The organism is Nocardia ignorata NBRC 108230, from assembly GCF_001612905.1.
Classification (GTDB): domain Bacteria; phylum Actinomycetota; class Actinomycetes; order Mycobacteriales; family Mycobacteriaceae; genus Nocardia; species Nocardia ignorata.
In genome coordinates this window covers 229,019-284,434 of the sequence record NZ_BDBI01000005.1, presented here as the reverse complement: position 1 = coordinate 284,434, position 55,416 = coordinate 229,019, and the positions used below count along the sequence as shown (strand labels likewise).

The following is a 55,416-nucleotide window of genomic DNA, read 5'->3' as shown; positions in this document are numbered from 1 at the left end:
CTCCACCGACACCGGCAGCAACGACGATGAAGCCAACTTGAGCGCACGTAGACGCGGCGAGCAGTTGTTTCAAGTCGGCCTGGCATACCGCAACGGCACCGAGCACGATCGCGGTGGCGACTCCGATCCATGCCGTAGCCGGACCCGCCCACGAGGTGGACTTGAGCAGCGGGTGCATCCGAAGGAGCAGGTACGCCCCCGCGGCGACCATCGTGGCGGAGTGCAACAACGCCGAGACCGGACTGGGGCCGGACATCGCGCGGGAGAGCCAGAAGCTGAACGGTAGTTGTGCGGATTTGCCCAGTGCGGCCAGCAGCACCCCGGCGGCCACGACGTCGCGCCATCCGCCCTCGACCCCGGCGGCGGAACCCAGTGCGAGAGTGACGTCTCCGCCTGCCAACAGGGCACCGGCGGCGAGATAGAGACCGACATCGCCGGTGCGGGTGGTCAGGAAAGCGACCAGGCCGGAGGACACACGATAGTCGTCGTGCCAATGAAAACCGATCAGCGCGTAGGACGCGGCGCCCATGATCTCCCACGCCATCAGCAACGTGACGATGTTCTGCGCCACCACCGTGGTGAGCATGGCCGCGGCGAAGACCAGCATGAGACCGTAGAACCGGGCACGTGGTTGGTCGGCACCCAGATCACCGGTCGCGAACACCAGCACCGCGGTGGTCACCGCGGCGACGGTGACGATCATCACCGCCGACAGCCCGTCCACCCCAACCGCGAACGGTATCCCTGCCAGCAGCGGAGCCGACCCACTTGGCCGTTCGACGGCGGTGAGCACGGCCAGCACCGTGCTTACCGCCGCGACCGTGACGCCGAGCATCGGCGCGACGTGGTCGACACGGCGGCCGCACACCAGCAGGGCCGCGCCGACCAGACCCGGCAGCGCGATCAGTGACCACAGCATCGCCTCAGCCCTTCAGGTCGTCGGCCATATCGACCATGTCGATGTCGCGAGCGCGGAAAATGGCCGTAGTGACGGCGAACCCGGCCGCCATCTCCACCGCCATGGCAGTCATCGCGACCAGCACGAGCACTTGGGGGTCGGCGGATGGCCAGGCGAAATACCAGAACGCCGCCGCGGCGACGATGACCGCGTTGATCATCAGTTCCACGCCCATCATGATCATCACGATGGACTGCTGAGACAGCACTCCGTAAAGCCCGATGCTGAACAAGGCCGCAGCGAGCAGCAGATATTCCGGCAGATTCATCGGCCCACTCCGCCCTTGACGGGATCGTCGGGAATGCGCTGGTCGAGCCGGTCGCCGTAGCGGTCGTAGCGGCCCCGATGGGTTGCCAGCACCACCGTCGACACGATCGTGGCGAACAGCACCAGCCCGACAACGATCATCACCAGCATCTTCGAGCCCATGATGGACTCACCCAGCTGAACCGTCGGGTCAGCGGGCCGAGGTTGCTCCCGTGCCGGCCAGTCGACCAGCAGCGCGACGCTCGCCAACCCGAGAAAGACCACCACCGAGATGCCCAGCGCCGCTTTCTGGTTGTGCACCATCGACATCGGCATCAGCCCTGCCGGGTTCATCATGTACATGATCATGAACACCACCATGATGACCATCTCCATGATCATCATCAGCACGACGAGGACTCCGAGGTAGTCCAGGTCGACCAGAAACACGGTGCCCGCGGCAAAGCAGAACGACAGCAGCAACGCGAAGGTCGCACGCGCCATCGAATCCACACGAAAGACCGCGAGCCCGGTCGCGACAGCCCCGACCGCACACACCCAGAAGACCACCTGCGCCCACATCGTCGGCTCCTTCTCAGCGAATCATCACGATCGACACCACCAACGCCTGCAGCAGAATCACCGGCAGCAAAATGATCCAGGCGACCTCCATATAGCGCGACATCCTGATCATCGGCCAGCTCCGCCCGAGCCAGATCAGCGCCCCCAGCACGGCCAGTGTCTTCACCAGCGACCACAGCCAGGCCGGCAACCACGGACCGGCACCACCGCCCAGAAACAACGGCACCGCCATCGCAGCCGCTGCCACGAACAGCACCCGGCGACCCACGATCAGGACCAGGCGATCTACTCCCGACACCTCGGCGAACACTCCACCAGCGATATCCGCGCCCACCGGAGCATCGAACGGCGCGGTGAACGACATCGCCGGCACCGAGAGCAGATAGATCACGAAAGCCACCGGCATGATCACAACGAACCACCGGTCCTGCTGTGCGGCAACGATGTCGGAGATCTCGAGTGACTCGGCGGCCACCGCGGCGCAGATCAACGCGAACATATGCGGCAACTCGTAAGCCAGGCCCTGCGCGACGAAGCGATACCCACCCACGAGCGAGAAAGCCGAGTCCGCGCCCCACCCGGCCAACCACACCGCCGCCCAGGAGAGGATCTCGACCGCGTTGAACCACGCGAGCGACACGCTACCGCCCAGCACGACGCGATCACCGACCGGCACGAGCGCCGCTGTGAGCACACCGCCGACCAGCAGTATCAATCCCGCACAACGCCAGAGCAATACATCAGCACCGACGATCCGGCGGCGCTGCTGGGTGAGTAGTAGCGCGACAGCCCGCGCCGGTGCGAACGCGGCGACCGGCGCGGAAGCTCCAGCGACTCGTGCGTTGAGCACCCCCTGGCAGACCTCGACGGCGAAGGCGAGGACCACCACGACGACCGGCAAGAACGCGGCTTGCCACCAGGGCGCCGACTCAACCATGCGCCGCCTCCGCAACTGATGCGGTCAGCACCTCGATGTCGGGATCGAGGCTGGCCACGGTCAAGCGGGCCTCCGCTAGTTCCGTTCCGGCAAGCAGTGTCGGCAACGTGTCGACGATCCACTGGCATCGAGTGATCTGGGCATCGATGAATCCGCCTGTGGTCTTTTCCTCGTGTCGGCGCGCCAGGTCCGTCTCGGCGATCCAGCGCAGCAGCCGGTCATGCGCGTCGCCGACCAACCCCGCCGGTACGTCCGATCCCTCGGCGATGCGTCCGACATCACGCAGCGACGACCTCAGTACCCACGAGCCCGCGACCCGACGTGTCCAACGGCGCAGCCGCACCTCACCGGCCCCGGACAGCTCACCGGCCAGCAATTCGTCTCGCAACCGGCGCGCGGTCGTCGCCGCATCCGACCATCCCGCCAGCGTCAGCAGCGTCGAGGCCGAGTCCAACGCCCGTGCCGCTCGCCATCGTCCCCGTAAGTTTGCGTCGACCTGCCCTGGGTGTAACCACGGCTTCAACCAGAAGGGCACGGTGCCCGATGGTGCCGCGAGAACTGAAACCGTTGCGTCGCAGACGATATCGCCCTGCCATCGTGTGACAGCGGTCAGGCCTGCGGGCCACCAGGCGAGCACCGGCCCCAACGGAACCGTCAGCACGTCGAGCTTCAGACCGTCCCGATCATCCGCCCGATCAGCCATCGCCAACCCACCCGGCATCATCATGCCCATATCGTGGTTGTGCCCACCGTGCGCCGCACCGCCCGCGGCGTGCCCCATGTGCTCGTGTTCCGCGGCGTGCCCGATGTGCTGGTGTTCCGCAGCATGCCCGATGTGCTCATGCTCTGCGGCGTGCCCCATGTGCTCATCCCCTGCGGTGTGCTGCGTGTGCTCGTGCACCGCAGCCTGCTCGCGCACCGGCGCCGGCTCAGCGTCGTGGCCACTCGTCCTGTGGTGCTGTTGGTGTGGGCCGTCTACGGATTCGGGGTGCGACGGTGGTGAGACAGCAGCTACTCCAGCGCGCAGACGAACGATCGCGGCACCGATTTCTGTTGCGGCAGCATTGGGTTCGGTAATCCACGCGCGATCTCGGGGCAGCGGCATGCTGTCGAAGACCCGCGTGACGTAGGAGTCGAATTCCTCGTCGGCCGGTCCGGCGACGACCAGCAGGTCGGCCGCGGCTGGACTGCCCACCTGCAACCGACCGTGTTCTCGGATCTCGCGTTCAACCGCCACGCGTACTGAGGTACCACCAGGGGCGGTCACCACGAACGGCGCAACGGCAACTCGCCCACGCAACCAGGAGTTCAGACCCATCGCAGCGCTCCCTCGCGCCAGGCATAGAGGACCGCGATCATCAGCACCGCCAGAAATCCGAACATCTCGGCGACCGCCATGGCCCCGAGATCGGCGACGACGACAGACCACGGATACATGAACGCCATTTCCATGTCGAAGGCCAGGAAGATCATCGTGATCGTGTACCAGCGCACGTGATAACGCGACACAGCGTGCTCGGTGGCCTCCGCGCCCGACAAGAACGGCGCGACATCCCTCGCAGCCGGTCCCGATTGCCCCACGCGGGCCGCCGCGTATGCCAACGCCGTCGAGGCCGCCACCACGGCAAGGACTATGAGCAGATTGAGCATCGACGGTCACCTCCTGCTCCCCCGCGAGTGACAGTACTATTTCGGTCCGTAAACCGACGGGACTGACACGGACGATTACCGACCCAGAGGATCCGCTTCAACAGCGCGCATGTCCGCCGGAGCGGGTGCCAGGCACGCGCGCTCGCCCATGAGTCTGCGACGCAGCGCCCATACCAGCAGCGACAGCGACGCCACCGCGATAACCGGCTGCAGAGGCGCCCAGATGCTGAGCGCGCCACTGACTCCCAGCAGTGCCACAATCAGCTTGTTGCACACCGGACAACCGACAGCGAACGCCGATGCGAGCGTAGCGAACAGCCCCGCCGAGCGCGTGGTCGACGGCATCCGACTTCGTACGTAGGTCGCCGCGACGAGACCGCTGAGTACTGCGGTGAGAAGCCAGATCGGGTAGTTCCACCACAGCACCGGAGTCATCCGCGTATAGAACGGCGTCTGAATCACCCCGGTGGGAACGCCCACCACCGCAGCGACCACCGTCCCCACGGCCAGCGCCACCAACCACCGCTGAATCGGCCACTGCGAGATCGTCACGACTGCATCTCCTCCGCCACCCGGCAAACTACTAAGACAAATAGTAGATCACGACCACGCTGGCGCCACACGGTTGCCCGATTTCGGATCGAAGTCGTGGCATATACGGCCCAATCACCAGGCCCGGCGCGGACGGCGGCAAATCAGGACCGTACGGCTCAGTCCTTCTTCCGTCGGGAAGTCAATCCCCGCAACACAGTTCGCAGCGCGTTCGATTCGTCTTCGGTGATCTGATCAATGAAATGCGCCAGCACCAAATCGGACCGGCCACCGTCACCGAGTGCATCGCGCATCAGCTTCGCGCTGTACTGCTCACGCGTCAGCGTGGCCCAGTAGGTGTAGGCCTTGCCGAGCCGTTCCCGCTCGAGCCAACCTTTGCGGTGCAGGTTGTCCATAGTCGTCATGACGGTCGTGTACGCGATCTCGCGGTCACGCAGTAGGTCGTCGTAGACCTGCCGGACGGTGATGGTGTCGTCGGCCGACCAGACGCGATCCATCACAACCGCTTCCAGTTCTCCAAATCGATGACCCATCGTCGCCCTCTCCCGTTCTCCGCCCGACCGTGCCGCAGCGGCGTCCGGCGCGCCAACACATACTATATCTCTACGTATTCGATGACGTCATCGGGGACCGCTCGGTCGTATGCCCCCACAGCGCCGTCCAAGCTGGCGCGGAAACGGCCCAGAGATCGTGATCACGGCGCCTGCCACCGACGCTGAGATAGCTGACCATCGTCCCCTCGCGCACCAAACCGATCCGGCGGGCCAACCGAGCCGACTGGGCATTGTCCACATCGATAGGCGCCGTGACCCGCGCCAGACCCAACTGGTCGAAGGCGTAGCCGATGAGCAGGCGAGCTGCCGCACCGGCGACGCCGCGCCCGGCCAGTCGTGAGTCGACCCAGATACTGAGCTCGCCGCGCTCGTCGTGCATCCACAGGTCACACTGCCCGGCGAATCGACCATCGACCTCGATCACCGTGCGTAGGACTCGGCCGGCCTTCGCCTCCGACCTCGACCACAACCACTCGTGAATCCATATCCGCTCACGGTGGCGCCCTTCCCAGCCGCGATCGTCTGTCACCCAGAACGGCTCGATCGCGTGCCGATCGGCGATTCGGATCTCGCGCCAGGTAGCGGCGTCGGACAGTCTCGGAGGGCGCAGGCTGACCGGTTCTCCGCGGGAGGTTCGACCCGCGAGGGTGACACGAGGCGTGGTACGCAGCGAGATGATCATTGGCCGCAGAACACGCGAAGCGTAATAGCGCGCAACCCCCACCACCATCGCGGATGGCCGACTACGCCTCGCAATGATGCGCCGAGTAGTCCGGGTCGCACCGACGCTCTTTCGAGCGGACACCCCCTCGGGTGTCGCAGACGCGGACCGCCGAATCACACGAACCTTCCGATCATATCTACTAAGTAATTTAGTATTTAGCCGGTTCGTTGCAGCTTTGTCAACGCTTCGAGGATGGGGCTGCGATACGAAGCGTCGCCCCATCCTCGAAGCCAGCAGATCACGGTGCCACGCCGCGACAGCTACCGACCACGATGCGTTTGGTCCGTCAAGCCGCAATCTCGTCATTCGAGGCGCGCGCGGCGATGGCGCGCTTCAGCCGGATGAGATCCTTCGGCGCGTTCACCGCCACCGCACCAACAAGGACGCCGCGCGACGAGAAGGCGACCACGAGGCGATCCTCGGCCGATTCGTCGACAACGATCCGCTCCTCGTCAGCGAGCGCGAGCACACCAGCGACCTGAATGCGGGCACCGTGAATATGCGTCGCGAAAGACGGTACCGGCGCATACGTTTCGGCTGCGTCGAGACCAGTAAGCAGATTGCGGGCAGCCAGGGCGCCCTGTTCATTGGCGTTGGCCCAGTGTTCGACGCGGATCAGTTCGCCGTTGTACAGCGGGTGTGACCAGCGGGCGACGTCACCCGCGGCGACGATCGACGATTCCCCTTCGGCGAACAACGAACTGGTGCACACGACACCGTTGTCGAGCTTCAGCCCACTCCCGCGCAGCCAGGCGGTATTCGGTACGACGCCGGTGCCCGCGATGACGACATCGGTCGGAATTCGACGGCCATCACTCAACAACACCGCGGTGGCCCGGCTTTCCCCATCGAAGCCGAGGGCCCGGACCCCGGACACAAGGTCGACGCCGTGCCGCTGATGGTGCCGGGCGAGCCACCGCGCGCCGTGCGTTCCCAACGTCGTGACCATGGGGTGAGATCCGGCGTCGACCAGGGTGACCGAGATTCCTCTCCGTCGAGCGGTGGACGCCACTTCGCTTCCGATGAAGCCACCACCGATCACCGTGACATGAGCAGGTGCGGCCGCCAGCTCGGCGCGCAGGGCGAGAGCGTCGTCGACGGTTCGAAGGCTGTGCACGCCCGCGGGCTGCGCATCGAAGCGGCGCGGGCTCGCGCCGGTCGCCACCACCAGTCCATCGAACGCGATTTCCGATCCGTCATCGAGGACGACCAGGCGCTCGTCGGTGCGCAGCGAAGTGGCTCGGCGGTTGCGCAGCCAACCACCCTCTAGCTGTTCCGCGCCGGGGAGTGCGATGTCGTCGTCGCCGTCCAGGACACTTTTCGACAGGGGCGGCCGGTTATAGGGTGCGTGGTTTTCCGCGCCGATCAAGGTGATCTCGCCGGCGAAGTCCGCAGCGCGTAGTGCCTGCACGGCGCGCAGTCCCGCCAGCGAAGCTCCGACAACGACGATCCGATTCAACTTTGTCATTCCGCCACCATACATACCCCTTGGGGGTACTGGTAGTCATCAATACGTATACCCCCTAGGGGTAGACAACGAACCTTGACTGTCGTATCGTCTGTTCTCGGAACGCCCCTGAAGCACAAGGAGACAAACGGTCATGAGCACCAACAACAGCACCAGCACCTACGTCGTTTCGGGCATGTCCTGTGGCAGCTGCGTCGGCAAGGTCAAGAACGAGATCGGCAAGCTCGACGGCATCAACGGTGTCGACATCGAACTCGCCACCGGCCGGATGACCGTCATCGGCGCAGGCGCGATCGACGACGCGCTGATCCAGGACACCGTCGAAAACCTCGGCTACGAGCTCGTCCAGAACTGACCCCCCGCCACCGTGTTATCGACTCCGATTCGATGACACGGTGGCCATCCTCGGGGAAGTCAGCGGGTCTGGACGGTAGCCCGTTCAGCAGGTGCCACGCACCGCCACAGAAGTAGAAGGACAACCCCGATGATCACGTCACTGTTCGCCAACCGCGACTACATGCGGTTGTTCACCGCGCAGATGACCGCCCTGTTCGGCACCGGCCTGACCACGGTCGCGCTCGGACTACTCGCCTACGAACTCGCCGGAGCCGATGCCGGAGCCGTGCTCGGCACCGCATTGACCATCAAGATGGCCGTCTACGTCACGATCGCCCCGATCGTGGCCGCCTACGCCGACCGATTCCCCCGCCGACTGTTCCTGGTCTCGCTCAACATGATTCGCGGCGGCGTCGTACTGGCGCTGCCGTTCATCGACCAGATCTGGCACATCTACGTCCTGATCGCAGTCCTACAGACAGCCTCAGCCGCCTTCACCCCCACCTACCAGGCAGTGATCCCCGATATCCTGCCCGACGAACGTGACTACACCCGCGCACTGTCGGCCGCCCAACTCGCTGCGACCATGGAAACACTGTTGAGCCCCATGCTGGCCGCGGCCGCGCTGACCCTGATCAGCTTCCACTGGCTGTTCGTCGGCACCGCGATCGGCTTCGTGGTCTCCGCCGCCCTGGTGATCTCGACCCGAATCCCCAACGCGGGCGCCACCACTCAGGGCAGCTTCCGCGAACGGATCGCGGTCGGCATGCGGATCTTCGCCGCCACTCCACGCCTACGCGGGCTGCTCGGTCTGAATCTGGTCGTCGCCGCGGCTGGTTCGGTGATCATGGTCAACACCGTCAACTACGTCCGTGACACCCTCGGTGGATCCCAGACCGGCGTGGCGATGCTGCTGGCCGCCAACGGTTTCGGAACAATGATCACCGCTTTGTCACTGCCGCGGGTCCTGGACCGAATCGGTGCGCGCCCGGTGATGCTGTCCGGCGCCGCGACGTTGATCGTCGGTCTCAGCTCGGCCATCGCGCTGTCGACCGCTACCGGCGGTCAGTGGCGCTGGGGTGCCGCGATCGGCGTGTGGGCCTTGATCGGTGCCGGCACCGCCGCGGTCCTCACCCCCACCGGGCAGATCCTGCGTCGCTCGTCGCAGCCCGCCGACCGTGCGGCCTTGTTCGCCGCCCAGTTCTCGCTGTCCCACCTTGCCTGGCTGCTCACCTACCCGATCGCCGGATGGCTCACCCGCGCAGCCGGTTTCACCACCACCTGGGTGGTGCTGGCGGCACTCGCAGTTGTCGGCACCACAGTCGCGCTGCGGTCCTGGCCGCGTCACGATCCCGAGCAGATCACCCACCTGCACGAGGTCGGCACCATCGATCCCGCCCGCCTGGTCGACGCGATCCGGGTCAGCGACCGCCTCTACCTGCACACCCATCCCTACGTCATCGACGCAGAACACCTGAGGTGGCCGCGTGACACCCGCCAACCCACCCTCATCGGCTGATCCGATCCCCTTGTCGGACAACCAAGTACAGAAAGTGCGGAACTCTCGATGAATGCCACCACCAAGTTCGCCGGATTCGCCGTCGGCCTCGCCGCGGTCTTCGGAATCGCCGTCGCCGTCGGCGCGACAATCGGACCGGACCCTGATCCGAGTGGACCTGCCGGACACGGCGGCCACGCCGCACCCAGTGCCCCTGGCCCCTCCACCGATATGCCCGGCGGCCTCATGGTCACCGATCAGGGCTACACGCTGGAGCTGGACAAGCCGAACACCACCACGGCGGCGCAGACGCCGATCTCCTTCCGCATCCTCGATGCCACCGGCGCCCCGGTGACGAAGTATCAGACCAGCCACGACAAGGACCTGCACCTGATCGTGGTGCGGCGCGACATGGCCGGTTTCCAGCACGTGCACCCGGTGCTGGATCCGGCCGGGACCTGGTCCGTGCCGCTGAATCTGAGCCGGGCCGGTGACTACCGGGTCTTCGCCGACTTCACCCCGGCGGGCGGGTCGAACCTGACCCTCGGCGCCGACCTCCGGGTCGCGGGCAACTACGACGTGCAGGCCCTACCCGCCCCGGCGGCGACGGCTCGGGTCGGCGAGTACGAGATCACGCTGACCGGCACGATCACTCCGGGCGCCGCGTCGCCGGTCACCCTGTCGGTCAGCCGCAACGGCGCACCGGTCACCGACTTGCAGCCCTACCTCGGCGCCTACGGGCACCTGGTCGCTCTGCGCGCGGCCGACCTCGCCTACCTGCACGTTCATCCGGAGGGTGCACCCGGCGACGGGGTCACCCCGGCCGGGCCCGGCGTCGACTTCGTGGTGAACGCACCGAGTACCGGCGACTATCGGCTGTTCCTGGACTTCCAACATCAGGGCGTAGTGCGCACCGCTGAATTCACCCTCAGCGTGACCACCTCGAACGAAGCTGCGGCAGCGCCGACAGCGCCGACAGCGCCGACAGCGCCCGCCAACCATGGCGCGCCCGGCCATGGACACTGACACGCTCGGCGCAACGGCGCATTCAATGCCAACCTCCCCGGTCGGTCCTGCTACTAGCCCCGGTCGGCCCCATCGGATCCACGCAACGCCAATCAATTCGGCACCACTGTCGACACAACGAAGGAGCACCCCATGACCACCGTGACACACCCACCGGGCACCGGCCAGGTAGAACTGGTGATCGGTGGCATGACGTGCGCTTCCTGCGCGAACCGGATCGAGAAGAAGCTCAACAAGCTCGACGGGGTCACCGCCACGGTCAACTACGCGACCGAGAAGGCGCGGGTCGACTTCACCGGTGACGTCTCCCCCGAGGAACTGATCTCCACCGTCGAGCAGGCCGGCTACACCGCGGCGCTGCCCGCGCCGAAGAAGCCGGAGACCACCGACGAGCCCGCCGCCGAAGCGGACCCCACCGCAACGCTGCGCACCCGCCTGCTGGTCTCGCTGGTGCTGACCGTCCCGGTGATCGCGATGGCGATGATCCCCGCACTGCAGTTCACCAACTGGCAGTGGCTCTCGCTCACGTTGGCCGCGCCGGTCGTGATCTGGGGCGCGCTGCCCTTCCACAAGGCAGCGTGGACCAACCTGAAGCACGGCACCGCCACCATGGACACGCTGGTGTCGATGGGCACCCTGGCAGCGTTCGGCTGGTCGCTGTACGCCCTTTTCTGGGGCACGGCGGGCACGCCGGGGATGAAGCACCCGTTCGAATTCACCATCGCGCGGATGGACGGCACGGGCAGCATCTACCTCGAAGCCGCGGCCGGTGTGACCACGTTCATCCTGGCGGGACGGTACTTCGAAGCACGGTCCAAGCGACGTGCGGGGGCGGCACTGAAGGCACTGCTCGAGCTCGGCGCGAAGGACGTCGCGGTCCTGCGCGACGGCGTCGAGACGCGAATTCCGGTGGAGCAGCTGGTCGTCGGTGACGAGTTCATCGTGCGGCCGGGCGAGAAGATCGCCACCGACGGTGTGATCACCGAGGGCACGTCGGCGGTCGACGCGTCCATGCTCACCGGCGAGTCCGTGCCGGTGGAGGTCGGTGTCGACGACGCTGTCACCGGGGCCACCGTGAACGTCGGCGGCCGACTCGTCGTGCGCGCCAACAGAATCGGAGCCGACACCCAACTCGCCCAGATGGCACAGCTCGTCGAGGACGCGCAGACCGGCAAGGCGCAGGCACAGCGGCTGGCCGACAAGATCTCCGGCATCTTCGTCCCGATCGTCATCGCACTGGCCGTCGCCACGCTCGGATTCTGGCTCGGCACAGGCGGTTCCATCGCCGCGGCCTTCACCGCGGGCGTGGCGGTGCTGATCATCGCCTGCCCGTGCGCCCTCGGCCTGGCCACGCCGACCGCATTGATGGTCGGCACCGGACGCGGCGCGCAGCTGGGCATCCTGATCAAGGGACCCGAAGTGCTGGAATCGACCCGCAAGGTCGACACCATCGTGCTGGACAAGACCGGCACCGTCACCACCGGCAAGATGACGCTGCTCGACGTGATCCCCGCCGACGGCGAACTGGGTAACAAGGTGCTGGAACTCGCTGGTGCGCTGGAGGATTCGTCGGAACACCCGATCGCGCAGGCGATCGCCAAGGGCGCACGCGACGAGTTCGGCACACTGCTGCCGGTGGAGGGCTTCGCCAATGTCGAGGGCCTCGGCGTGCAGGGCGTGGTCGACGGGCACGCGGTGATCGTGGGCCGGGCGCGACTGCTGGCCGACTGGTCACAGCCGCTCGACGAGAAGCTGGAAACCGTGCTGGCGGAAGCGGAGTCGGCGGGCAAGACCGCGGTCGCGATCGGCTGGGACGGTAAGGCGCGCGGTGTGCTGGTTGTCGCCGATGCGGTGAAGCCGACCTCGGCCCAAGCCATCTCGCAGTTCCGCGAGCTCGGCCTGACGCCGATCCTGCTCACCGGTGACAATGCCCGTGCCGCCCGCACCATCGGCGACGAAGTCGGCATCGACGAGGTCATCGCCGAGGTGCTGCCGCAGGACAAGGTCGACACGGTGAAGCGGCTGCAGGCCGAGGGCAAGGTCGTCGCCATGGTCGGTGACGGCGTCAACGACGCGGCCGCCCTGGCCCAGGCCGACCTGGGCCTGTCGATGGGCACCGGCACCGACGTCGCCATCGAGGCCAGCGACCTCACCCTCGTCCGCGGCGACCTGCGCGCCGCCGCCGACGCGATCCGCCTGTCGCGACGCACCCTGGCCACGATCAAGGGCAATCTGTTCTGGGCCTTCGCCTACAACGTGGCCGCGATCCCGCTGGCCATGGCGGGCCTGCTCAACCCGATGCTGGCCGGCGCCGCGATGGCGTTCAGCTCGGTCTTCGTGGTGAGCAACAGCCTGCGCCTTCGCCGGTTCAAGTCGACCGCGCAGTAGGCGGTAACCGAAATACAAGGGGTGGTGGCAGCAGAACCATTTGCTGCCACCACCCCTTCTTCGAAGGAGACGATTGCTATTTCCTCAACAGCCACCGCCCTACGGATCGCCCGCCATCCCGCCGTCCGAACCATCGCGCGCTGCGCCGTCGCATGCGTAGCCGAAGCGATCCGAAACGCGATCCTGAACCCGGACGTCGACACCCAGCACCGACCAGGCTCTCGAAACGCATAGCCCGAAGCCAACTCCCGCGGCAGCGGCCGCCAACATCGGCCAGCACAACCGACATAGCCGAGACACATTTCGCACGCGACGGCTCCTCAGGCAGTCAGCTGGTATCGCCGCTCCCTAGCCGAATTCGCCCGTTTTCACCGTTGCTCGAGCATCGCCTTCATCTGGTCGATTTCACGCTGCTGGGTGGACACGATGGTCTCGGCCATTTGTTTGGCTTGGGGATTGGCGCCCGAGGCGATTTCGGTCTGAGCCATCTGCACCGCACCGTTGTGGTGGTCGATCATCATCTCCAACCACATCCGATCGAACTCCGGCCCGGACATGCCGTCCAACGACGACATCTGCTCCGGCGACATCATCCCTGGCATGTCGTGCCCCATCGCCTCACCACCCGACGGCACCGACTTTCCGAACTCCGTGAGCATCGACTGCATCTGAGCCATCTCAGGTGCCTGAGCAGCCTTGATATCGGCCGCGAGATCGATCACCTGCTGATCCTGGGACCGGGACGGCACCAGGTCCGCCATCTGGATAGCCTGCTGATGATGTTGGTACATCATCTGCAAGAACGTGACGTCGGCGTCGTTGAAGGTGCCGGCGGGGGCCGTAGTACTGGTCGAACTCGGCGACAGTGCAGGCGCCGAAGTCGCGGCTGTGTCGCCCGAATCGTCATCGCCACAGCCGACAGCAACTAAAGCGACCAGAGCGACGCATGGAACGAACCGTCGAAGCATGATCGAACGTCGAGACATGGTGAACCGCCTCCTCGCATACGCCCCCACGGAACCGACCTACCCCGGATTGCCGAGGATATGCTCGACACGCGTGCTCGGCGTCCAGCGAGCCCGGCGCGTCGCGGGAAGACTGCAGCTCAAGCCGGATCCAACCCGGCCTTGATGATCCCGAGCAGTCGTTGCACCGCTTCCTCGGATGGCAGCGAAACAGCGGCGTCCAGCGCGTGCAGGCAGTAACCCGCCAGTTCAGCGGCAGGTACATCCGCTCGGACGGCGCCGATAGCGGCAGCTGCGCGGATCGAATCGGTCATCAGCTGACGCAACTTCTGTTCGGCATGAACAACATGCGATCCGTGGTGGACAAGCGCGCCGAGATCGGTGCCGTGGTGACGGCGAGATTCTCGCAGGATCCTCGCGTACGTACTCAGCAAGATGTCCAGACGCTGCGAAGCGTCGCCCTCCGCCGCGCCCGCCGCCTCCAGTTGCCCCAGGTGGTTGCCGACTTGCTGCTCGTGCCAGGCACCGAGGATCGTGCCCACGTCGGAGAAGTACTTGTACAGGGTTGCCCGCCCGATGCCCGCCTGTTCCGCGATCTGGGACATCGTCACCGACGACACCCCGTGCTCGATCGCCAACCGCGCAGCGGAGTCGAGGATCGAGTCGCGCACCGCACGGCGATGCTCATCGATCGTCTCGCTCCATAACTTCGGCACCCCCGGATTATACGTTCTGGCATCGCCCTAGACATTTCGTCGCTGTTGAATACATACTGTATTGCAAAACGCAGCCGACCTCGTAGGTCCACCGGAAGGGCAATCCTGATGACCGAACCAACGCCTCGTCCACGTCCCGCTTCACCCACACCTCGCTGGGTGAAAGTGACCGGAATCGTCATCGCCGCCCTCGTTGCATTACTCGTGATCGGCCTGCTGGTCGGCGGCGGCGAACACGGCCCAGGCCGGCACAGCAGCTCGGCAGAAGTAACTGAGTACGTACGGTGAGCCGGATGCGTCCACCGATTCGTCAGCTGGCCTTGACCATTCACGTCAGCGCATCGGTGGGCTGGCTCGGCGCAGTCGTCACCTTCTTGGTCCTAGCGATCGTCGGAGTCGCCAGCTCCGACGTCGGCATGGTGCGCGCCGTAGACCTAGTCGCCCGGCCTTTGGCGTGGTGGGTGCTGGTGCCACTCTCGGTGGCCTCGCTCTTGACGGGAATTGTTCAATCTCTCGGCACACCATGGGGATTGGTCCGCCACTACTGGGTGCTGTTCAAACTCCTGCTCAACGTCATCGCCACCGCGATCCTGCTGCTCTACACGCGCACCGTCGACCACTACACCAGCATCGCCGCACGCCCGGAATCCACCATCGACCAGATGCGCGCACCGACATTCGTCATCCACGCGGCCGCCGCCACGCTCATCCTCCTGTGCGCGATGGTCCTGGCGATCTACAAACCGCGCGGCCTCACGCCATTCGGGATTCGAGCGCGGAGATCATGAGCGCGACTCCGATCCAGCGGTCGACCACCGCTGCTGAGCCCTGCGCAAGCTCCGCTCGTCGCGGTATCCCAGCCGAGTTGCCACTACCCGTTGCGACAAGCCGAGGTCGAGCGACCGCGCCTGCTCGGCCCGCACCGAGTCGACCTCAGCGCGCCAGCTGGTACCTGCTTCGTCCAGTCGTCGCTGCAGTGTCCGAGGGCCGATTCCGAGGCGGGCAGACACCGCTGCCAGAGTCGGCGTTCCCTCCGCGATGGTCGCGACGAGCACGACGCGCAGCATCATGCGCCAATCACCGACGACCCGCGCACTACCCAGGAGCAGGTCGGCGTGGTCGCGCAGAATCCGGGGCAACCCGGATCTGGGATGCGGCACCGGCGCCAGTGCATCAGCCGCAAGAATGACGATCCTGTCGTCCAGTTGTTCGTAATCCACGCGCGAGGTGCCCAACCGTTCGGCGAGCAGTCGGTGCGCGGAGCCCCTAGGTGCTCGATGAGCGAAGCCGACCTGCACTGGGACGATCGGCCGCCGGGCAGCCTCGGCCATGCGCGCGACAACCATGGCCACGACGAATTCGCCAACTGCGGCGGCAACTTCGGGGTCGAGATCCAGCGACCGGTGACGTAGGACGATCAGGTCCCCGTCCGCGCGTACATCGAGTTGCTCACGGTCGATGTCGGCGACCGACCCGAGATAGGTGGTGGCGTCACGCAGTCCGTCGAGGACGGTCGCACCCGCGGTGAAGAACTGGTCCCATACGCCGAGTTCGCCGGGGCCGGCCCGACCGGCGAGCTCCACGCCTACTCGACCCGGGCTACTGGATTGAACCAGGCAGCCCCACAGCGCGTTCGATAATTCTGTGTTGACTCGGTTGCGGTCATCCAGTAAGGCCTCACCGGTCAACCCGGGAAGCATGGCTTGGCTGCCGCTACTCAGTCCAGCATCGCGCGCCGCAGTCAACAGCAGCCGAATGATGGCTGTTGACACGGAATTCCGCGGCGGACGTGGCGGATGCCCTGTCGTGATCTGTCCTGTTTCTGACACCTTTGCGCCCTCCGACGCGGTCAGCGCGTCTCTACGGTGAATACCTGTGCCCCGTAGGGGTGAAGGTTGACTCACGGAGGACGCGCTGAAATGGAGATCTGCTGTTCGACGGCAATCGACGACTACTCGGTCGACCTGGCTGTTGAGCCGGAGCGGACGAGCTCGATCCTCGAATTCACGGTGAATCGAGCAGGGCAACCCGTGGCGGCTCTCGACGGTCCGGTCCAGCTGTTCGTCCACCATGGCGAGACGCCGATAGACACCGAGCCGGTGCTGACGCGAATTCGCCCGAATACGCCGCCGCCCTTGCGGTTCCGTCTCGGTACGAGGTTTCCGGCGGGGTGCCGCGTCCAACTGACGTTCGCGGTCGACGGTCGCGTACGCACCGCGGATCTCACGGTGCCGACAAGACACCGGACGAGAAGCGGTGGGTGGCGCCGTCATTCATGCCTGGTCGCACCGGGAGCGTGATGTTCGTCAGCGCCGATCGATGCAGCAGTGAAGGAGAGTGTCACGGCCGTAGCCGGACAGAGCGCGCCCCGGTGGGCCACGTACCGAGGCGAATCCCGGGAAAGAATCGGATACGGCGGGCACTTCGACCACCTGAACGATTGCGCAGTGCGCGGTAGTGCGCGGGCACCAGTCGTTGCCCGCGCGCTGGACAGCGACCGCAGTCCAGTCGGCGGATTCGGCGGTGAAGTGCGGGTGCGCGGGGACCCGCAGCGGCGTCTCGGACTTCACGAAGGCATTGCCGCCGTGGTGCGAATGTTGCACCGGCAGTTCGAATTCCCCGAACGGCATCACGAGCAGCAGCACCAACAGTGCGGCCGGAAACCATCCTCGCCAAACCCGACCGACCAGTCTCACGGCATCAAAATAGCAACCGGTCTGTGCTTCCGAAAGCTGAGCTACTGCCAGTCCGCGATGGTTGCATGACCGAGCACTGCCGGCCGACTGGTCGGCCATTCGACAGCGCTCGGTGTCGATCGCTGCAGCACAACCCGAATCGGCAGCGGTGATGCCTGAAGATGCCGATGTCGACCAGGCCCGCTGCGGCGGACACTCCCAGAACAGAGATTGCTGTCGACACTACCGGCCCGGTCGGCAACCGGGGCGATGCGAGGCCACTGGCCGATCGCAACGAACACCGGTGCTCGGTATGTTTCGCAGCGTCGAAATAGTGCAGCCAGCAGGGATCCTCGACCGGGCAAGCATCGGCGAAGCCGCAGCCAAGTCCGCCGATGTCGATGCTCGCAGCCAGAACGCAAACAGAATCGAGGGCGCGACGGTAATGGGCGGAGCCCGAATGTCCGGTTCACGGTTTGGTAACCCTGCGGCTTACCGCGGAGCAACGCGGCCGGGACGCGCACTTGTCGAGTACGTGTCCCGGCGGTCACCGTCGCTGGGGATAGGGTCACATCGGGCAGCAAGGGCCCATCACTGCACACATCCAGTCGCAGAGCATTTTCAGTGGATTCATCTCATTCACCTTTCCTGGGGTCGATGGCCTTGGGTGCCGGTCGCCGACGATCTTTCGGGTGCCGGGTTGGCCCGGCCGCGAGAATGCTAAAGCCTCCAGTGTGATGGAAGGTCAAGTCAAGTGTGGCTCACCACGCTGCCGGGCCAGATCACGGTCGCGGTGTAGCCGAGTTCGGTAGTCACGGCGATAGTGGTCGAGCGTCGCCGCGGGGTATCTAGCACGAGGGTGGTGCCGGTCTTTTGGCGGTGCGCATGACCTGGACACCAGGTATCTCGACCAGAACGTCGTAGATAAGCAGGGCCGAGGACACCCACATGGTCGGCCCTTGCGGACCCGAGCCATGAGTGTCAGGAACACCGCAAGCATGCGATCGCGAACCCAGCGGCGAGTATCTCTGACGCCGGGAATTCTTGGGCGCCGCCGCGGATGCGTCTTCGCATGCCGTTCGGCTGGACAGCCTGCATGCTGTCGCCGGGCAAGCGACGAGACTCGTTCTGCCTCGTTGCCAGCGGCGGGGAGGCAGGGAGGCCGAACCGAGCGACCCCGGATCCGTAGTATTTTCGTTGAGAGGAGGACAGGCTGATGAAGATCGGTGAACTCGCCGCCGCCAGCGGACTCATACCGACCACAATCCGGTTCTACGAGAGCCAGGGGCTGATGCCCGAGCCCGACCGCACCCCCAGCGGTTACCGCGACTATACGAACGAACACCTCACCAGACTGCAGTTCATCCGCCGTGCCCAAACCGCCGGGCTGTCCCTGCGTGAAGCCGGTGAGATCCTGGATATCCACGACGGAGGCGAGCAACCCTGCGGGCACGTTCGCGAGGTCCTGGCGACCCGCCTCGACCAGGTGCGCGCGCAGATCAGCGAGCTTCTCACCCTCGAGTCCCACCTTCAAGACCTGCTCCACACAGCTCGCGGCGCGGCTCCGAGCTCACACGACACCGCCGCCGTGTGCTGGATCCTCGAAGCCGAGCCCGCAGACCACCAGACCGCCAAGCACCACGGCTGACGGCTATCACCCACAGCGCAAATCTTTCTTGCAAGGCGGTCGGGCGAGTTGGCGCAGCGTGACCTGCAGTCCCGGGTGCCTCAGCAAGGGGCCGGGCATACGCGGTGGCGGGCCCACCTGTTCCGGCTTTTACTCTTGCTGTTCCCCATGACTTTCTCGCGACCGTCTCGTAATATTGCACCGGCCCATTCTCGACGGTAGCTGGTCATTGAAACGTCCGGTCAACATCGCAGTCCTGCGGCGCCCACAGGCCGCGCCTCCCTGGTTGTGTGCAGCCTCGCCGCGACTGTTCCCGCGATGATCTGGATGGCGTTGCGGCCGAGCGGGTCCGAGGTCCAGCAGGTCAGCGCGGTCGCGCCGCTGGCGCCGTCGGCGATCGAGCTCGATACGCTGCCCACACTGGCGCATGACGCGCCGCCAGAGCCGGGGCTTCCTCGCGTCGCCGCAGACGACGAAGAGGCGAAGCTGTCGGCTCTGAAGGCGAAAACCCCCTGCGGAACGCAATGGAAGGGCACCCGGCCGCATGTCGCGCAGGTCAGTAACATGGTGCAGCAGATGTTCGGGATTTCCGACATCGGTGGCGCGCAGGGGCGCTACGACGGTGATCACGGTGCTGGTCTCGCGCTCGACATCATGACGCCGAATCCGGCCCAGGGCGATGCGATCGCTGCTTTTGTGCTGGCCAACAAGGCGCGGTTCGGTGTCAACTATGTGATCTGGCAGCAGCGTTACAACGATGGCGGCGGGTGGTCGTACATGGAGGACCGTGGTAGCCCAACCCAGAATCACTACGACCATGTGCATGTTTCGTTCGCCTCGTCCGGGGCAGCGAATCTTATGTGCTGATCAGGGGTTTGGTGTGCGATTTGGCTCTGCCGAGTGCTCCGGATCTGTTGAGCAGGCCGAGTGCTGTCGTGGTGATCGCGCCTATCACGATCAGTCCTGCCCAAGCCAGCGCGTCGAGCCCGGCACGATGAGCAGCGCCCAGCAACGCCCCGGTCCCGAGGTTTCCCAGCAGGATTCCGATTCCCACGATGGTGTTGTAGAACCCGTAGTGTGTTGCCACCAGCCGTCCGCCTGACAGCGCGACGATGGTGTCCATTTCGAACGGGAAGACCGCGGCGCTGGCTACGGCCAGGACTGCCGCCGACACCAGCAACGCGATGATCGCGACGGCGGGACCGAACCGGCCCGGGCCCGGCACCAGCAGCAATGGCACGAAGGCGACGGCGAGGGTTCCCACGCCGATCACCAGCCCGAGTCTGCTGCCGAAACGAGCCTCGAACCACCGCGTGATCCGAAGTTGTCCCGCGACAGCGACTGTCGCGTTGACAACGAACAACGCAGCTACCAATGGTGCGGCGGCACCATCGCTGAGGTATTCGGCGTGCAACGGCAACGCCAGATACACCTGAAACGACAGGACGTAGGAGCCGGTCATCGCTACCGCGAACCACATAAACGCGTTGTTCGATGTGATGCTCGCCCAATCCTTCCAGACCGATACTCGGTCGATGACGGGCTTTCCGCGACCAGCTGGTAGGGCTGCCAGTTGTCCGATTGTCAGCACAGCGAACACTGCGGCGGCCGCTGCGGCGGCCACGCGGAAATCCAATGCCAGCAATGCGATCCCGGCCAGTGGGCCCGCCAGAATCCCGGCTTGGTAGAACACGTTGAACATCGCGAAGGCCGGAACCCGGCGTTCACCAGCTTCGGCGGCTAGATAGGCACGCACCGCCGGGTTGAACAACGCACCGGCGAATCCTGTTGCCGCGGAGGCGATCAGCAGAGCGGGCAACGTTTCGACGACAGCGAGCAACCCGAAGCCCGCCGTGCGCAACAGACAGCCGGCCACGATGAGTGGTTTGTAGCCGAGGCGGTCGGCGAGGGTGCCGCCGATCAGGAACATCCCCTGTTGGGAGAAGTTCCGCACCCCGAGCACCAGGCCGACCGTCCAGGCGGCAAGACCCAGCGATCCGGAGAGATAGCCAGCCAGGTAAGGCATCAGCATGTAGAAGCCGAGGTTGATCGCGAACTGATTGACCATCAGCATGCGAGTGACCTTGTTGTAGCTGCCGAAGCTGCGGACGATCTCGATCATCGCGCGCTCCGCGAGAAGCTCTGCGGTTCGATTGGTTTCGGCTGGCGCGGGTCGACGACGTCGGCGCAGCGAGTCCATGTTCGGACCACTTGATCGCCAGGATGGGCGATGGTGGTCGGTTCGATCGGAGGGTTGGTGTGCAGCAACCCGTTTCGGTGGCAGTAGTCGTCGTTGAAGACGGTGTCGTAGTACCGGTGCGGTCCGTCGGGAAAGACAGCGGCGAATCGGGTATCGGATGAGTACTGCGACGCAGCCCATCCTGCGACCAGCGCGACGGCTCCGACGCTCCAGCCGCCGGTAGCGTGGTGGGTGCTCGCCAGGGCGCGGGCCGCCCAGACGGCTTCTGACGGCGCTACCCAGTGCACTTCGTCGAAGGCGTCGTAGTCGATGTTGCTGGGGTAGATGCTCGAGCCGAGCCCACGCATGAGGCGGGTTCCTGCCGGTTGCCCGAATATCGTCGAGGAGATGGTGTCGACCCCGATCAGCTTCAGGTGCGGGTGAAACCGGCGTAGTACCCGGGTGATTCCGGCGGAGTGCCCGCCGGTGCCGACCGAGCACACCAGTACGTCGACTCGGCCCAGTTGGGCGACCAGTTCCAGTGCAAGGGAGTCGTAGGCGTCGACGTTGTCGGGGTTGTTGTATTGGTCTGGGCACCATGCCGACGGGTCGGCGTCGAGAAGCTCCGATACCCGGTCACAGCGTGCACGCTGCCAGCCGCCGTCGGGGTGCGGGTCGGTGACCAGGTCGATATGGGTGCCGTAGGCGGCGAGCAGGCTGCGCATCAGAGGTTCCATACCCGGGTCGGTGACCAACGTGACCGGATGCTTGAAGAAGGTGCCTGCCAGTGCCAATCCCAATCCGAGTGTGCCGCTGGTGGACTCGATGATCAGAGCGCTAGGCTGGAGATCGCCGCGTGCGCGGGCTCGGGCGACCATGTGCAGGCCGGGGCGATCTTTCATTCCGCCGGGGTTGGCTCCTTCGAGTTTCGCCCAGAACCCGTGGCCGTGTGGGGCCAGCGGCGCCCCGACCCACAACACGGGGGTGTTGCCGACCAAGGCGTCGGGCCGTAGGCACCTCGCCCCGGTGGTGAGCAGGTTGGCGGGGGTGATTCGCAGTTCGTCGAGCAAAGCGTCGTCCATGAAGATTCCGTTCTGTTCGCCAAGCGTTGGACCAGGCCGCGACCACCGGCCGACACTGTGTAGGTGTTGGCCTGGCGCTTGCCTGTCAGCGACGGCAAATACAGTTCCGGAGAAGACGTTCGGCTCCGCTGTCGGTTCGAGCCGCGCTCGATTGTGGTGGTCCGCGCAGTCGGGATATCGGCGCAGAGTCTGCGTCGAACAACGGGTCTGCGGCGACGGTGCTCGCGTTACCGGTCTCGTCGGTGCGGGTCAGGACCGCTTCTATCCGGACGCCATCGTGCGGACAGCGCGTTGCGCCGTCGAGGTCGGTGTGGCTGCAGTCAGAGGCGGTGACCGCGCCGTCGGCGCGGGTCGCCAGTGCAGCCGAGTGGTGATGTGCGATGGACACTGGGTCACGAGCTTCGAGCAGTCTGCAGTCGGCGATCCCCAGGGTCAGGACGAGACCGGCGAGGAACAGCACAGCGCCGCACCACACGCTCGGGACGCGCACCCTGTGCCACACGCTCGGGACGCGCACCCTGTGCCACACGGCAGCCGATCGTACGCCGCTGTGATCTTGAAAACGCCAGACGCATTGTCGCGGCGGCATGCCGTGCCCACTCTCCTCACTAGGGGTGCCCGGCCCACAATCCGACGGGACTGCGAGCCGGGCCGAGGTGATGCTCGGTCAGACGGGCGCGGCATCCGGGATGAGTTCGTCGTGGTGTGCGGTGACGGTGTCGGATCCGACGTGCCACACGGTGGCGGTCGCGATGTCGAAGAACAAGCCCGCGATATGGACCTCGCCGGTGGCTGCCGCGGCGGCTACGACCGGATGCCTGCGCGCGGTCTCGACCTGGATCGCGACGTTGACCATACTCAACTGGTCGCGTGCATCGAACCCGGCCGCCGCGGCAGCGGCAGCAACCGGGTGCCCGGTGAGGTAGGCGTGCACACTGGGTTCGGCGTGGTCGAGCCACCCACGAATGCTCGGGGACACCGTGGCGTCGCCCAGCAGCGCACCCATCGCGCCGCAACCGGAGTGGCCGCAGATGATCACCGAAGACACCGCGAGCTCTTCCACCGCGAAAGCCAATGCCGCCTCGGCTGAGGGGTCGGCGCTATCGGCGGGTATCAGGTTGCCGACATTGCGAACGGTGAACAGGTCGCCGGGACCGCTGTGAGTGATGACGTTGGGTACCAGACGCGAATCGGCACAGGTCAGGAACAGCGAATTCGGGGCCTGACCGTCGCGCAGGTCATTGAGGTGGGCGCGAACCATGGGTGCGTGACGGCGTTGATAGCGCGAGATTCCGTCGAGGATGGGCCGCAGCGCGCCAACGGACAGCAACGCTGCAGAGTCGGTGTCGGTGTTCTGCCACGCCTTCCACGGCTCCAAACCCCGCGCCTGCGCTGACGATCCCCGCTGCGGCGGGCCAAGGGCCGTGGCCGAGAGTGTGTCCGAGCCGAGTTCGTCGATGAGGACGGTACCGCCGGTTTCGCGGTGGCGGCGTTCCCATTCGTGCAGTACCTCCGTCGCCGCGTGGTCGATGAAGTCGACGGTCAGTTCAACGGTCACATCGGTACCTGCGGGCACGGAGTCCAGCGCGCTCGACAGCTTCGGCAGCGAAAGGAAGCTGCAGGTTCCTTCGATGACGACTCTCCAGCGCCGCGAATCCACGTCGCCCACCTGCTCTGCGTGGATGTCGGCGCGGGCGGCACGCCAGACGACGAGCGCGATCGCGACGACCAGACCGACGAGGACGCCTTCGAGCAGGTTGAGGAACATCACCCCGGCCACGGTGATCAGGTAAACCCACAAGTCACCGGTGCGGTGCGCCAGCCTGATGTGGGCGAGTTTGACCAGCTGGATGCCGATGACGATCAGTAGTCCGGCGAGTGCGGCCTTCGGAATCTGTTGCACGACTCCGGCCAGCAGCACCGAGAAGAGCAGAACCCACACACCGTGCAGAATCGTCGATGCCTTGGACTTCGCACCAGCGGCGACATTGGTCGCACTACGCACGATGACACCGGTGATCGGAAGCCCGCCGAGCATCCCGGAGGCGATATTCGCGGTGCCCTGACCGACGAGCTCCCGGTTCAGATCAGTGCGCGAACCGGAGTGCATCTTGTCCACCGCCACCGCGGAGAGCAGGCTCTCCACACTCGCGATCAACGCCACGGTCAACACGCCGGTCGCTACCGCGAGCCACTTGCCATCGGGCAACGTCGGCAGGGTGATCGCGTCGAACAGCGACCCGTCCATCACGATTCGCTCGACACCCAGCGGCGCCACCAACGAAACGATCGTCGCGGCGACCACCGCGACCAGCGCCCCGGGAACGCGTCCCAGCGCGCCGGGCACCTTCTTCCAGAACAGCAGCGTCACGATGACGATGAGGCCGATCACCACGTCGCCCCAGTGCAGGCGCGTCAACTGCGCGGGCAGCTGACTGAGGTTCTGCCACACCGAACTTCGCGACGTTCCACCGAGCAGAACATGTACCTGCTGCAGCGCGATCGTGATACCGATGCCCGCGAGCATCGCGTGGACAACCACCGGGGAAATGGCCAACGCGGCGCGCGCGACACGGCTGAGGCCGAACAGGATCTGCAGCACACCCGCGGCGACGGTGATCGCGCAGGTGACCTGCCACCCGAACTCGGCGACCAGCTCGGCGACGACGACGGTCAAGCCCGCAGCGGGACCGCTGGCGAGCATCGGCGAGCCACCCACGGCACCCGCAACGATGCCGCCGATGACCGCCGCGATCAAACCGGCCATGATCGGCGCGTCGGAGGCGATAGCGATACCGAGAGACAACGGCAACGCGACCAGGAACACCACCACAGAGGCGGGCAGATCATGGCGGAGCACGCCACGAAGCCGTTCGCCGAGTGGGGATGGTGATCCTTGTGAGTCGCCTGCGCTCTCGGGCGCCTCGGCCTGGGTCATGATTGTTTCCTCCACCGGTCGGTTTGGGCCGTTGACGGTCTGCCGTCGACGGTCGGAGCTCAGTGCGGATCGGTACGCACCGATCGCTTCCGCGAGGCCCGACGGACGATGGTTTCCCTGCCGGGGGAAGCCATCGTGCCCGTCGGGCATGTGCCTGAACCTGATGAGGGGACGAGCGGCACGCCCCGAAACCATAGGGTCTCAACGACGTTGGGATCCGTTGCCCACGTCACAATCCAGCTAACTCTAAGTCACTTCTCAGGATCAACTATGTTTCATAGTACTTAGCGGCGCGTAGTTCTTAGGGTGCGTCCCAGCGGGCGGTGTTGGGTTGCACGCGGGCAATCGGCGATAGTTGATCGGACGCGTCTGTACCGCAGCAAGTGAACGGCGCACGCAGGAAGGGCAGGCGATGAACGGATTGGGCACCTTGGAGGCCCGAGTGATGGACGTACTCTGGGGTACCTCCGAGGCGCTCACCGTGCGCGACATCTTGGAGCGGCTTCCCGACCCCTACGCCTACACCACCATTCTGACGGTTTTGACTCACCTCCACGAGAAGGAGTGGGTAGTGCGAGTGATGCATCGTCGGGCATATCTCTACCGGCCCGCACGCTCGCGAGCGGAAGCGACCGCCGAGGTCGTCCGCGGCATCATCGACTCCAGCAACGACCCGGAGTCGGTGCTTCTGCACTTGGCGTCGATCGTGACGGAGGCCGAATCCGAAGCGTTCCACCGCGGGCGCACCCGCCCCGCGAAGCGATCCAAGAAATGATCATCGCCTTGGGTGCGGCCTGGGCCGCGGCACTGTTGTGCGTCGCGGCGCCGGGAGTCCTGCACCGCATCACGCCGACAATGACGCCTCGTGCCGCTGTCGCGGCCTGGCTGATCTGCCTGTTCTCGGTCGTTGCGCTCGCTGGCACGGCGGTAACGGCGGCGGTCTGGCCCGGGCATGCGCCGGGCGTGGGTGTCGCCGAAGCGGCAACGCAGTGCCTGACCCGCGTGGTCCATTCGGTGCCCGGCTGGATGGTCGATCCGCTGACCGGCGTTGTTGTGGTCGTCGTGGTCAGCCTTGGCATTCGGGTCGCCGCCAGTGCACGGCGGCATGCCCGGGCCGGAGCTCGCGTGCGCGCCTACCACCGCGATGTCGTCAGCGTGGTGGCTCGTCGTGGCGGCGAGGAGGTGCCGGTGATGTGGCTCGATCATCCCAAGCCGATGGCGTACAGCGTCGACGGCCGCCCCGGGATGGTCGTGGCGACCGAGGGACTGGCCAATACGCTCAATGATGGTGAGCGGCGCGCCGTCCTGGCGCACGAATACGCCCATCTGCGCGGCGGCCATCATCGCCTGATCAGAAGCTGCGAAGTCCTGGCTGCGGCACTGCCGTGGATCCCACTGTTCGCCAAGGCGCCGCGAGCGGTCGCCGCGTTGGCCGAGTTCGCCGCCGACGACTCCGCCGCGACGGCCACCAGCCCCGCGACAATCCGCTCAGCCCTGTGCATAGTCGCGGCCTCGACCAGCAACCAGCCTTCCGCCACTCTCTCACTGGGCGGACAGGTCCTTCAGCAACGTTTACACCGGCTGAACGGCTCGAACCCACCGCGACGGTCATCGCGCTGGATAGCGGTGGGCTTCTCCTCGGTCTTCGCCGCGACCGCCGCACCAGCTGGAATGCTCGCCTGCGCCGCGATCGCCTGCCTGCTCGTGCCCTGACCAAGCCTGGACGCCAGGCATCAACTATGTAGCATAGTTGCCGGTGCCCGATTACAGACGGCGCCGCGCGGCGACGAATGCCTCCGCGGAACGCGCACGATTTCGGGAGGCCCGGGAATGATTCGACGCAGCGTCGTTGTCGCCATGCTGACAGCGCTGGGATTGGCGCTGATCGGCGGCCAGGCACAGGCGCACAGCAAGCTCGACAGTTCCGTTCCGGCGGCGGGGGCCACCGTCAACACTGCCCTGACCATGATCGAATTGACGTTCAATCAGGAGATCGGGACGGAATTCGCCAACGTCGGCCTGACCGATTCCAGCGGTGCCAGCTGGGGAGCCCAGGTGTCCAAGGTCGAGGGCAAGACAGTGCGCGTCGCAGTGAGCCCGTCGATGCCGCCGCAGCAATACACCGTGGCCTACCGGGTCGTCTCCGACGACGGCCATCCGATCACCGGATCCTACGAATTCACCTACGCCGCCCCGTCCGCGGCGCCGACCGAGGCACAGCAGAACTCGCCGTCGGCCCCGACGTCCGTGGTAGCCGGTGAACCTGCGGCTACCTCTTCGTCCTCGAGTGGGCTCCCGTGGCCGCTGATCGGCGTGATGGTGGCGCTCGTCCTCGGTGGCGCTGCCGTGACCCTGCGGGCAAGCAAACGATCGGGACGCTGAGGTCCATCCCGAAAGCCTCATCGCCATGATTGCCCTGGATCCGGTCGCCTTCTCGATCACCGTGCCGAACACGCCGCCCTCGATCGGTTCGATGCTGGCGTGGTATCCCCAACCGCTCCCCATTCTTCCGATTTTGGCGGGTGTGGCCGCGGTGACCTATCTGTTCGGTCTCGCCCGGCTGCGGCGGTTGCGTCGCCCCTGGCCGTGGTGGCGGACCGCGTGCTTCCTCGGCGGCTGCCTGCTGTTGGCCGCGACGACCGGTTTGGGGATCGAAGGCTACGGATACCAACTGTTCAGCGTGTGGATGTTCCAACACCTGACACTGTCGATGACGATCCCGCCGCTACTGGTATGGGGTTGTCCCGGTGTGATGCTGCTTCGGGCGACACCGCACCACGGTCTCGGGCGCATCGTCCTCGCCGTGGCGGTCAGTGGGTTACGCAGCCGAATGGCGCGCTGGGTGCTCCATCCCGGGTTCACCATTCCGCTGTTTCTGTTCAGCTATTACGGCATCTATCTGTCACCGGTATTCGACAAGGTCGGCTCCACTGTCCTAGGCCACCAAGCGCTCGAATTGTTCTTCCTGCTCAGTGGGCTGCTGTTCATCGTGCCGATCCTGTCGGTCGGCCCGCTCCCCATCCGTCAGACCAACCTCGGCCGGTTCTTCGACCTGTTCGTGGAGATGCCGCTGCACGTGTTCTTCGGCGTCATTCTGATGATGGCCACCACGCCCCTGGTCGGACTGTTCGCTACGCCACCGCCGGACTGGGGCATCGACGCGATGCGGGATCAATACCTGGCCGGAGCGCTGGCCTGGTCCTACGGCGAGCCGGTCGCACTCGTCGTGGTCATCGTCTTCGCGATCCGCTGGCGTCGCGACGAGCAGCACGAGAACGCCGTCGCCGATCACCGCGCCGATCGAGTCGGCGATGCCGACCTCGCTGCCTACAACGCCTTCCTGAAAGACCTCCACCCGGCCGGCCATCCCACGCGTGCCGGTTCGACAGCGCGAAGGAACACCGAATGAGCAACAAGTCCCGCCGGACCCCGAAGCGGGCCCCCGTCGGCAACCTCGGCCGCCGACAGCCGCCTTGGGCACTGATCGGGGGCGCGGTCGCCATCCTTGTGTTGGTTGCCGGGCTCGCCTGGCACTTCGTGCCCAAGTCTCGCGAGTTCGCCGAAGCCCAACGCTATGTTCCCGGCAGCAGTCAACCTGATCCGTCCGACCTCATCGACGGGGTGACCAAACAGCAGTACCCGGCCGGCAGTCACGTGCGCGCGACACAGCGAGTCGCCTACGACCAGGCCCCGCCCTTCGGCGGACCCCACGATCAGAGCTGGGCGACCTGCACCGGCGAGGTCTACACCAACCCGATTCGCAGCGAGAACGCCGTTCATTCACTCGAACACGGCGCCATCTGGATCACCTACAACGCCGACCGGCTCGATGCCGCGGACATCGCCGCCTTGCGCGCCGAGGTCGACGGCAAGCCCTACATGTTCATGTCGCCCTACCCGAACCTGGATTCGACTGTGACACTGCAGTCTTGGGGTCACCAGCTCGAACTCGACAGCGTCGAGGATCCCCGCATCCGACGATTCGTCACCGCCCTGCGCCAGAACCCGAACACCCATCCAGAGCCGGGCGCCAGTTGCGCCACCTCCGGGACCGGATTCGACCCCGATGCTCCGCCGCCTTTCGATCCCAGCCCGCCGGGACCCGACGCAGTCCCACTCGCTCCCGCCGACAGCGGATCAACCGATCCTTCCGGAGGCCCGCGGTGACATCGGAGCTCCCCAAGCCCTCGTCCACGACGCCGCAGCGGCCCCGATCGATACCGGTGATCGCCACGACCGTGGTGGTCACGCTGGTTATCGGCGTGCTCGCGGGCCTGTGGCTACGCGGACTGGTCACCGCCGACGCGGCGGAAACACCACTCTCTGTCGTTGACGTGGGGTTCGCCCAGGATATGGCGACTCACCACAATCAAGCCGTCGAGATGTCTGCGACGGCCTTGGAACATGCGGTCGATCCAGCCGTGCGCACGTTGGCTTTCGACGTTCTGACCAGCCAGCAGAGCCAACTCGGGATGATGCGCGGCTGGCTGATGCTCTGGAATCAACCGATATCGGCCGAGCAACCGATGCGGTGGATGAGTCCCGCGGACCCGCATGCTGCGGGCTCGGAGCACAAGATGCCCGAGCAGGAATCGATGAGGATGCCCGGCATGGCCACCACCGAGGAACTCGCCGAGCTCCGCAGAGCACGAGGTACCGCCTTCGACACCCTGTATCTACAACTGCTGTTGCGCCACCACGAAGGCGGCCTCACGATGGCCCGCGCGGCCCGCGACACTGCCACAGTTGCGGCAGTCGCGACCCTTGCCAAACAGATCGATACTGCTCAGTCCGCAGAATCGCAGGCCCTTCGAGACATGCTCACCCAGCGCGGGGCACCCACTCTGCCGCTGAACTGACCGCACGATCAAGCGACCAGATCTACCAAGACTGCTTCCTGCACTCCGCGGCCATGCCGACCGGCTCGACCTGAAGGGTGGCGTGATGAAGTTCGAACGATTCGGCCAGCACATGCTTGGCCGCGCCCAACACGGCATCAGGGTCGGCGGCATCGTCGATCGCCAGGTGCGCCGAGGCGACTTCCATGCCGGGAGTCAGGGTCCACACGTGCAGGTCGTGTACTTCCCGCACACCGTCCACGCCCTCCAGAGCTGCGGTGACCTCGGCGATGTCCAAGCCGGTCGGCGCATGCTGGAACAGGATTCGCAGGGCTTGTTTGCCCAGGTTGTAGGCACGCGGCAAGACGAAAAGCCCGATGAGGACGCCGATGACCGGGTCGGCGTAGCGCCAGCCGAAGATCAATGTCACCAGACCGCTGATGAGCACACCGATCGACCCCAGCATGTCGGCCATCACTTCCAGATACGCACCGCGCACATTGAGACTGTCTTTCGCGCCGCTGCGCAGCACCAGCAGCGCAGCCACGTTCATCAACAGACCGACGATGGCGACGATCACGACGGGAAGGCCGGGCACCTCCGGCGGCTCCGACAGTCGACCGAGCGCTTCGTAGAGCACCCAGCCCGCCACGCCGAAGAGCAGCACCGCGTTGAACAGCGCGGCGAGGACCTCGGCGCGATACATCCCGAACGACCGGTCGCTGCGGCGTACGGTGCGGCGCGCGACCAAGATCGCCACCAGGGCCATCACCACACCGAAAACGTCGGTGAACACATGAGCCGAATCCGACAACAGAGCCAGCGACGAGGTCGACAGACCCACCAGGAGCTGGGTGACGAAGGTGATCAGACCCAGCCCGATCGCTATCGCCAGCCGCCATACGTACTTGCTGGATGCGCTGGTCGCCTCCGACGCCGAGACCCCGTGGTCATGGCTGTGGCCCATGATGACTCCTCCTTCGAACAGGTCGCTGGATACATATTAACATGCGCATGTAACCACTACAGGATCGAGCGGCGGCATGTTGCCCGCCACTCCGCGCCCCCACCAGGTGGTTCGTGTTGTCAGTCCGGCTAGATTTCGGGGTGTTGAATCAATTTTTTCGGTGTGCCAAACTATGCAGGTTATGAGTGAACCGAACCGCCGATTCCTGTTGGGTAGCGCGCTGGCAGGGAGCGCCGGTCTGGCGCTCGCCGGGCGGGCTGTGCTCGACGCGTCACCGGCAAGAGCACAGGCGCAGCCCACCTCCGGACACAGCGGATCCCATGGCGGGGGCGCCAGTGGACCGACCTTCCGGATCGGCCAGGTCGTCGATCATGATGCAAACGGATTCAACCCGACCCAGGTGCTGCGCGACTTCGATTACGGCAAAACCACGCGGCTGCCCGACGGGCGGACCCTGCGCGAGTGGGAGGTCTACGCCAGCGACGAGGACATCGAGGTCGCACCGGGTGTCACCTTCCCGGCGTGGACGCTCAACGCGCGCATCCCCGGCCCGACCCTGCGCTGTCGGGAAGGTGAACTGCTGCGGGTGCATTTCCGCAACGGCTCGAAGCATCCGCATACCCTGCACTTCCACGGGATCCACCCGGCCGAGATGGACGGCATCGCTGGATTAGGTGCTGGGATCATCGAACCGGGACAGTCCACGACCTACGAGTTCGACGCGACCCCGTTCGGGTTGCACCTGTTCCACTGCCACGTCGGTCCGTTGGCCGAGCACATCGCCCGCGGAATGTACGGCACGTTCATCGTCGACCCACCCCAGCCGCGCCCACCCGCGGACGAGATGGTCATGGTCATGCACGGCTACAACACCACCTTCGACGGCGAGGGCAACCAGCTCTACGCGGTCAACGGGATCCCGTTCCACTACATGCACGAACCGGTGCGGGTGAAACGCAACGAACTCGTCCGGATCTACCTGGTCAACGTGCTCGAGTACGACCCGATCAACAGCTTCCACGTGCACGGCAACTTCTTCGACTACTACCCCACCGGCACCCGGCTGCAGTCCTCGGAATTCACCGACACGATCGTGCAGGGTCAAGGCCAGCGCGGGATCTGCGAAATGCGCTTTCCGAATCCGGGCAAATACATGTTCCACGCCCACAAAACCGAGTTCGCCGAACTGGGCTGGATGGGGTTCTTCGAGGTGAGTGACTGATGAGTACCCCCGACACCCGCAAACCTGCCTGGGCCCTCGGGCTCGGCACCGGGCTGCTACTGATCCTCGCCTTGGCCGGCCTCGCCTTCGTCGGTGGACGTAGCCTGCCCGAACGTACCGGTCCCCCGATCGAGGAGATCGGCGTCGAACGCGTTGTACTGCAACCTGGTTCGATCGAACTCGGCATCCGCAACACCGGCGCGGATCCGATCCGGATCGGGCAGGTCTTCGTCAACGACGCCTACGTCGATTTCACCGGGCCGGTCGAGGAGATCGGGCGACTGCGCTCGGCACAGTTTCGCTTGGACTATCCCTGGCAGGACGGTCAGCCCTACAAGATCTCGATGCTGACCTCCACCGGGCTGGTGATCGAGCACGACATCGCCGCCGCGGTGCAGACCCCGCAGGCGGGAGCGTCGTTCTTCGGGCTGATGGCCCTGCTCGGCACCTACGTGGGCATCATTCCCGTGGTGCTCGGCATGTTGTTCCTTCCGTTCCTGCGCACGGTCGGCGGGGCAACAGTGCGGGTACTGCTCGCTTTCACCGTTGGGCTGTTGGCATTTCTCGCCTGGGAAGGCACCAGCGAAGGCTTCGAGCTGGCAGGCGCCTCCGGAAGCCCGTTCGGCGGTGCGGAACTCGTCGTCCTCGGTGCAGCACTGGCCTTCTTGACGCTGACCGCGATCGACCACTGGCTGCGAACCCGCAGACAGCAAGCCGCCGCGAGCGGACAGGCCAGCGGCCTGCGCCTCGCGCTGATGATCTCCATCGGCATCGGCTTGCACAACCTCGGCGAAGGGCTCGCCATCGGATCCGCTTACGCAGTGGGCGAACTCGCACTCGGAGCCTTTCTCGTCATCGGCTTCACCATCCAGAACACCACCGAAGGCCTGGCGGTCGTCGCTCCGCTGACCGAGCGACGGCCACCGCTGCTCAGGCTGCTCGGACTGGGGTTGATCGCCGGAGCTCCCGCGATCGTGGGCGCGGTCATCGGCGCCGGTGCCAACAATCCCGAACTGTCGGCATTGCTGCTCGGCATCGGCGTAGGTGCCATTGTCCAGGTGATCGTGCAGATCGCGCCGAGCCTGCGCGAACCGGGCACCACCTCGGTCAGAGCCCGAACCCTCGCCGGTATCGGGGTGGGCATGCTGACGATGTACGCGACCGGACTGCTGGTGGCCGGATGAGCACCGAACCCACCACAGCGATCACCCGCCGAACCGCCATCGCAGGAGGTTGCGCCGTCTGCGCGATCGTCGCCACCGGGTGCGCCACCGGACGAGCCGACCAGGAACGACAACCGGCCAGAATTCCGGCCAACCGCATCGAAATCGGCGGCGCCACAGCATTTCCCGAACATCGAATCGTGGTCACCCAGCCCAGCGCCGGGGTGTACAGGGCCTATTCAGCGATCTGCACCCACCAGGGGTGCAGCGTCACCGACATCGCCGGTGACGTCATGAAGTGCCCGTGCCACGGAAGCACCTTCAAACTCACCGACGGATCCGTGGCCAAGGGCCCGGCGCGGGAACCACTGGCCGAACTCACCGTAACCGTCCAGGGCGACACCTTGACGGTCCAGTGACCCCCGCTCCTTCGATCATTTCAAGGTTCACGAGCAGTCGCCAATATGGTCGCAAATTGGTCACGACCAGGTACAGTTTGCGTCACGTCGTAGCAGGCAGATGGCGTTAACCAGCCCAACTCGACCCGCATCACGACCGCTCAGATCGACGTTAGGACCCAGCTGTGCCGCACCATCGAATGACCTCCGGTTCCATCACTGTCAAGGAACTGCTCGGTGGTGTCACCGAAGAACCCCGGGCCAAGCACCGGCTGGCCACGGACTCCACGGACAAGTTCAAGGGAATGGCGGGAGTAGCGGTCGCCGCCGGGGCTCTACTCGGCACGATTGCCCAGGCCGCGCCCGCGATGGCGACCACAGACCTTGGCGCCGAAGGACTTTCCGACTCCGTCGACCGTCCTGCCCCGGCTCCCGTCGCAGCACCGGTCGCCGCCCCGTTCGGTCTGGCGGGCCTGCCTGCCGAACTCGCCGGACCACTCGCGCAGGCCGAGCAGATCATCAAAGATCTCCAAGCGGTCCCGTCCGCGGTAGCACCGCAGACCGCAGCACCCGCGCCTGCGGTGCTTCCCGTCGGAGGTGAAATCAGCTCCGGGTACGGCAGCCGTTGGGGCGCGTTCCACTACGGTGTCGACATCGCCGACGCGCTCGGAGCGCCGATCCAGTCCGCGATGGGCGGCACCGTGATCGAAGCAGGCCCGGCGTCCGGGTTCGGCCAATGGGTGCGCGTGCAGCAGGACGACGGCACGATCGCCGTCTATGGCCACATCAACGAGTACTACGTGCAAGCCGGAGACCGGGTCAACGCCGGTGACGTGATCGCCGCAGTCGGCAACCGCGGCCAGTCCACCGGCCCCCACCTGCACCTCGAGATCTGGGACCAGAACAGCAACAAGATCGATCCCGTCGCCTGGCTGGCGGGCAACGGTGTGATCACCGAACAGCGTTGGGGCTCCGACTGATCCTCGGTCGGCCGTGTAACCGATCCGGCTGTTCTCATCTGCTGTGACAGATGGTCACGGACGTAGCAGTTGTCCGAAAATGGCGTTGCCGAGGTCATGTGCCTCAGTGAGGTCTACAACGGTGCCGCTGATAGCCGGATGAGTGGCTGCCCAGGATTGGCTGCTCTCGCGGTCGGGGAAGAAGTTCAAACAGCTGCAGCAGGTCTCGGCGGAAGGACCCTGCGCGGCTTGCCCGCCGACGAACACGACGGCGGTGGTTGGGGTCGCGGTCAACTGCTGGTCACGAACGGCGACGGTGATGGGTTGCCCGGTATCGGGGGCCGTGGTCTCGATCGTGGTGTCGGCGCCGAGCATGGCGGACATGCCCAACGCGTCGATGGCACACATGGCGTAGACGGTCGCGCCACCGTCGATATGGACTCGGTGTGCGGTCGGCACAGCAGAGAACGGGTACGCCGCAGCGATCGCACCCGAGCTGTCGAGCCGGATCACATCGCCCTCATGTAGTCGGCGTAGCACCTGCGGCACAGAGACGTCCGCGCCGAAGATGGTGGCAAGTTCGTCGACAGTGGGCGCTCCACCTGTGGCGGCGAAGCCACGCAGAACGGCTTGATGAAAGGCCTTCTCGAACGCGTCGACGGGTTGGGCGCGGCCACGCCAGGCAGTCAATGAGTCAGCTACCGATTCCGGAACGGGGCCGGGACAGCACGCCGCCGGTCCGTCCTCCGACTCCGAGACCGGTGATGTGGTGATGGACAATGCTTCGCGAATCGCCGCGACCGAGGGTGCGCCGTCGATTCCGCCGTCGTTGGTGCGGTAGAGCCGGCACGAAATACTCGGGGATTGTCCCGGCACCGCGAACGGATCGCGGCCTTCGACCAGAAGAGTGGGTGAGCCGGTCATTCCGGCGTCGGCGGCCTGACCGGCGTCCTTGATAATCCGGTGGGCGAGGTCGATAACGATTCCCGTGCCTGCGATGGCCTGGCGCAGGCGTTGTTCGAGCACGGCCACGTTCGGACAGTCGGTAACCTGCAAGATTTCCAGCTTCACGAAATGTCCTCCTGATGCAGAGTGGAAAGGATCGGGCACGAGCGCTGCGCGCGCGGCATCTCACAGGTGCGAGTCAGCTCACCAAGTGACTGTTGCATCCGCTGCAACTCCGAGATCCGTTGCGCCAGTTGATCGATACGCGCCTGTGCCACAACGCGTGCGGTGCCACAATCGTCGGGGCCGCCGTCTGCCAGGTGCAGTAACTCCCTGATCTCCGCGAGGCTGAACCCCAACTCCTGGGCGCGTTTGACGAACCGCACCACCGAGACCGCCTCGTCCGGATAGTCGCGATAGCCCGCAGGGGATCGAAGCGGCAGCGCCAGTAGGCCGCGACCTTCGTAGTACCGCAGGGTCTGCGCGTTCACACCGGCCTGTACGGCCAACTCACCTGTACGCATACCAACATTCTCACCCCGGTACCCGACTACAGGGTCAACCCCATCCCCGCCGAGTACACAGTGCCGTCAGAGCTGGAATCATGACAATTCCGCCGAGCAGCCGCTGCGTCATATCGGCAGCACGACCGAGGTGACGAATTCGTTGCGCATCCAGCCGATGAACACGGCCCACACTCCGCTGACCAGCGCAGTGCCCACCAGGATGAGCATGACCCCACCGGCGACCTGGATGGTCCGGGAATGTCGGCGCAGCCACCCGACACCACGCAACGCTTTCGCGGATCCGAAGCCGAGAACGATGAACGGTGATCCGAGCCCGACGCAGTAGGCGACGATCAGCGCCACGCCCCGGGCGGCGGTCGTGCCCTCGGTTCCGGCCGCGACCGAGAGAACCCCCGCGAGAGTCGGTCCCAGACACGGCGTCCAGCCCAACCCGAACACTCCTCCGAGTAGAGGCGCTCCGGCCAGGGAGGAAATTCGCAACGGGGCGAAGCGGGTGTCCTTCTGCAGCGCCGGGATGAGCCCGACGAACGCCAACCCCATCACGATCGTGATCACTCCACCGAGGCGTTGGAGCAGATCCTCGTTGATCCGCAGCGCTCCGATCACCCCGAATACCGACGCGGTGGCCAGGACGAAGACGACGGTGAATCCGGCGACGAACAGCGCTGCCGCGCCGGCCACGCGCCATCGGTCTGCTGCTGAGTCCGGCTCGTCGTCGCCCGCGGGTGAGCTACTGGCACCGGATACACCAGCGAGGTAGGACAGGTATCCGGGAACCAGCGGCACAACACACGGCGAGGCGAACGAAACGAGCCCGGCGAGCACGCAGGCGGCGAGCGCGAGCAGCAGTGGCCCGGTCGCGGCGGCGGTCTGAAAGCTGGTGCCGATCTCCTGGGCGAGCGCTGTCATCGTCCTGCCGCCACACGTTCGATCACCGGTTGCAGATCCTCAGCCAGCAGGGCACGCAGGAACACTGCCGCGACACGGTGCTGTCGGTCCAGGATCAGGGTGGACGGGATGACGCTGGTGGGATAGCTGCCGCCGAGCGCGATCAGCGTGCGCATTGAGGGGTCATAAATCGACGGATAACCGATCTTGTAGTCAATGACGAAATCCTGCGCTTTGTCACGCTGGGGATCGCGGACGTTTATCCCCAGGAACTGCACGCCCATGTTCTTGGTGGCCGCATATACGCGTTCGAGGTCGTCGGCTTCAGCTCGGCAAGGCCCACACCATTGACCCCACAGGTTGATCACCACCACCTGGCCGTCGTAGTCGGCCACCGACACCGTCTTGTCCTCGGCCATGAGATCGGGCCCCGACAGGGCCCCGATCTGCCCGCGACTGTCCGGCGGGTCGTAGAAGATGTCGGTCTGCCCGCCCGGGGAAACGAAATCGAACGTGCCGCCACCGGTGGCGACCGAATCCGAGCCGGAAGCACAACCCGTCACGGCGATCACCAAGCATGTACACAGGACGAGCACCGCAATCCACCGGGGTTGCCGAGCTGGTGTAGGGGTGGATCGTGGGAGTCTTTGCCTGCCTTGTCGCTCGATCATCGGGTCACCTCACTGATCGCGGCCCGAATCTGGGCGGGATTATCGAATACAGCTGGCGTGGTGATCCGCTCGACGGAACCATCCGGCTGGACAAGGAAACTCAGGGGCAACACCGGGGGCGCGGACAACGCCTTGCGCACGTCGCCGACATCGACGAACGACGCGTAACCGACACCCAACCCCGTAAACAGCTCCAGGGCGGCGACGGGGTTGTCTTGCAGATTGATCCCCACCACGCGAACTGAACCGGGCTCGTCCGCATACGTATCGAGCACAGGGATCTCTTCCCGACACGGCCCACACCAGGACGCCCAGAGATTTATCAGGGTGGGTTCACCGCTCAACGCGGCACCGAGGTCGACTGTATGAGGCGACCCAAGACAGCGTGCCGAGACGCCACTCAGTGGTGCGCCAGCTGGTGGCGGGACTGCGGGCGCCGGGCACCGTGTCAGCAGAGCCGCACCTGCTCGGGTGACTTCGGGAGCAACTGCGGCGGAGCCAGAGACCGCGTCTGGCGTCATGCCCCGTTGGGCGAACGGGGTCTCAGAGGTCGATCGCGGCCAGATCGCCACGATCAGCGCCACGATCACGACCAGAACAAGGACGAGCCATCGAGCTCTCGGCTGCACGGGTGATCCCTTCTTCATGACGCGACACCCCATCTACTACCTATCGTAGTATATGGCGTGTCGAGGTGCGGATTCCCAGCCTTCACAGCAGCGTGCTCCAGTAATCCCAGAAGCGGATGCCGATCAACGCAACGATGGTGAGGGCCCAGATGGTCAGCGCCACCCCGTGGTAGCCGACTGCGACGTCAGCGAGTCGACGTGCGGCGGCAGGGACAGGCAGGTCACCGACAACCACGTTGCGCAGGGTCACGTAACCGAAGATCGGGACGGTCACCACCCAGACCACCATGCAGTAGGGGCACAGGGCACCGATGTTGTAGAGCGTCTGGTAGATCAACCAGTGCACGAACACCACGCCGAAGCCGGCACCGGCTTGCAATCCCAGCCAGAACCAGCGCTGGAACCGTGCTCCGGCCAACAGCCCGGCGCCGACGGTGGTGACCACAGCGAACCCGGCGATCCCCAGCACAGGGTTGGGGAAGCCGAACACCGCTCCTTGCGGGCTGTCCATGACAGACCCGCACGACACGATCGGGTTCAGACTGCAGCTCGGTACATAGTCAGGGTTGCGCAATCGCGCCATCTTTTCCACGGTGAGTACGCTCGCGGCCATCGTGCCGAGCAGACCACCGATCAGTAGCAGCCAGGGCAGCAACCGTGGGAACGGGGCGCGGTAGCCCCTCGATTGCGTGGAAACGCTTGCCTCACTTGGCGAGTGCGGCATCGATGGCCCCGATGAAGTCTTCGGCGGATCGCGGTTGGAGCTTGGCGCCGTTGAGGAAGAAGGTGGGTGTCCCCGAAACTCCGAGGGTTCGGCCGTCTGCGACGTCGTCCTTGATCCGTTGCAGGGTGGCAGGATCGTTGTAGGCGCTGTCCCATTGGGTCATGTTCAACCCGAGATCGCTGGCGTAGCCACGAAAGACGTCATCCTTCGGAACACGTTGCTCGGCCCACTCGGTCTGCGTTTCATACATCTTCTTGTACATCGCTTCGAAGGCGCCCTGCCCTGCGGCGGCCTCCACCGCACGCGCCGCGCGTTCGGCGTTGAAGTGTGACGGAATCGGGAAGTAGCGCACTACGAATGTCACTCGCCCGCTGTAGGTTTCACGCAGTTGCTCCACGAAGGGGAAGGCTGCCCCGCAGGCCTCGCATTCGAAGTCGAGAAATTCCACCAGCGTGACCTTGCCGTCACTCACCGGGCCGACCCGGTGGCTGTTGTCGCGGACAACCAGGCTCTGCGTATCAGCGCCCGCGACGGGCTGATCTTCATCGGAGCCGGAGTTGATCGCGACAATCACGGCGGCTACCGCGAGGAAGACGGCAACGATCGCCGCCGAGATCACCAAGTTCCTCTTTCGGCGAGTGATCTCGCCGGTCTTGCTCTGCTTCTGCGACATCTCTGATCCTTAATGCCAGCGACAGACAACCCCGTCGCTGTTGGCCGATGGGATGGGCATGGTGCCGTGATGCGAACGCGACTCGGTCGCGACCAGGCAACTGCCATCGAAAGGACGCGTCGAGGCTGCCGAGATGTGATCACCGGCAACTGACGCGTTGAGAACTGCCGGGCTTCTATGTGCGCAACACGCAGAGCATGGCCAAACTGGGCGCATGGCAGCGCCGCTGGATGATCACCGGATGCGGTCCAGCGCGTGCAGGCGCAAGGAGAATCGGACGGGTACGCGCAGGCCACGTCACTGCGAGCAACACGCTCAGAAGCAGAACCAGACACAGACCGAGTGCCCCCACGGGAGCAACCGGATCCAGCATGGCGCCGCCGAGAAGATCAGCGGCAGCTTCGAAGTGCCCGACCACCTCTGACGTCGATGTCGCCGCAGCATCTCCATCCGTGACCGCGTTCGCGGCCAGGCCCGCGGTCGGGCATCGAAGGTCGTGGCCGAAGGCGCGAACCTGATCCGCGCACGGTGAGGTCTGCATCATCGCCAGCCCCACCAGCGCTGCCAACACCGCGATCAACCGCGCGAGTCCCACCCGCACGGCTACACCACGATGCCCGCTCTGCACGCCGCCAGGGTAGTAGATAACTCGCGATCGCCCCAGGCCGCCTGCGGACCGTGCCATGGAGGCGATCTGATGGTCGGCGGCTACGCGCGTTCCGCGGGCTTGTGCGCCCGAACCCGGAACGTAATCCCCCCGCGCCCGCTGCGCCGCGATTCGGTGATCACGAATCCGGCAGCTTCCAGGTAGGGAATCGGGTCACGCAGCAAGTGGTCGGCGCCGAACCGGACGCTGATCGGCTCGGCCAATCGCATCAACAGCCGCACCGGCGCGGAGGTGGACGGCCCGTGCTCAGCGAGCACGAACACCCCGCCCGGGATCAAGGCTCGGTAGGCCTGCGCACAGGCACGTCCCGGGTCGGGGATCGTGCAGAAACTGTAGGTCGACACCACGGTGTCGACGCTGGCGTCTGGCACATCCAGGTCCTGCACGTCGCCGACACGGAGTTGTACGGCCAGGTCGGGGCGGAGTGGGCGCCGCTGGGCGATATCGAGCACGCCTTGGGAGACGTCGACGCCGATGACGTGCTCGACCTCGCTACCATAGCGGGGCAGATTCAACCCTGTGCCCACGGCGAGTTCGAGGACCCTGCCCCTGGCGTGACCCACAGCCCAGCCGCGCGCGTCACCGAGCATCCACCGCTCGAACGCACCCATTTGACGGTCGTAGCGTGTGGCATTTCTGTCGAAGACCGCTGCGATGCGGTCGATACTCGGTTGCTGCATGATGCCTCTGTTCGACGGCCGACCCGGTGGGACCAAGTCTGCGCCGCAACATGGACGGCCACTATCGGGGAAACCCCTGAATTCTCTAGGTGGCGGCTGGGTGCAGTAGCGCGTCCAGGTCCGGCGGAGTCGGCATGATTTGGCGCAGACCAACTCTCGCGCGCCCGGTGTTGCCCTCGGGATAGTGTCCCGACAGCGATCCAGGGGCAGCGACGATGATCCGCACGACCTGGCCGAATGCCTCGCGACGATCACGTTGCCGCACCGCCAGCGCCAACATCGCGACGTGATTGCGGGTGTGCAGCCACGGGTCCGGCTGAGACAAGATGTGCGCACGTTCGAGATGGGCCCAGCGCCGATCGGGGTCGGCTACTGTGGCAGCGACTCGCATCTCGTCGAAGTAACGCGCGCGGGCCTGGGCGGGCAAGCGGGACATGGAGCGACCCTTTCCTGGGTGAGGTTGTGGTGGCCTCGTGCGTCAGCCGAGGAACAACACGCTGATCGCGGCCGCAGCGATGGCCGAGCCGATCGCGATCGCGGCGGCGAGTTGGGTTGCGGTGAGCACGCTTTCGCGGCGCACCCACGTGAGCAGCATCAGCGTGGCCGGCAGCGCGACCGTGGCAGCGGTGACCATTCCGGGTGAATAGTCTCCGAACCACGCCGCAGCGCCGAGGTGGAATATCGCGTTGACTGCGAACTGCCACTGCAACGCCACTGCGATCACGACCCACCCGGATGCCGCCCGAGGTCGCGTCGCCTGCCAGGAACAGAGCAAGACCAACAAGATCAGTGGGATATGGCTGAGCGCGAATGCCTCCGTGGTCAGCGGTGCGAAATGCAAGCTCGTCCAGGCGGCGAACCCCGGGATCTCCTCGAGGGTGTGCACCACGAAGACAACGAACGGCGCCCATAGCATCAAGGGTCGAAATTTCGAAAGATCCAGTGCCACAGCGGTATCCGGACGGGTTTCGAGCGTATCAGCCATCGAGATCTCCCTCATTCGTCCATGCATGCGAATATGACTATATTTGATCGAGCCGTGTTTCGCGGCCCTTTTCGACACTCGGACGCGGGCACACTTTCGCGCGTCAGCCGTGCTCACGTTCAGAGCGAGATCCCCACGGCGGGTCGACCCTCCCCGAGAGAGGCGACATCGACCAACCCTTCGACATATACCCCATGGGGTATCGTCTTCAAAAGACGAGATATACCCCCTGGGGTATATGACCCTTTGAAGATCGAGTAGCACTCGAAAGGCGGAAGAACATGACGGAGACAACGGTGCAGCCGCCGAGCACGGCGGGGCCCAGCAGGCCAGGGTCGTTGGCTCGGCTGGGGTCGGTGATGGCCGGTCGCGCGCGGGTGGTGGTCGGGGTGTGGCTGATGGTGCTCGTCGCACTGGGTTCCGTGGCACCGAGTGTCTTCAGCTCGTTGGCCGGTGCGGGGTGGCAGGCCAACGGCTCGGAATCGGTGCACGTCCGGGAGTTGGCTCAGCAGCATTTCGGCGGTAATTCCTCGGCGGCGGTGCAGGTGGTGGTGCATTCCGATACCGCGCAGGTCTCCGATCCGCAGATGCAGGCGGTGCTGGATGAGGCTTCGGCGGTGTTCGCCGGTGACTCCCGGTTCGGGGCTGTGCTGGAACCGCAACCGGGAATGAGTATCAGTCCGGACGGGCATACCGGGATCCTTATTGCGGGCGCCAATGCGTCAGCCGATGACATGGTGCGTGCTGTTGACGAGCACAAGGCGGCGTTGACCGGGCTCTCCGGTGACGGTGTCGAGGTCTATCCCACCGGCGCTTCGGCGTTGTGGAGTGATTTCAACAAGGCCAACCACGACGCGATGATTCAGGCGGAGTTGTTCTCGTGGCCGGTGACGCTGCTGATCATGGTCCTGGCGTTCGGTTCGCTGGTCGCGGCGGGGTTGCCGTTGTTGCTGACGGTGGCCGGGCTGGCGGCTTCGGCCGGCGGCCTGGTGTTGCTGAATCAGGTGACCCCGATCTCGGTGTGGGCGATGAACTTCGCGATGATGTTCGCCCTCGCGCTGGGCATCGACTACGCGCTGTTCATGGTGGCCCGGTTCCGCGATGCGCTGAGCAAGACCGCTGATGCGCGCCGCGCGGTCGCCGAGACGATGGCCACCGCGGGCAAGGCCGTGGTGTTGTCGGGTTTGACTGTGCTGGTGAGCCTTTCGGCGGTTCTGCTGGTCCCGGCGCCGGCGGTGCGGACGATGGCGGTGGGGATCATGCTCGCGGTCGCGGTCGTGCTGGCCGCAACCCTGACATTGCTGCCGGCGGCGCTGGGCGCGCTCGGTGGGCGGATCAATTCCGCGGCCTTACCGTATGCGACCCGTCAGGAGCACCGCTCGCCTCGGTTCGCACGGTGGGGACAGTTGCTACACGACCGACCGTGGCCGTTCGCGATCGCCGGGGCAGGAGTGTTGATCGTGCTGGCGCTGCCGGTTCTCGGGTTGAAGGTGGCGATGCCCTCGATCCAGGTGGTCCCCGAGCAGGCACCAGTGCGTCAAGGCTATGAGCTCGTTCAACGTCAACTCGGCGAGGGAGCGCCCGGTGCACTGCAGATCATCACCCCCGCCGATCAGGCCGACAGCACCGCCGAGGCGGCAGCGGGTGCGGGGATCGCGATGGTGACGCCCGCACAACCAGCCGTTGACGGTTCCGGGTGGGTCATGATGCAGGCCCTACCGGCTATGGATCCCTCCGACGAACGTATGAGCGCGGTCCTCGACGGGTTGCGAGACCGGTTGCCCGACCAAGCCATGGTCGGCGGCGCGCCCGCGGAGAACCTGGATCTGCAGCAGGCGCTGAACGACTACCTGCCGATCGTCATCTCGGTGATTCTGGTCCTGGGCTTCGTGTTGCTGCTGGTCGCGTTGCAAGCTCCGCTGATCGCAGCGCTGGGAACACTGGTCAGCCTCGGCTCCACCGCCGCGGCATTCGGCGTGGCGAAGCTGATCTTCCAGGACGGACACGGCGCGGGGCTGCTCGGCTTCACTCCCCAGGGGTTCCTCGACGGCTGGGGACCGGTGTTCTTCTTCGCCATGATCTTCGCCATCGCGATGGACTACACCGTGTTCCTGCTGGCCAGCGCCAAAGAACAGTTCGAACACACCGGCGACGCCCGGACCGCGGCAGTGGAAGGGCTGGCCCATTCCGGACGCGTGATCTTCGCCGCGGCGGCGGTCATGGTCGCGGTGTTCTTCACCTTCGCCCTCGCCGAACCGCTGCCCCCGAAGGAAATGGGCATCATCCTCGGTGTCGCCGTGCTGCTGGATGCCCTGGTCGTGCGGCTGGTCCTGCTGCCGGTCATCCTGCGTCTCACCGGCCGTACTGCCTGGTGGTCACCGGCCTGGCTGCGCCGAGTTCTGCCACGGATCAGTTTCGCCCATCACTGACGTGCCATAGTCAAATACCCCAGGGGGTATAGTGGGGGATCGGATGGCTATCAAGGAGGACGCCGTGGTCGGCGATGAAGACAGCATCAATCAGGTTCTCAACCGGCTGCGCCGTGCGAACGGTCAGCTCGCCGGGGTGATCACCATGATCGAGCAGGGTCGTGACTGCAAGGACGTGGTCACCCAGCTCGCGGCGGTTTCCCGCGCCCTGGACCGGGCCGGGTTCAAGATCCTGGCCACTGGATTACGGGAATGCCTCGATGCCTCGAAGGATTCCGGGGACCCGTTGACCGTGGCCGAACTCGAAAAATTGTTCCTGGCCCTCGCCTGATCCGCGGTGACCCACCCCGGACGGAGGGCCGATCCGACAAGGAGATTCATGTCTACCTCCCCCTTGGACCGTCGCGGCTGGACCATTGCCCGGCTGGTGCCACTACTGGCCGGTGTTCTGGTTCTCGTCGGTACTGCGGCCGCCGCGACGATATCGGCGTGGTGGCTGATCGTGCCGGCGCTGGTCGGCGCGAACCTGCTGCTCTACAGCGCGGTGGGGTGGTGCCCGGCCACGCTGCTCATGCGCCGCGCCGGTATCGCCTCCGGTACCTGCCCACCTGCCCGGACCTGACACTCACCGAAAGGATGACCCATATGGAACTCGCCCTGTCGACCACGCTACGTATCGGCTTCGACGATGCCGTGGACGCTGTGCGCGCGGCGTTGGCCGAGCAAGGATTCGGTGTGCTCACCGACATCGATATGGCAGCCACGTTGAAGGCCAAACTCGACCACGACATGGAGGACTACCGCATTCTCGGCGCCTGCAACCCGCCGCTGGCACACCGGGCAGTCGACATCGACCGCCAGATCGGCCTACTGCTTCCCTGCAATGTCGTGGTGCGCCGCGACCCCGATGATCCCGGCCTGATCCGCGTCGAAGCCATGAACCCCGAGCTCATGGTCGAAGTCACCGGCGACCCACAACTCCGTCCCGTCGCCGCAGAGGCCACCACCCGCTTGACAGCCGCGCTCGCGGCCCTCGACCGCAACGCCTGACCACGCCTTCTTCGTGGGGCAAAGGTGGTCTCGAGCATCGCCTGCGGGGCCGCGCGGTGATTTCGTGCGGTGACGACGGTCCGGATCCAGCACGAACACCACATCCTCAGGCAGCAATGCCGCCAGCTCCGGTGGTACCGGCATCGGTTGCCGCAACCCGAGCTGGGCGCTCCCGGTGCATTGAAACAATCCTCTCCGAGTCGCAACGGGGTTGGGCTGGGGAACGGTTCACGCGCCGTGGCGGGTGAAGGGTTCGGTGAGCTGGGCGAGGTAGCCGGTGGGATAGTCGGGTTTGGCGGCCATACCGAGGTCGGCGCTGGTGAAGCGCCGGTGTGGGTCGTAGCTGTAAGTGCGCAGCAGGTGGTCCCAGATCAGGGTGAACAGTCCGAAGTTGACGTCACCGATGCCGGCCCATTTGAGGTGGTGGAACCGGTGGCCTTCGTTGAGTGCCAGCACGTGTTTGAGAGGTCCGACGCGGTAGTCGGCGTTGGAGTGCTGCAACAACAACTGGACCGCCACCGCCAGTGACAGCGCTGCGGCGACCGGGACCGGGATCCCTGCCAGTAGTAGCGGGGTGACCCCGGCGGTCATTTCGATCGTTTGGTGCAGGGGGTGTTTCATCAGCCCGTTGAGCCCGTAGAACCGTTTCACGCTGTGGTGCACGGCGTGGAATCGCCACAGGACCCCGATCTTGTGGCTGGCGTAGTGGGCCAAGGTGATGCCGAGGTCGGCGACAAGGATCGCGACCAGAACCTGCACGACGAAAGGCCAATCGCCAGGCCAGATCCCATCACCGGGAAGTACTGCGGCCAGGACCGGGATGGCGGCCACGCTGCCCAGGATGAGGGATTCGTTGACGAAGGTGTGGGCGGTGTCGCGGCCGGTGTCACCGTGCGAGTTGTTCCAGGCCGCTTGATACGGGAGGAGTCGTTCGGCGGCGAAGGAGACCGCGACCGCGACCGCGAGCGGGGCGAGGAGCCAGAGTTTGTTGGCGCCGGTGGCCGCCAGGGCGACCCCGGCGCCGTTGACACCGAGCAGCATCAACGGCGCGTAGCCGTAGCGGATGAGGGGCGAGATGAACGTAGACACCGGTTGAGCTTCGCGCCCAGGTGGTAGCGCGGGCTTGAAGAAATCGGCTGACTCTCCTGTACCGGTGACGGTTCATCGATCTGACGGGCGGCCAGGGTGTCGCACCGAAGGATGGCTACATCCTGGCTACAGTCTCAAGTGACACTTCATTCTTTGGGGTGGTTGTGGTTGGTGTGGTCGGTGGTGCTGGTTCGGTTGATTGGTTCGGCCCCGCCATCGCAATTTCTACCAAGGAGTTCTGGTGCCGAATTACGCCCGCAAACGAACCTACGTGCTTCCCCTGGTCGCGGTGGCAGTGGTCGCGGCACCGGTCGCGGCCGGTTTCCTCGGTGGTGAGCGGCAGTTCCGATTCTCCAACGACAGTGAAGCCGACAGTCTTTCGGCTACCGCGAGCACCCAGGTCGGGTTGGCAGGGGCGCCGACGGTGGTGTTGCCCCTCCGTGAGCTGACCGGCATGTCGTTGCCGGATCTGAGGGTCGCGGACCTGCGGCTGGTACCCGGCGCGCTGCCGCTGCCGGAGGGCTCCCGGGTCGGGCCGATCGGGTTCGTTTCCGCTGCGGGGACGGCGCCGCTATCAGCCCGGACTCCAGCGTTGGATCCCGGTGTGGTCCCCGAGCAGTTGGCCGATCGGGTCGGCGCCCAGGTCACCGAGCTCACCCACCAGGACCGGTTCAGCATGATCGGGTTGACCGCACCGAACCTGGAGGGTGTCACCACGATGGTGCGAGCCCGCCAACCCGACGGTTCCTGGGGTCGGTGGTTCGAGGCGGGAACCGACGACAGTGTTTCGGCTCGTCGCCCGGCCCCGGGCCACCTGCAGGGTAGTGAACCGGTGTATGTCGGTGATACCGACGCGGTGCAAATCCTGAGCACCCGCGAATCCGCCGCGACAGACAATCCCGAGTTGCCGGGCCCGCGGCCGGTCGCAGGACCGGACCATCTCGGTGTTGGGGTCCCGGAGATGAGCGCGGTGTTGCTCGATCCGGGCCGTGGTGAGGAGAACCTGTCGGCGATCGCGGCACCGCTGGCCGGTGGCGGGCCTCGGGTGATCAGCCGTGCGCAGTGGGGCGCCGATGAATCGATCCGTTGTGAGGACCCGACCTACGATGACGGCCTGGGCGGGATCGTGGTGCATCACACCGCGGGCCGCAACGACTACAGCAAGGCCGAGTCGGCGGCGATCGTTCGCGGGATCTACGCCTATCACGCCGAAACATTGGGCTGGTGCGATATCGGTTACCACGCCTTGGTGGACAAATACGGCCAGATCTTCGAGGGGCATTCCGGTGGGTTGGACCGGCCCGTGCAGGGCGCGCACACCGGCGGGTTCAACGAGAACACCGCCGGGGTGGCGTTCATGGGCAATCACGAATCCGAGGAACCGTCCCAGGCGGCGATCACCGCGATGGGTCAGTTCGTCGGGTGGCGTGCTCGCGTCGCGGGTTTGGATCCTCGAGGGACTACCACGATGATTTCCGAGGGGACCGAATTCACACCGTATGGCGAGGGTGAAGAGGTGCAGTTGCCGGTGGTGTTCTCCCACCGCGATGTCGGCAACACCGACTGTGCTGGGGACGCCGCCTACGCGCTCATGGACCGTATCCGTGCTATCGCGGCGGGTGTGCATTCGGGTGCGGTGCCGAGACAGGCTCTAGGTGGACAGGATTCGACGCCGGTACCAGCGCAGCCCGAAATCGATGCGGATGCCGATGTGTCGGCGTTGGCCGCGTTGACGGGCAAGCTGTTGGATCTGGTCGACCGCAATGTGTTGGCTCGGCGTTGGGTCGATGCCGGTGGACCGCAGGGGCGGCTGGGTTCGGCCGCCTCGGAGCCGGTGCCCACCGCCGAGGGGGGACAGTACGCCAGGTTCGTCAACGGCTACCTGTTCCAAGCCCCCGACGGTCAAGTCTATGAAGTGGCCGGGCGCATCGGGCAACGGTTCGCCCAGCTCGGCGGGGACAACGGCATATTGGGTACGCCACGCAGCAACGAATACCCCGTCCCGGGCGGTGTGCGCGTCGATTTCGGTCGCGGGGCGTTGGTGTTCAACCAGGCGACCGGTGTCGTCACCACGCTCGGGCTGCCCCGATCAGCCTCCGATCATCCGATGCCATCTGCGGCGTCCCCGACGCCTGAACCAGGGCCAGCTCCACCAGTTTCAGCAGATGCTCCCCCAGCGCCTGAACCGGCAGGAACTGCTCCGGGCGAGGTGCCGGTGGCCGGGCAGTGACGTAGCCCGCGCGCCGCGATCAGCATCATCCGGTGATGGCTCGGTCCCGTGCCGGTGGTGGCCGCCATCCGGTGGCGATGAGCGCTTCGGTCGGAGAGATGCCGATCAGGTCGCGGCAGGTGCGGGTGAGGTGTGCACTGTCGGCGAACCCCGCCGTGTGCGCGGCTTCGGTCAGGGATCCGCCTTCACGCACGACGGCGAACCCTAGCTGGAGCCGGATCCACCGCCGCCACGCCACATACGGCAAGCCGACCTGGGCGGTGAACAGGTGGGATAACCGACTCGCCGAAATGCCGATGTCGGCGGCAAGCGCGCCCAGCGAGGGCGGCCCTCCCAACCAGTCGGTTGCTCGTCGCAGCGCCTGCGCGACTACCGGGTGCGGGGACCGGCGCACCACCGGGGTGATCGGGTCGCCGACAGGGGTTGGCGGTGCGGGCGCGGCGACGCTGACCCAGCTGGTGGCTGCCTGGCGCGGTTTCCCCTCCAGTCGGGCCAGCGCGGCGTGGGCGGTCACGCTGTCGGGATCGAGGAACGCGAGGAATCCGCTGGTGCCGTGGTCTGTGTGAACCTGGTGGACCACGCCGGGTGGGATGATCGCGGCACGGGCGAGTGTGGTGTGTCCGGCCGCGTCGGTCAGGGTCAGTCGCCCGCGCGCGACGAAGAGCACCTGGACTGCGGCGTGGGCGTGGGCAGCCGCGTTGCCGATGTCGCCGGTGAAGGTCAGGAGCCCGGGAGTCAGCGCGATCCCTCCGGACCAGCTGTGCGCGGTGGGTCTCATCTCGGATCGCTGCGGTGAGGACGTCGGCGGTGCTCGCTCCTGGTCGCTGTTCTGCCGCTCGGGCTCGTGTACGGACGTATCACGGTGATGACCTCTCGGGGTGATGATGTGGTGTGCAGACCCGGGGCGGCTGTACGGTCAGAGGCCGAATGCGCCGCCGCTGACGAGGATGACGATGCCGAGCACGATCAGCACGAGCGGGAAGAGGACGTGTTCCCACCGTTCCAAGATCTCGGCAATCCCCTTGCGGGTGGTGAGGAACTTGGCGGTGAACACCAGTAGCCCGACCAGCAGCAAAAACACGACCGAGTAGGCGATGATCGCCGCCGTTCCCACGGTAGCGAAAACAGGGACGTAGACGCCGATGTTGTCGCCTCCGTTGGCGAAGGTCACCGCGGCCACCGTCCAGACGGCTACCTTCTTGCCGCCGAGGCGTTCATCGTCGTCGCCGTTGTTTCGCCACGCCCTCCAGGCGGCGAGCAAACCGAGCAGCAGAGGTATTAACCCGAAGTAGGCGATCGCTTCTTCCGGTAGCAACGCCGTCACGCCCAGGGAGACGAGGATGGAGGCGCCGAGGATCGCTCCGAAACCGAGATATTGTCCCGTCGCTATGGCGACCGTGGTTCCACGGGTTCCCGCGCCGCGGGCGAAAAACAGCGAAAGCACGATGATGTCGTCGATGTTGGTCACCAGGAAGAGCCCGATGGCCTGCAGGATCGAGGTAACCATGCTGGCGGGTGCCTTTCTCGAAGTTGCACTGCGATGCGGCGGGACAGGGATGACGCGCCGCGCCCTACTGGACTGTCTATCCCATCCCGGTTCGCGGACCGGTGATCAGCTCTTGCGGGGGTGTCTGTTTGGGGAGTTTGGCAGCGATGGCCACCGCCAGTAGTGCGCTGACGGCGGCGCTGGCCAAAAACACCGCGGACATGGCTTCGGTGTAGGCCTGGGCGCTGGTGGCGGCCAGATCCGCACCGGCTGTGCCGGGAAGCTGGGTGGCGACCAGGTGGGCTCCGGCGATGTTGTCGCGCGCCGCGCCGACCACCTCTGCGGGTAGCCCGTCGAGGTGGGGGTCGAGGTCGCGGGTGTAGACGAGGGTGAGCAGGGTGCCCAGGACCGCGACGCTGAACGCGGCACCGACCTGTCGGATGGCCATCAGCAGCCCGGCTCCTGCGGCGCTGCGGTTGTCGGGCAGGCTCGCCATGACCGCGTCGACCGCCGGTGCCAACGCCAGTCCGGCGCCCAGACCGATCACCGCCAGGCACCCCGCGATGTAGCCGTAGCCGGAGTCGACGCCGATGCGGGAAGCGAGCACGAATCCTGCTGCGGCGATCATCATTCCGGTGACGATCGGGATCTTGGCGCCGACTCGGGTGACGATCTTGTCGACCGCCGCTGCGGCGACGATGATCGCCAGCACCAAAGGGACGAGGCGCAGGCCGGTGCCGAAGGCGTCGTAGTTGCGCAGGATCTGTAGGTATTGCGGCAGGACGAACAGGACCCCGACGAGAGTGAAGGTGCCCGCGGTGGCGGCGAGGGTGGGCCAGGTGAAGGCCGGGTTGGTGAACAACGCCAGATCGACCAGCGGGTGGCGGGTATGCCGTTCCCACATCAGAAATCCGAGGATCAGTGCGACACCTGCTGCGAGAGTGGTGAGCACGAGGGGGTCGGTCCATCCGTACTCGGGGGCTTGGATGACGGCGAACACCACCGCCGCTGTACCGGGCACGGCGGTGATGATTCCGAGCCAATCCAGTGGCGGTGCGTGCGGATCTGCGGATTCGGGCAGCAGCACAACGCAGGCGACCAGGGCGGCGACGCCGACCGGGACGTTGATGAGAAAGACCGAGCCCCACCAGAAGTGCTGTAAGAGCCAGCCGCCGACGATCGGACCCAACGGGAGGCCGACGCCCAGTGCGCCGACCCACACCGCGATCGCGCGCCGACGCTGGTCGGGGCTGAACAGGGTCGGCAGGATCCCCAGCGACAGGGGAACGATGATCGCGGCCCCGATGCCCATGACGGCGCGGGCAGCGATCAGCGAGCCGGTGGATCCGCTGTAGGCGGCCCAGGCCGACGCGGCGACGAAGACGAGCAAGCCAACCAGCAGCAGCCGTTTGCGTCCGTAGCGGTCCCCGAATCCGCCTGCGGGCAGCATGAGCGCGGCGAAGACGAGGGTGTAGGCGTTGACGATCCATTGCAACTGAGTCGTGCTCGCGCCCAGATCTTGCGCCAGCGTGGGCAGGGCGACGTTGAGGACCATCAGGTCCAACCCGACGGTGAGCAGGGCGACGACCAGCGCCGCCAACCCCGCCCACCGACGCGACGCGCTCGGTTCAGTCCCGATCGTCGGTGTGATGACCGGGTGAGAGTTGTTCTCGCTCATCAGAGTTTCCGATCAAGGTCGTGGCAACGAGGGCGATCGCGCCGAGCACGATGAAGGTGTCGGCGAGGTTGAACGTGGGCCACCAGCCGGTATGCAGGTAGTCGGTGACCAACCCGTCCGGCACCCGGTCGATGACGTTGGCGGCGGCACCACCCAGGATCGCGGCGAGCGCGACCCGGGTGAGCAAGTTCGCGCGCGGCGCGAGGACCCATCCGACCACCGCGACCGCAGTGGTGATCACCGTCGTGATGGACAGCATCACCCAACTCGGGGCGTCGGCGGCGATCGAGAACGCGGCCCCCGGGTTGAACGCCAACCGCAGATCCACCGGCCCCGCCTCGATCGGCGAACCGTCCAACGCGGATTGCGCCCACGCCTTGAGTGCGAGATCCAGGCCGGCGAGTACAGCAGCAGCGGCGACCCACCGCAGACGCCGCCCCCACCGCGACACGGCGGGGGCCGACGTTGCGGTCGCGGTCACGCGGAGGCTCCGGCCAGCACCGGGGCGGGCTTCGTCGCCGAATCAGGCAGCGAGGCAAGGGGTTTGGTACGTCCGGCGCGGACACCGTTGGCGATGACGACGATCTCGGCGAGCTCGTGGACCAGCACCACCGCCGCCAACCCGAGCACCCCGAACAGGGCCAGCGGGATCAGGACCGTGATCAACCCCAGCGACAAACCGACATTCTGCAACATGATCCGGCGAGCCCGACGGGCGTGCTCGAGAGCACGCGGCAGATGCCGCAGGTCCTCCCCCATCAACGCCACATCGGCGGTCTCGATGGCGACGTCGGTCCCCATCGCGCCCATCGCCACGCCGAGGTCGGCGGTGGCCAGGGCGGGGGCGTCGTTGACGCCGTCGCCGACCATCGCGGTGAACCGGTCGGTGCGCAGTTCGCCCACGATGCGGGCCTTGTCCTCGGGACGCAGATCCGCGTGCACATCTTCGATCCCGGCCTCGGCGGCCAACGCGGCGGCGGTGCGGGCGTTGTCACCGGTGAGCATCGACACGCGAATACCCAGGGCGTGCAATCGGTCGATGACCTCGTGCGCCTCGGGTCGCAGTTCATCGCGTACGGCGATCGCGCCGATGACCTGCCCGTCGTGCTCGATCAGCACCGCAGTCGCCCCCGCGTGCTGCATTCGCTCCACATCGGAAGCCAGCGCACCGGGTTCGATCCAGCCCGGTCGGCCCAGTCGTGCCGGGCGCCAGTCGATCAGGCCGGTCAATCCGGCGCCGGTGACAGCCTCGACGTCAGTCGCCGGGGTGAAGGTATCGACCGCGGCGAGGATGGCGCGAGCGAGGGGATGTTCGCTCCGCGATTCCAGCGCCGCGGCGACAGCGAGCACTGTTGCCTGCTCGACGCCGGTCACAGCCGAGATCTCGACGACAGCAGGCTTGTTCGCGGTCAGCGTCCCGGTCTTGTCCAACGCGACCTCCCGCACACGACCCATCGCCTCGAGCGCAGCACCGCCCTTGACCAGCACACCCAACTTGCTCGCCGCACCGATCGCGGCCACCACGGTGACCGGCACCGAGATCGCCAGCGCACACGGCGACGCCGCGACCAACACCACCAGAGCGCGCTCGATCCAGGTCACCGGATCGCCGAAGATCGCACCGATCACCGCGATCGCGGCAGCGGCGATCATGATGCCCGGAACCAGTGGTTTGGCGATCTTGTCGGCGAGGCGTTGGGCATCGCCCTTGCGGGCCTGCTCTGCCTCCACGATCCGCACGATCCGCGCGAGGGAGTTGTCCTCGGCGGTCGTGGTGACCTCGACGGTCAGCACACCGGTGCCGTTGATCGACCCTGCGAATACCTCCGCGCCCGGCCCGGCCTCCACCGGTACTGATTCGCCGGTGATCGCCGAAACATCTAGCGCGCTACGGCCTTCGACGATCACGCCGTCGGTGGCGACCCGCTCGCCGGGGCGAACCAGCATCCGGTCCCCCACCCGCAGCTCCGCCGGGCTGATCACGGTTTCGGTGCCGTCCCGCAGCACGGTGGCGCGATCGGGAACCAGTTTCAGCAGGGCGCGCAGACCGCGGCGAGTGCGGGCGACCGCATACTCCTCGAGGCCCTCGCTGATCGAGAACAGGAACGCCAGCATCGCGGCTTCGCCGACCTCGCCGAGTATCACCGCGCCGATCGCGGCGATCGTCATCAGCGTGCCGACACCGATCTTGCCCTTGGCCAGGCGTTTGAACGTCGACGGGACGAAGGTGTAGGCACCGACGAGCAGTGCGGCGATCTCCAACCCCAGCTCGACCGGGCGTGGGCCGCCGGTCCAGCCGACGATCAGGGCCGCGACCAGCAGTACTCCGGCGACTGCGGCGGCACGTAGTTCGCTGACCTCCCAGAGCTTTTCGGGTTCCCGCTCCTCGGCCTCGCCGTCTGCGGTGGGTTCGTCGTGGCCGCAGCCGCATGCGTCGCTCATGCTCGTACCTCCGTGGTGGTCTCTGTCGCGGTGGCGTCGGTGCCGTAGTTCGGGCACAACGCCACCGCGTTGCCGGTCGCCGCGAGCAGGGTCTCCGCCGAGGCGAGCAGATCCATCAGCTCGGGACGGGCCAGGCTGTAGAACACCTGCCTGCCCTGGGGACGACCCACGACCAGGCCACAGTCACGCAGGCACGCCACATGCGCCGACACCGTCGACTGCGCCAGCCCGAGCCCGGCCATCAGATCCGCGACCCGCGCTTCCCCGCACGCCAACCGCTGGACAATCGCCAACCGCGTCCCATCCGAGAGGCTGTGGAACAACGCCACCGCCGGATCCAAGCCCTGCGTCTCGACGAGGCAACCCTCGCCCTCATTAATCGCCATATGACGATGATAGCGGCAAAAGGTATTGATATCGACCGCTCGCGTGATTAATCTCATTTCAACGATCACATCGTCATTTGACGATCAATGGTGATCGGCTACGGAGGGAGAACACGTGAACCAGCAGCAGACCGCCGTCACCGAGAGGTCACCGCAGAAACCACTGCCACCTGGCTCGCCAGGGCTGCTGTATCGGTGGGGGGTTCTCATGGCCCGACGCAGACGCGCGGTCTTGGCGATCTGGGCGCTACTGCTGGCGGTGTGCGCGGTGGCCTACCCACTACTAGAAGACCGGCTCGGCGCCATGGACTTCGGCGTCGAAGGCTCCGAGTCCACCGAGGTCGATCGCCTTGTCGCCCAGCACTTCCCGCAGTTCGGAGCCGAGCAGGCGGTAATCGTGCTGCGATCTTCTGCCCTCACCGCCGACGACTCCGACTTCCGCGCAGCTATCACTCACACTGTCACCGCAGCCAAGCAGGTGGAGGGCGTGGTCGATGTCGTCGGTCCTTACGAAGGATTGCCCGGATCCCAGATCTCGGCCGACGGTCACGTCGCGATCGCGCTGGCTGGTATGGACGGCGACATGGCA

General features: G+C 65.8%; 61 protein-coding genes (2 of these 61 only partly in view). 24 read left to right on the top strand and 37 right to left on the bottom strand.

Annotated features, from left to right (window positions below):
- The 5 genes in view from NI2_RS05115 to NI2_RS33550 are tightly spaced (at most 13 nt apart) and all read right to left on the bottom strand, a layout consistent with a single transcriptional unit that may run on beyond the window.
- Nucleotides 1-919: the beginning of an NADH-quinone oxidoreductase subunit 5 family protein gene (locus NI2_RS05115; RefSeq protein WP_067486504.1), read on the bottom strand. The gene continues 938 nt to the left of window position 1, outside the view; the window shows 919 of its 1,857 coding nt (coding positions 1-919); the start codon lies at nt 917-919; the stop codon falls past the left edge of the window.
- Between the two features lie 4 nt (nt 920-923).
- On the bottom strand, nt 924-1,226 hold the full coding sequence (gene nuoK, locus NI2_RS05110) for an NADH-quinone oxidoreductase subunit NuoK (RefSeq protein ID WP_067486501.1): 303 nt from the start codon (nt 1,224-1,226) through the stop codon (nt 924-926).
- Entirely contained in the window at nt 1,223-1,786 is a 564-nt protein-coding gene (locus NI2_RS05105) for an NADH-quinone oxidoreductase subunit J (RefSeq protein ID WP_067486497.1), read from the bottom strand. The genes nuoK and NI2_RS05105 overlap by 4 nt, the downstream gene beginning before the upstream one ends.
- A 13-nt stretch (nt 1,787-1,799) precedes the next feature.
- Nucleotides 1,800-2,723, bottom strand: coding sequence for a complex I subunit 1 family protein (locus NI2_RS05100; RefSeq protein WP_067486494.1), 924 nt, complete (start codon nt 2,721-2,723; stop codon nt 1,800-1,802).
- Nucleotides 2,716-3,450 (bottom strand): hypothetical protein, encoded by a 735-nt coding sequence (locus tag NI2_RS33550; protein WP_133734028.1) that lies wholly within the window; start codon nt 3,448-3,450, stop codon nt 2,716-2,718. Before NI2_RS33550 ends, NI2_RS05100 begins: the two co-directional genes overlap by 8 nt.
- 9 nt (nt 3,451-3,459) lie before the next feature.
- On the opposite strand from NI2_RS33550, the gene NI2_RS05090 reads away from it, so the two are divergent.
- A complete protein-coding gene (locus tag NI2_RS05090; protein ID WP_067486488.1) occupies nt 3,460-3,726 on the top strand; it encodes a hypothetical protein in 267 nt (88 codons plus the stop codon).
- A 305-nt stretch (nt 3,727-4,031) separates the two neighbouring features.
- Here the strand turns inward: NI2_RS05090 and NI2_RS05085 are convergent, their stop codons facing one another.
- From NI2_RS05085 to NI2_RS05065, 5 genes are all read right to left on the bottom strand, one after another.
- Nucleotides 4,032-4,373: an NADH-quinone oxidoreductase subunit A gene (locus NI2_RS05085; RefSeq protein ID WP_067486485.1), complete on the bottom strand. Its 342-nt coding sequence runs from the start codon at nt 4,371-4,373 to the stop codon at nt 4,032-4,034.
- A 75-nt stretch (nt 4,374-4,448) separates the two neighbouring features.
- Nucleotides 4,449-4,925 carry a hypothetical protein gene (locus NI2_RS05080; protein ID WP_243749903.1) on the bottom strand — a complete coding sequence of 159 codons (477 nt, stop codon included), beginning with the start codon at nt 4,923-4,925 and terminating at the stop codon, nt 4,449-4,451.
- 158 nt (nt 4,926-5,083) lie between these two features.
- Nucleotides 5,084-5,458, bottom strand: a complete 375-nt coding sequence (locus NI2_RS05075) for a BlaI/MecI/CopY family transcriptional regulator (RefSeq protein WP_067486482.1) — start codon at nt 5,456-5,458, stop codon at nt 5,084-5,086.
- Between the two features lie 70 nt (nt 5,459-5,528).
- On the bottom strand, nt 5,529-6,161 hold the full coding sequence (locus tag NI2_RS32780; protein WP_133734027.1) for a GNAT family N-acetyltransferase: 633 nt from the start codon (nt 6,159-6,161) through the stop codon (nt 5,529-5,531).
- A 328-nt stretch (nt 6,162-6,489) separates the two neighbouring features.
- The gene (locus NI2_RS05065; protein ID WP_067487058.1) at nt 6,490-7,671 is read right to left on the bottom strand and encodes an NAD(P)/FAD-dependent oxidoreductase; all 1,182 of its coding nucleotides are present in this window, start codon (nt 7,669-7,671) and stop codon (nt 6,490-6,492) included.
- Nucleotides 7,672-7,804: 133 nt separating this feature from the next.
- Here NI2_RS05065 and NI2_RS05060 point away from each other — a divergent pair, with 133 nt between their 5' ends.
- The 4 genes from NI2_RS05060 to NI2_RS05045 all read left to right on the top strand — a co-directional run bounded on the left by NI2_RS05060 (nt 7,805) and on the right by NI2_RS05045 (nt 12,919).
- Nucleotides 7,805-8,026 carry a heavy-metal-associated domain-containing protein gene (locus NI2_RS05060; protein ID WP_067486479.1) on the top strand — a complete coding sequence of 74 codons (222 nt, stop codon included), beginning with the start codon at nt 7,805-7,807 and terminating at the stop codon, nt 8,024-8,026.
- A 129-nt stretch (nt 8,027-8,155) separates the two neighbouring features.
- Entirely contained in the window at nt 8,156-9,526 is a 1,371-nt protein-coding gene (locus NI2_RS05055; protein ID WP_067486476.1) for an MFS transporter, read from the top strand.
- Nucleotides 9,527-9,574: 48 nt separating this feature from the next.
- Nucleotides 9,575-10,531, top strand: a complete 957-nt coding sequence (locus tag NI2_RS05050; RefSeq protein ID WP_067486473.1) for a DUF8832 domain-containing protein — start codon at nt 9,575-9,577, stop codon at nt 10,529-10,531.
- Between the two features lie 132 nt (nt 10,532-10,663).
- The gene (locus tag NI2_RS05045) at nt 10,664-12,919 is read left to right on the top strand and encodes a heavy metal translocating P-type ATPase (protein WP_067486470.1); all 2,256 of its coding nucleotides are present in this window, start codon (nt 10,664-10,666) and stop codon (nt 12,917-12,919) included.
- Between the two features lie 368 nt (nt 12,920-13,287).
- Here the strand turns inward: NI2_RS05045 and NI2_RS05040 are convergent, their stop codons facing one another.
- Together NI2_RS05040 and NI2_RS05035 are read right to left on the bottom strand one after the other, a co-directional pair.
- Nucleotides 13,288-13,887, bottom strand: a complete 600-nt coding sequence (locus tag NI2_RS05040) for a DUF305 domain-containing protein (RefSeq protein ID WP_243749902.1) — start codon at nt 13,885-13,887, stop codon at nt 13,288-13,290.
- A 137-nt stretch (nt 13,888-14,024) separates the two neighbouring features.
- A complete protein-coding gene (locus tag NI2_RS05035) occupies nt 14,025-14,600 on the bottom strand; it encodes a TetR/AcrR family transcriptional regulator (RefSeq protein ID WP_067486467.1) in 576 nt (191 codons plus the stop codon).
- Between the two features lie 293 nt (nt 14,601-14,893).
- Here NI2_RS05035 and NI2_RS05030 point away from each other — a divergent pair, with 293 nt between their 5' ends.
- On the top strand, nt 14,894-15,388 hold the full coding sequence (locus NI2_RS05030; RefSeq protein WP_067486464.1) for a hypothetical protein: 495 nt from the start codon (nt 14,894-14,896) through the stop codon (nt 15,386-15,388).
- On the opposite strand, the gene NI2_RS32770 is transcribed toward NI2_RS05030, so the two are convergent.
- Together NI2_RS32770 and lpqS are read right to left on the bottom strand one after the other, a co-directional pair.
- On the bottom strand, nt 15,383-16,300 hold the full coding sequence (locus NI2_RS32770) for an AraC family transcriptional regulator ligand-binding domain-containing protein (protein WP_243749933.1): 918 nt from the start codon (nt 16,298-16,300) through the stop codon (nt 15,383-15,385). The two genes, NI2_RS05030 and NI2_RS32770, sit on opposite strands and share 6 nt — an antisense overlap.
- 606 nt (nt 16,301-16,906) lie before the next feature.
- The gene (gene lpqS, locus NI2_RS05020) at nt 16,907-17,395 is read right to left on the bottom strand and encodes a putative copper homeostasis (lipo)protein LpqS (protein WP_133734026.1); all 489 of its coding nucleotides are present in this window, start codon (nt 17,393-17,395) and stop codon (nt 16,907-16,909) included.
- Nucleotides 17,396-18,491: 1,096 nt separating this feature from the next.
- On the opposite strand from lpqS, the gene NI2_RS05015 reads away from it, so the two are divergent.
- Together NI2_RS05015 and NI2_RS05010 are read left to right on the top strand one after the other, a co-directional pair.
- The gene (locus NI2_RS05015) at nt 18,492-18,923 is read left to right on the top strand and encodes a heavy metal-responsive transcriptional regulator (RefSeq protein ID WP_067486455.1); all 432 of its coding nucleotides are present in this window, start codon (nt 18,492-18,494) and stop codon (nt 18,921-18,923) included.
- Between the two features lie 297 nt (nt 18,924-19,220).
- Nucleotides 19,221-19,769, top strand: coding sequence for a VldE C-terminal domain-containing protein (locus tag NI2_RS05010; protein WP_084475918.1), 549 nt, complete (start codon nt 19,221-19,223; stop codon nt 19,767-19,769).
- Here NI2_RS05010 and NI2_RS05005 read toward each other — a convergent pair.
- From NI2_RS05005 to NI2_RS04990, 4 genes are all read right to left on the bottom strand, one after another.
- Nucleotides 19,759-21,024, bottom strand: a complete 1,266-nt coding sequence (locus tag NI2_RS05005; protein WP_067486449.1) for an MFS transporter — start codon at nt 21,022-21,024, stop codon at nt 19,759-19,761. The genes NI2_RS05010 and NI2_RS05005 overlap by 11 nt on opposite strands.
- The gene (locus NI2_RS05000; protein WP_067486446.1) at nt 21,021-22,163 is read right to left on the bottom strand and encodes a PLP-dependent cysteine synthase family protein; all 1,143 of its coding nucleotides are present in this window, start codon (nt 22,161-22,163) and stop codon (nt 21,021-21,023) included. Before NI2_RS05000 ends, NI2_RS05005 begins: the two co-directional genes overlap by 4 nt.
- 85 nt (nt 22,164-22,248) lie before the next feature.
- On the bottom strand, nt 22,249-22,623 hold the full coding sequence (locus NI2_RS34710) for a hypothetical protein (protein ID WP_166655769.1): 375 nt from the start codon (nt 22,621-22,623) through the stop codon (nt 22,249-22,251).
- Between the two features lie 207 nt (nt 22,624-22,830).
- The gene (locus NI2_RS04990; RefSeq protein WP_067487052.1) at nt 22,831-25,101 is read right to left on the bottom strand and encodes a SulP family inorganic anion transporter; all 2,271 of its coding nucleotides are present in this window, start codon (nt 25,099-25,101) and stop codon (nt 22,831-22,833) included.
- Nucleotides 25,102-25,513: 412 nt separating this feature from the next.
- Between NI2_RS04990 and NI2_RS04985 the strand changes: the two genes are divergently transcribed.
- The 6 genes from NI2_RS04985 (at nt 25,514) to NI2_RS04960 (ending at nt 29,960) form a co-directional block, all read left to right on the top strand.
- Nucleotides 25,514-25,876 (top strand): BlaI/MecI/CopY family transcriptional regulator, encoded by a 363-nt coding sequence (locus NI2_RS04985; protein WP_067486440.1) that lies wholly within the window; start codon nt 25,514-25,516, stop codon nt 25,874-25,876.
- A gap of 80 nt (nt 25,877-25,956) precedes the next feature.
- Nucleotides 25,957-26,814 (top strand): M56 family metallopeptidase, encoded by an 858-nt coding sequence (locus NI2_RS04980; RefSeq protein WP_243749901.1) that lies wholly within the window; start codon nt 25,957-25,959, stop codon nt 26,812-26,814.
- Between the two features lie 117 nt (nt 26,815-26,931).
- Entirely contained in the window at nt 26,932-27,483 is a 552-nt protein-coding gene (locus NI2_RS04975; RefSeq protein WP_243749900.1) for a copper resistance CopC family protein, read from the top strand.
- Nucleotides 27,484-27,508: 25 nt separating this feature from the next.
- Nucleotides 27,509-28,510: a cytochrome c oxidase assembly protein gene (locus tag NI2_RS04970; RefSeq protein WP_067486432.1), complete on the top strand. Its 1,002-nt coding sequence runs from the start codon at nt 27,509-27,511 to the stop codon at nt 28,508-28,510.
- Nucleotides 28,507-29,268, top strand: coding sequence for a thioredoxin-like domain-containing protein (locus tag NI2_RS04965; protein ID WP_067486429.1), 762 nt, complete (start codon nt 28,507-28,509; stop codon nt 29,266-29,268). The genes NI2_RS04970 and NI2_RS04965 overlap by 4 nt, the downstream gene beginning before the upstream one ends.
- Nucleotides 29,269-29,324: 56 nt before the next feature.
- Nucleotides 29,325-29,960, top strand: a complete 636-nt coding sequence (locus NI2_RS04960; protein WP_243749898.1) for a DUF305 domain-containing protein — start codon at nt 29,325-29,327, stop codon at nt 29,958-29,960.
- A 22-nt stretch (nt 29,961-29,982) separates the two neighbouring features.
- Here NI2_RS04960 and NI2_RS04955 read toward each other — a convergent pair whose 3' ends face one another.
- A complete protein-coding gene (locus tag NI2_RS04955) occupies nt 29,983-30,906 on the bottom strand; it encodes a cation diffusion facilitator family transporter (RefSeq protein ID WP_067486423.1) in 924 nt (307 codons plus the stop codon).
- 181 nt (nt 30,907-31,087) lie between these two features.
- Between NI2_RS04955 and NI2_RS04950 the strand changes: the two genes are divergently transcribed.
- The 4 genes from NI2_RS04950 to NI2_RS04935 all read left to right on the top strand — a co-directional run bounded on the left by NI2_RS04950 (nt 31,088) and on the right by NI2_RS04935 (nt 34,669).
- Nucleotides 31,088-32,128: a multicopper oxidase domain-containing protein gene (locus NI2_RS04950; RefSeq protein ID WP_067486420.1), complete on the top strand. Its 1,041-nt coding sequence runs from the start codon at nt 31,088-31,090 to the stop codon at nt 32,126-32,128.
- Nucleotides 32,128-33,312 carry a ZIP family metal transporter gene (locus NI2_RS04945; RefSeq protein WP_067486417.1) on the top strand — a complete coding sequence of 395 codons (1,185 nt, stop codon included), beginning with the start codon at nt 32,128-32,130 and terminating at the stop codon, nt 33,310-33,312. Before NI2_RS04950 ends, NI2_RS04945 begins: the two co-directional genes overlap by 1 nt.
- Nucleotides 33,309-33,710: a Rieske (2Fe-2S) protein gene (locus NI2_RS04940; RefSeq protein WP_067486414.1), complete on the top strand. Its 402-nt coding sequence runs from the start codon at nt 33,309-33,311 to the stop codon at nt 33,708-33,710. The genes NI2_RS04945 and NI2_RS04940 overlap by 4 nt, the downstream gene beginning before the upstream one ends.
- 164 nt (nt 33,711-33,874) lie before the next feature.
- Nucleotides 33,875-34,669: a M23 family metallopeptidase gene (locus NI2_RS04935; protein ID WP_067486412.1), complete on the top strand. Its 795-nt coding sequence runs from the start codon at nt 33,875-33,877 to the stop codon at nt 34,667-34,669.
- 54 nt (nt 34,670-34,723) lie between these two features.
- Here the strand turns inward: NI2_RS04935 and NI2_RS04930 are convergent, their stop codons facing one another.
- The 11 genes from NI2_RS04930 to NI2_RS04880 all read right to left on the bottom strand — a co-directional run bounded on the left by NI2_RS04930 (nt 34,724) and on the right by NI2_RS04880 (nt 42,154).
- Nucleotides 34,724-35,719 carry an alkylmercury lyase family protein gene (locus tag NI2_RS04930; protein WP_067486409.1) on the bottom strand — a complete coding sequence of 332 codons (996 nt, stop codon included), beginning with the start codon at nt 35,717-35,719 and terminating at the stop codon, nt 34,724-34,726.
- Complete coding sequence (locus tag NI2_RS04925) at nt 35,716-36,117, bottom strand: MerR family transcriptional regulator (protein ID WP_067486407.1); 402 nt, start codon at nt 36,115-36,117, stop codon at nt 35,716-35,718. Before NI2_RS04925 ends, NI2_RS04930 begins: the two co-directional genes overlap by 4 nt.
- 108 nt (nt 36,118-36,225) lie before the next feature.
- The gene (locus NI2_RS04920; RefSeq protein WP_067486404.1) at nt 36,226-37,029 is read right to left on the bottom strand and encodes a cytochrome c biogenesis CcdA family protein; all 804 of its coding nucleotides are present in this window, start codon (nt 37,027-37,029) and stop codon (nt 36,226-36,228) included.
- Nucleotides 37,026-37,679 (bottom strand): TlpA disulfide reductase family protein, encoded by a 654-nt coding sequence (locus NI2_RS04915; protein WP_157104648.1) that lies wholly within the window; start codon nt 37,677-37,679, stop codon nt 37,026-37,028. Before NI2_RS04915 ends, NI2_RS04920 begins: the two co-directional genes overlap by 4 nt.
- Nucleotides 37,676-38,200: a TlpA family protein disulfide reductase gene (locus NI2_RS04910; protein ID WP_307656498.1), complete on the bottom strand. Its 525-nt coding sequence runs from the start codon at nt 38,198-38,200 to the stop codon at nt 37,676-37,678. The genes NI2_RS04915 and NI2_RS04910 overlap by 4 nt, the downstream gene beginning before the upstream one ends.
- Before the next feature lie 190 nt (nt 38,201-38,390).
- Entirely contained in the window at nt 38,391-38,963 is a 573-nt protein-coding gene (locus NI2_RS04905) for a vitamin K epoxide reductase family protein (RefSeq protein ID WP_243749897.1), read from the bottom strand.
- 49 nt (nt 38,964-39,012) lie between these two features.
- On the bottom strand, nt 39,013-39,705 hold the full coding sequence (locus NI2_RS04900; protein WP_067486396.1) for a DsbA family protein: 693 nt from the start codon (nt 39,703-39,705) through the stop codon (nt 39,013-39,015).
- Between the two features lie 175 nt (nt 39,706-39,880).
- Nucleotides 39,881-40,333 (bottom strand): hypothetical protein, encoded by a 453-nt coding sequence (locus tag NI2_RS04895; protein ID WP_133734025.1) that lies wholly within the window; start codon nt 40,331-40,333, stop codon nt 39,881-39,883.
- Between the two features lie 80 nt (nt 40,334-40,413).
- Entirely contained in the window at nt 40,414-41,052 is a 639-nt protein-coding gene (locus NI2_RS04890; RefSeq protein ID WP_067486391.1) for a class I SAM-dependent methyltransferase, read from the bottom strand.
- Nucleotides 41,053-41,137: 85 nt separating this feature from the next.
- Nucleotides 41,138-41,488, bottom strand: a complete 351-nt coding sequence (locus NI2_RS04885; protein ID WP_067486388.1) for a DUF3703 domain-containing protein — start codon at nt 41,486-41,488, stop codon at nt 41,138-41,140.
- A gap of 42 nt (nt 41,489-41,530) precedes the next feature.
- On the bottom strand, nt 41,531-42,154 hold the full coding sequence (locus NI2_RS04880) for an HXXEE domain-containing protein (RefSeq protein WP_133734024.1): 624 nt from the start codon (nt 42,152-42,154) through the stop codon (nt 41,531-41,533).
- Nucleotides 42,155-42,318: 164 nt separating this feature from the next.
- Between NI2_RS04880 and NI2_RS04875 the strand changes: the two genes are divergently transcribed.
- The 4 genes from NI2_RS04875 to NI2_RS04860 all read left to right on the top strand — a co-directional run bounded on the left by NI2_RS04875 (nt 42,319) and on the right by NI2_RS04860 (nt 45,516).
- The gene (locus NI2_RS04875; protein ID WP_084475915.1) at nt 42,319-44,466 is read left to right on the top strand and encodes an MMPL family transporter; all 2,148 of its coding nucleotides are present in this window, start codon (nt 42,319-42,321) and stop codon (nt 44,464-44,466) included.
- Between the two features lie 64 nt (nt 44,467-44,530).
- The gene (locus tag NI2_RS04870; protein WP_067487046.1) at nt 44,531-44,797 is read left to right on the top strand and encodes a metal-sensitive transcriptional regulator; all 267 of its coding nucleotides are present in this window, start codon (nt 44,531-44,533) and stop codon (nt 44,795-44,797) included.
- 48 nt (nt 44,798-44,845) lie between these two features.
- Entirely contained in the window at nt 44,846-45,088 is a 243-nt protein-coding gene (locus NI2_RS04865; RefSeq protein WP_067486382.1) for a YgaP family membrane protein, read from the top strand.
- Nucleotides 45,089-45,111: 23 nt separating this feature from the next.
- The gene (locus NI2_RS04860; RefSeq protein WP_067486375.1) at nt 45,112-45,516 is read left to right on the top strand and encodes a DUF302 domain-containing protein; all 405 of its coding nucleotides are present in this window, start codon (nt 45,112-45,114) and stop codon (nt 45,514-45,516) included.
- A gap of 228 nt (nt 45,517-45,744) precedes the next feature.
- On the opposite strand, the gene NI2_RS04855 is transcribed toward NI2_RS04860, so the two are convergent.
- Nucleotides 45,745-46,557, bottom strand: coding sequence for a sterol desaturase family protein (locus tag NI2_RS04855; protein ID WP_243749932.1), 813 nt, complete (start codon nt 46,555-46,557; stop codon nt 45,745-45,747).
- A 289-nt stretch (nt 46,558-46,846) separates the two neighbouring features.
- Between NI2_RS04855 and NI2_RS34925 the strand changes: the two genes are divergently transcribed.
- Nucleotides 46,847-48,835: an N-acetylmuramoyl-L-alanine amidase gene (locus tag NI2_RS34925; protein ID WP_243749896.1), complete on the top strand. Its 1,989-nt coding sequence runs from the start codon at nt 46,847-46,849 to the stop codon at nt 48,833-48,835.
- Between the two features lie 25 nt (nt 48,836-48,860).
- Here NI2_RS34925 and NI2_RS04845 read toward each other — a convergent pair whose 3' ends face one another.
- The 6 genes from NI2_RS04845 to NI2_RS04820 all read right to left on the bottom strand — a co-directional run bounded on the left by NI2_RS04845 (nt 48,861) and on the right by NI2_RS04820 (nt 54,827).
- Nucleotides 48,861-49,613 (bottom strand): helix-turn-helix transcriptional regulator, encoded by a 753-nt coding sequence (locus NI2_RS04845; RefSeq protein WP_067486371.1) that lies wholly within the window; start codon nt 49,611-49,613, stop codon nt 48,861-48,863.
- A 138-nt stretch (nt 49,614-49,751) separates the two neighbouring features.
- Nucleotides 49,752-50,342, bottom strand: coding sequence for a cadmium resistance transporter (locus NI2_RS04840; protein WP_067486369.1), 591 nt, complete (start codon nt 50,340-50,342; stop codon nt 49,752-49,754).
- Between the two features lie 76 nt (nt 50,343-50,418).
- Nucleotides 50,419-51,999, bottom strand: coding sequence for an MFS transporter (locus NI2_RS04835; protein ID WP_067486367.1), 1,581 nt, complete (start codon nt 51,997-51,999; stop codon nt 50,419-50,421).
- Entirely contained in the window at nt 51,950-52,480 is a 531-nt protein-coding gene (gene lspA / locus NI2_RS04830; RefSeq protein WP_067486365.1) for a signal peptidase II, read from the bottom strand. Before lspA ends, NI2_RS04835 begins: the two co-directional genes overlap by 50 nt.
- Complete coding sequence (locus NI2_RS04825) at nt 52,477-54,441, bottom strand: heavy metal translocating P-type ATPase (RefSeq protein ID WP_067486363.1); 1,965 nt, start codon at nt 54,439-54,441, stop codon at nt 52,477-52,479. The genes lspA and NI2_RS04825 overlap by 4 nt, the downstream gene beginning before the upstream one ends.
- Complete coding sequence (locus NI2_RS04820) at nt 54,438-54,827, bottom strand: ArsR/SmtB family transcription factor (protein WP_067486360.1); 390 nt, start codon at nt 54,825-54,827, stop codon at nt 54,438-54,440. Before NI2_RS04820 ends, NI2_RS04825 begins: the two co-directional genes overlap by 4 nt.
- A gap of 115 nt (nt 54,828-54,942) precedes the next feature.
- Between NI2_RS04820 and NI2_RS04815 the strand changes: the two genes are divergently transcribed.
- A protein-coding gene (locus NI2_RS04815) for an MMPL family transporter (protein ID WP_084475911.1) crosses the window boundary here: on the top strand, nt 54,943-55,416 show its start. 1,788 nt of this gene lie beyond the right edge of the window; 474 of the gene's 2,262 nt are visible here — the first part of the coding sequence; its start codon is at nt 54,943-54,945; its stop codon lies beyond the right edge, outside the window.

Excerpts from the sequence above, each read along its gene's own strand:
- lpqS (WP_133734026.1), bottom strand. The coding sequence starts at position 17,395 with ATGGCCGACCAGTCGGCCGGCAGTGCTCGGTCATGCAACCATCGCGGA.
- NI2_RS04860 (WP_067486375.1), top strand. The coding sequence starts at position 45,112 with ATGGAACTCGCCCTGTCGACCACGCTACGTATCGGCTTCGACGATGCC.
- NI2_RS04955 (WP_067486423.1), bottom strand. The coding sequence starts at position 30,906 with ATGGGCCACAGCCATGACCACGGGGTCTCGGCGTCGGAGGCGACCAGC.
- NI2_RS05105 (WP_067486497.1), bottom strand. The coding sequence starts at position 1,786 with ATGTGGGCGCAGGTGGTCTTCTGGGTGTGTGCGGTCGGGGCTGTCGCG.
- NI2_RS05085 (WP_067486485.1), bottom strand. The coding sequence starts at position 4,373 with ATGCTCAATCTGCTCATAGTCCTTGCCGTGGTGGCGGCCTCGACGGCG.
- NI2_RS32780 (WP_133734027.1), bottom strand. The coding sequence starts at position 6,161 with ATGATCATCTCGCTGCGTACCACGCCTCGTGTCACCCTCGCGGGTCGA.
- NI2_RS05065 (WP_067487058.1), bottom strand. The coding sequence starts at position 7,671 with ATGACAAAGTTGAATCGGATCGTCGTTGTCGGAGCTTCGCTGGCGGGA.
- NI2_RS04820 (WP_067486360.1), bottom strand. The coding sequence starts at position 54,827 with ATGGCGATTAATGAGGGCGAGGGTTGCCTCGTCGAGACGCAGGGCTTG.
- NI2_RS33550 (WP_133734028.1), bottom strand. The coding sequence starts at position 3,450 with ATGATGATGCCGGGTGGGTTGGCGATGGCTGATCGGGCGGATGATCGG.
- NI2_RS05000 (WP_067486446.1), bottom strand. The coding sequence starts at position 22,163 with ATGGACGACGCTTTGCTCGACGAACTGCGAATCACCCCCGCCAACCTG.
- NI2_RS04965 (WP_067486429.1), top strand. The coding sequence starts at position 28,507 with ATGAGCAACAAGTCCCGCCGGACCCCGAAGCGGGCCCCCGTCGGCAAC.
- NI2_RS05040 (WP_243749902.1), bottom strand. The coding sequence starts at position 13,887 with ATGCTTCGACGGTTCGTTCCATGCGTCGCTCTGGTCGCTTTAGTTGCT.
- NI2_RS04990 (WP_067487052.1), bottom strand. The coding sequence starts at position 25,101 with ATGACCCAGGCCGAGGCGCCCGAGAGCGCAGGCGACTCACAAGGATCA.
- NI2_RS04825 (WP_067486363.1), bottom strand. The coding sequence starts at position 54,441 with ATGAGCGACGCATGCGGCTGCGGCCACGACGAACCCACCGCAGACGGC.
- NI2_RS05050 (WP_067486473.1), top strand. The coding sequence starts at position 9,575 with ATGAATGCCACCACCAAGTTCGCCGGATTCGCCGTCGGCCTCGCCGCG.
- NI2_RS05045 (WP_067486470.1), top strand. The coding sequence starts at position 10,664 with ATGACCACCGTGACACACCCACCGGGCACCGGCCAGGTAGAACTGGTG.
- NI2_RS32770 (WP_243749933.1), bottom strand. The coding sequence starts at position 16,300 with ATGCTTCCCGGGTTGACCGGTGAGGCCTTACTGGATGACCGCAACCGA.
- NI2_RS04925 (WP_067486407.1), bottom strand. The coding sequence starts at position 36,117 with ATGCGTACAGGTGAGTTGGCCGTACAGGCCGGTGTGAACGCGCAGACC.
- NI2_RS05005 (WP_067486449.1), bottom strand. The coding sequence starts at position 21,024 with ATGATCGAGATCGTCCGCAGCTTCGGCAGCTACAACAAGGTCACTCGC.
- NI2_RS04915 (WP_157104648.1), bottom strand. The coding sequence starts at position 37,679 with ATGATCGAGCGACAAGGCAGGCAAAGACTCCCACGATCCACCCCTACA.
- NI2_RS05055 (WP_067486476.1), top strand. The coding sequence starts at position 8,156 with ATGATCACGTCACTGTTCGCCAACCGCGACTACATGCGGTTGTTCACC.
- NI2_RS04890 (WP_067486391.1), bottom strand. The coding sequence starts at position 41,052 with ATGCAGCAACCGAGTATCGACCGCATCGCAGCGGTCTTCGACAGAAAT.
- NI2_RS04950 (WP_067486420.1), top strand. The coding sequence starts at position 31,088 with ATGAGTGAACCGAACCGCCGATTCCTGTTGGGTAGCGCGCTGGCAGGG.
- NI2_RS04865 (WP_067486382.1), top strand. The coding sequence starts at position 44,846 with ATGTCTACCTCCCCCTTGGACCGTCGCGGCTGGACCATTGCCCGGCTG.
- NI2_RS04900 (WP_067486396.1), bottom strand. The coding sequence starts at position 39,705 with ATGTCGCAGAAGCAGAGCAAGACCGGCGAGATCACTCGCCGAAAGAGG.
- NI2_RS04835 (WP_067486367.1), bottom strand. The coding sequence starts at position 51,999 with ATGAGCGAGAACAACTCTCACCCGGTCATCACACCGACGATCGGGACT.
- NI2_RS04910 (WP_307656498.1), bottom strand. The coding sequence starts at position 38,200 with ATGACGCCAGACGCGGTCTCTGGCTCCGCCGCAGTTGCTCCCGAAGTC.
- NI2_RS05100 (WP_067486494.1), bottom strand. The coding sequence starts at position 2,723 with ATGGTTGAGTCGGCGCCCTGGTGGCAAGCCGCGTTCTTGCCGGTCGTC.
- NI2_RS04920 (WP_067486404.1), bottom strand. The coding sequence starts at position 37,029 with ATGACAGCGCTCGCCCAGGAGATCGGCACCAGCTTTCAGACCGCCGCC.
- NI2_RS04945 (WP_067486417.1), top strand. The coding sequence starts at position 32,128 with ATGAGTACCCCCGACACCCGCAAACCTGCCTGGGCCCTCGGGCTCGGC.
- NI2_RS04970 (WP_067486432.1), top strand. The coding sequence starts at position 27,509 with ATGATTGCCCTGGATCCGGTCGCCTTCTCGATCACCGTGCCGAACACG.
- NI2_RS05060 (WP_067486479.1), top strand. The coding sequence starts at position 7,805 with ATGAGCACCAACAACAGCACCAGCACCTACGTCGTTTCGGGCATGTCC.
- NI2_RS04985 (WP_067486440.1), top strand. The coding sequence starts at position 25,514 with ATGAACGGATTGGGCACCTTGGAGGCCCGAGTGATGGACGTACTCTGG.
- NI2_RS04845 (WP_067486371.1), bottom strand. The coding sequence starts at position 49,613 with ATGAGACCCACCGCGCACAGCTGGTCCGGAGGGATCGCGCTGACTCCC.
- nuoK (WP_067486501.1), bottom strand. The coding sequence starts at position 1,226 with ATGAATCTGCCGGAATATCTGCTGCTCGCTGCGGCCTTGTTCAGCATC.
- NI2_RS04980 (WP_243749901.1), top strand. The coding sequence starts at position 25,957 with ATGACGCCTCGTGCCGCTGTCGCGGCCTGGCTGATCTGCCTGTTCTCG.
- NI2_RS05030 (WP_067486464.1), top strand. The coding sequence starts at position 14,894 with ATGCGTCCACCGATTCGTCAGCTGGCCTTGACCATTCACGTCAGCGCA.
- NI2_RS05010 (WP_084475918.1), top strand. The coding sequence starts at position 19,221 with ATGATCTGGATGGCGTTGCGGCCGAGCGGGTCCGAGGTCCAGCAGGTC.
- NI2_RS05075 (WP_067486482.1), bottom strand. The coding sequence starts at position 5,458 with ATGGGTCATCGATTTGGAGAACTGGAAGCGGTTGTGATGGATCGCGTC.
- NI2_RS04885 (WP_067486388.1), bottom strand. The coding sequence starts at position 41,488 with ATGTCCCGCTTGCCCGCCCAGGCCCGCGCGCGTTACTTCGACGAGATG.
- NI2_RS04975 (WP_243749900.1), top strand. The coding sequence starts at position 26,932 with ATGATTCGACGCAGCGTCGTTGTCGCCATGCTGACAGCGCTGGGATTG.
- NI2_RS04875 (WP_084475915.1), top strand. The coding sequence starts at position 42,319 with ATGACGGAGACAACGGTGCAGCCGCCGAGCACGGCGGGGCCCAGCAGG.
- NI2_RS04840 (WP_067486369.1), bottom strand. The coding sequence starts at position 50,342 with ATGGTTACCTCGATCCTGCAGGCCATCGGGCTCTTCCTGGTGACCAAC.
- NI2_RS04940 (WP_067486414.1), top strand. The coding sequence starts at position 33,309 with ATGAGCACCGAACCCACCACAGCGATCACCCGCCGAACCGCCATCGCA.
- NI2_RS04855 (WP_243749932.1), bottom strand. The coding sequence starts at position 46,557 with ATGCTGCTCGGTGTCAACGGCGCCGGGGTCGCCCTGGCGGCCACCGGC.
- NI2_RS05015 (WP_067486455.1), top strand. The coding sequence starts at position 18,492 with ATGAAGATCGGTGAACTCGCCGCCGCCAGCGGACTCATACCGACCACA.